The sequence below is a fragment of the Mesorhizobium atlanticum genome (assembly GCF_003289965.1).
In the GTDB taxonomy this organism is placed as follows: domain Bacteria; phylum Pseudomonadota; class Alphaproteobacteria; order Rhizobiales; family Rhizobiaceae; genus Mesorhizobium; species Mesorhizobium atlanticum.
Genome location: NZ_QMBQ01000002.1, coordinates 508,007 through 565,677, shown reverse-complemented (window position 1 = coordinate 565,677; position 57,671 = coordinate 508,007). Strand labels below are relative to the sequence as shown.

At 60.0% G+C, this 57,671-nt stretch carries 50 protein-coding genes and 2 pseudogenes (1 of these 52 cut by a window edge); 18 read left to right on the top strand and 34 right to left on the bottom strand.

Annotated elements, in window-relative coordinates:
• From DPM35_RS07680 to DPM35_RS07660, 6 genes are all read left to right on the top strand, one after another.
• Positions 1-63 carry the 3' portion of a response regulator gene (locus tag DPM35_RS07680; protein WP_112126686.1) on the top strand. It extends 420 nt beyond the left edge of the window, so the window shows 63 of its 483 coding nt (coding positions 421-483); its start codon lies beyond the left edge, outside the window; the stop codon is at positions 61-63.
• A 521-nt stretch (positions 64-584) separates the two neighbouring features.
• Positions 585-1,712, top strand: a complete 1,128-nt coding sequence (locus DPM35_RS07675; RefSeq protein WP_146767926.1) for a hypothetical protein — start codon at positions 585-587, stop codon at positions 1,710-1,712.
• Positions 1,713-2,143: 431 nt separating this feature from the next.
• Positions 2,144-2,875 carry a class I SAM-dependent methyltransferase gene (locus DPM35_RS07670; protein ID WP_112126684.1) on the top strand — a complete coding sequence of 244 codons (732 nt, stop codon included), beginning with the start codon at positions 2,144-2,146 and terminating at the stop codon, positions 2,873-2,875.
• Positions 2,876-2,985: 110 nt separating this feature from the next.
• Positions 2,986-3,141, top strand: coding sequence for a hypothetical protein (locus tag DPM35_RS32365; protein ID WP_181591958.1), 156 nt, complete (start codon positions 2,986-2,988; stop codon positions 3,139-3,141).
• A 147-nt stretch (positions 3,142-3,288) separates the two neighbouring features.
• Positions 3,289-3,783, top strand: coding sequence for a GNAT family N-acetyltransferase (locus DPM35_RS07665; RefSeq protein ID WP_181591957.1), 495 nt, complete (start codon positions 3,289-3,291; stop codon positions 3,781-3,783).
• Positions 3,784-4,614: 831 nt separating this feature from the next.
• The gene (locus tag DPM35_RS07660) at positions 4,615-6,162 is read left to right on the top strand and encodes a winged helix-turn-helix domain-containing tetratricopeptide repeat protein (RefSeq protein WP_112126683.1); all 1,548 of its coding nucleotides are present in this window, start codon (positions 4,615-4,617) and stop codon (positions 6,160-6,162) included.
• A 229-nt stretch (positions 6,163-6,391) separates the two neighbouring features.
• On the opposite strand, the gene DPM35_RS07655 is transcribed toward DPM35_RS07660, so the two are convergent.
• Entirely contained in the window at positions 6,392-6,874 is a 483-nt protein-coding gene (locus DPM35_RS07655; RefSeq protein ID WP_112126682.1) for a RidA family protein, read from the bottom strand.
• A 19-nt stretch (positions 6,875-6,893) separates the two neighbouring features.
• Positions 6,894-7,328: a cupin domain-containing protein gene (locus DPM35_RS07650; RefSeq protein ID WP_112127096.1), complete on the bottom strand. Its 435-nt coding sequence runs from the start codon at positions 7,326-7,328 to the stop codon at positions 6,894-6,896.
• Positions 7,329-7,446: 118 nt separating this feature from the next.
• Here DPM35_RS07650 and DPM35_RS07645 point away from each other — a divergent pair, with 118 nt between their 5' ends.
• On the top strand, positions 7,447-8,991 hold the full coding sequence (locus DPM35_RS07645; protein WP_112126681.1) for a winged helix-turn-helix domain-containing tetratricopeptide repeat protein: 1,545 nt from the start codon (positions 7,447-7,449) through the stop codon (positions 8,989-8,991).
• Between the two features lie 524 nt (positions 8,992-9,515).
• Complete coding sequence (locus DPM35_RS07640) at positions 9,516-9,722, top strand: hypothetical protein (protein WP_112126680.1); 207 nt, start codon at positions 9,516-9,518, stop codon at positions 9,720-9,722.
• A gap of 122 nt (positions 9,723-9,844) precedes the next feature.
• Here the strand turns inward: DPM35_RS07640 and DPM35_RS07635 are convergent, their stop codons facing one another.
• The 8 genes from DPM35_RS07635 to DPM35_RS07605 form a co-directional block, all read right to left on the bottom strand.
• Positions 9,845-10,225 (bottom strand): thermonuclease family protein, encoded by a 381-nt coding sequence (locus DPM35_RS07635; protein ID WP_181591956.1) that lies wholly within the window; start codon positions 10,223-10,225, stop codon positions 9,845-9,847.
• Between the two features lie 67 nt (positions 10,226-10,292).
• Positions 10,293-10,433, bottom strand: a complete 141-nt coding sequence (locus DPM35_RS32790) for a c-type cytochrome (RefSeq protein ID WP_245431468.1) — start codon at positions 10,431-10,433, stop codon at positions 10,293-10,295.
• Complete coding sequence (locus DPM35_RS07630) at positions 10,430-11,239, bottom strand: ankyrin repeat domain-containing protein (RefSeq protein ID WP_245431467.1); 810 nt, start codon at positions 11,237-11,239, stop codon at positions 10,430-10,432. Before DPM35_RS07630 ends, DPM35_RS32790 begins: the two co-directional genes overlap by 4 nt.
• A 1,033-nt stretch (positions 11,240-12,272) precedes the next feature.
• Positions 12,273-13,370, bottom strand: a complete 1,098-nt coding sequence (locus tag DPM35_RS07620) for an alpha/beta hydrolase family protein (RefSeq protein ID WP_112126677.1) — start codon at positions 13,368-13,370, stop codon at positions 12,273-12,275.
• A 470-nt stretch (positions 13,371-13,840) separates the two neighbouring features.
• On the bottom strand, positions 13,841-13,969 hold the full coding sequence (locus tag DPM35_RS33090) for a hypothetical protein (RefSeq protein WP_281004583.1): 129 nt from the start codon (positions 13,967-13,969) through the stop codon (positions 13,841-13,843).
• Between the two features lie 33 nt (positions 13,970-14,002).
• Entirely contained in the window at positions 14,003-15,523 is a 1,521-nt protein-coding gene (locus tag DPM35_RS07615) for a hypothetical protein (RefSeq protein WP_112126676.1), read from the bottom strand.
• A 37-nt stretch (positions 15,524-15,560) separates the two neighbouring features.
• Positions 15,561-15,890, bottom strand: coding sequence for a nuclear transport factor 2 family protein (locus tag DPM35_RS33270; RefSeq protein WP_425373348.1), 330 nt, complete (start codon positions 15,888-15,890; stop codon positions 15,561-15,563).
• Positions 15,891-16,049: 159 nt separating this feature from the next.
• The gene (locus DPM35_RS07605; protein ID WP_112127095.1) at positions 16,050-16,520 is read right to left on the bottom strand and encodes a nucleoside deaminase; all 471 of its coding nucleotides are present in this window, start codon (positions 16,518-16,520) and stop codon (positions 16,050-16,052) included.
• 256 nt (positions 16,521-16,776) lie between these two features.
• Between DPM35_RS07605 and DPM35_RS07600 the strand changes: the two genes are divergently transcribed.
• Genes DPM35_RS07600 through DPM35_RS32780 form a run of 3 tightly spaced genes read left to right on the top strand, consistent with a single transcriptional unit; the run spans position 16,777 to position 18,135 of the window.
• Entirely contained in the window at positions 16,777-17,592 is an 816-nt protein-coding gene (locus DPM35_RS07600) for a GNAT family N-acetyltransferase (RefSeq protein ID WP_146767925.1), read from the top strand.
• A 38-nt stretch (positions 17,593-17,630) separates the two neighbouring features.
• Positions 17,631-17,846, top strand: coding sequence for a hypothetical protein (locus DPM35_RS32785; protein WP_245431492.1), 216 nt, complete (start codon positions 17,631-17,633; stop codon positions 17,844-17,846).
• Positions 17,818-18,135 carry a GNAT family N-acetyltransferase gene (locus DPM35_RS32780; protein WP_245431466.1) on the top strand — a complete coding sequence of 106 codons (318 nt, stop codon included), beginning with the start codon at positions 17,818-17,820 and terminating at the stop codon, positions 18,133-18,135. Before DPM35_RS32785 ends, DPM35_RS32780 begins: the two co-directional genes overlap by 29 nt.
• 773 nt (positions 18,136-18,908) lie before the next feature.
• On the opposite strand, the gene DPM35_RS07590 is transcribed toward DPM35_RS32780, so the two are convergent.
• A complete protein-coding gene (locus DPM35_RS07590; RefSeq protein WP_112126673.1) occupies positions 18,909-19,100 on the bottom strand; it encodes a hypothetical protein in 192 nt (63 codons plus the stop codon).
• Between the two features lie 1,039 nt (positions 19,101-20,139).
• Here DPM35_RS07590 and DPM35_RS07580 point away from each other — a divergent pair.
• Positions 20,140-20,382, top strand: a complete 243-nt coding sequence (locus DPM35_RS07580) for a hypothetical protein (protein ID WP_112126672.1) — start codon at positions 20,140-20,142, stop codon at positions 20,380-20,382.
• A 21-nt stretch (positions 20,383-20,403) separates the two neighbouring features.
• Positions 20,404-20,844: a hypothetical protein gene (locus DPM35_RS32155; protein WP_146767924.1), complete on the top strand. Its 441-nt coding sequence runs from the start codon at positions 20,404-20,406 to the stop codon at positions 20,842-20,844.
• 506 nt (positions 20,845-21,350) lie between these two features.
• Here DPM35_RS32155 and DPM35_RS32150 read toward each other — a convergent pair.
• Positions 21,351-21,626, bottom strand: a complete 276-nt coding sequence (locus tag DPM35_RS32150) for a hypothetical protein (protein WP_146767923.1) — start codon at positions 21,624-21,626, stop codon at positions 21,351-21,353.
• Between the two features lie 153 nt (positions 21,627-21,779).
• On the opposite strand from DPM35_RS32150, the gene DPM35_RS07570 reads away from it, so the two are divergent.
• A complete protein-coding gene (locus tag DPM35_RS07570; RefSeq protein WP_112126670.1) occupies positions 21,780-22,487 on the top strand; it encodes a winged helix-turn-helix transcriptional regulator in 708 nt (235 codons plus the stop codon).
• Between the two features lie 664 nt (positions 22,488-23,151).
• Entirely contained in the window at positions 23,152-24,228 is a 1,077-nt protein-coding gene (locus tag DPM35_RS07565) for a medium chain dehydrogenase/reductase family protein (RefSeq protein ID WP_112126669.1), read from the top strand.
• Between the two features lie 193 nt (positions 24,229-24,421).
• Here the strand turns inward: DPM35_RS07565 and DPM35_RS07560 are convergent, their stop codons facing one another.
• Complete coding sequence (locus DPM35_RS07560; protein WP_181591955.1) at positions 24,422-25,252, bottom strand: DUF1194 domain-containing protein; 831 nt, start codon at positions 25,250-25,252, stop codon at positions 24,422-24,424.
• 212 nt (positions 25,253-25,464) lie between these two features.
• On the opposite strand from DPM35_RS07560, the gene DPM35_RS07555 reads away from it, so the two are divergent.
• On the top strand, positions 25,465-30,267 hold the full coding sequence (locus DPM35_RS07555) for an nSTAND1 domain-containing NTPase (protein ID WP_181591954.1): 4,803 nt from the start codon (positions 25,465-25,467) through the stop codon (positions 30,265-30,267).
• 1,839 nt (positions 30,268-32,106) lie between these two features.
• Here DPM35_RS07555 and DPM35_RS07545 read toward each other — a convergent pair.
• The 4 genes and pseudogenes from DPM35_RS07545 to DPM35_RS07530 form a co-directional block, all read right to left on the bottom strand.
• Positions 32,107-33,113, bottom strand: a pseudogene (locus DPM35_RS07545) (IS110 family RNA-guided transposase).
• A 187-nt stretch (positions 33,114-33,300) separates the two neighbouring features.
• Positions 33,301-33,590, bottom strand: a pseudogene (locus tag DPM35_RS07540) (IS110 family transposase); the annotation flags it as partial.
• A gap of 377 nt (positions 33,591-33,967) precedes the next feature.
• Positions 33,968-34,909, bottom strand: a complete 942-nt coding sequence (locus DPM35_RS07535; RefSeq protein ID WP_112126666.1) for a dihydrodipicolinate synthase family protein — start codon at positions 34,907-34,909, stop codon at positions 33,968-33,970.
• A 5-nt stretch (positions 34,910-34,914) separates the two neighbouring features.
• The gene (locus DPM35_RS07530; RefSeq protein ID WP_245431465.1) at positions 34,915-35,673 is read right to left on the bottom strand and encodes a fumarylacetoacetate hydrolase family protein; all 759 of its coding nucleotides are present in this window, start codon (positions 35,671-35,673) and stop codon (positions 34,915-34,917) included.
• A 138-nt stretch (positions 35,674-35,811) separates the two neighbouring features.
• On the opposite strand from DPM35_RS07530, the gene DPM35_RS32360 reads away from it, so the two are divergent.
• The gene (locus tag DPM35_RS32360) at positions 35,812-35,973 is read left to right on the top strand and encodes a hypothetical protein (RefSeq protein WP_181591953.1); all 162 of its coding nucleotides are present in this window, start codon (positions 35,812-35,814) and stop codon (positions 35,971-35,973) included.
• A 125-nt stretch (positions 35,974-36,098) separates the two neighbouring features.
• Here DPM35_RS32360 and DPM35_RS07525 read toward each other — a convergent pair whose 3' ends face one another.
• From DPM35_RS07525 to DPM35_RS07505, 5 genes are all read right to left on the bottom strand, one after another.
• Positions 36,099-37,760 carry a thiamine pyrophosphate-binding protein gene (locus DPM35_RS07525; protein WP_112126665.1) on the bottom strand — a complete coding sequence of 554 codons (1,662 nt, stop codon included), beginning with the start codon at positions 37,758-37,760 and terminating at the stop codon, positions 36,099-36,101.
• A complete protein-coding gene (locus DPM35_RS07520) occupies positions 37,753-39,222 on the bottom strand; it encodes an NAD-dependent succinate-semialdehyde dehydrogenase (protein ID WP_181591952.1) in 1,470 nt (489 codons plus the stop codon). The genes DPM35_RS07525 and DPM35_RS07520 overlap by 8 nt, the downstream gene beginning before the upstream one ends.
• 293 nt (positions 39,223-39,515) lie before the next feature.
• Positions 39,516-40,193 carry an RraA family protein gene (locus DPM35_RS07515; RefSeq protein ID WP_112126664.1) on the bottom strand — a complete coding sequence of 226 codons (678 nt, stop codon included), beginning with the start codon at positions 40,191-40,193 and terminating at the stop codon, positions 39,516-39,518.
• Between the two features lie 20 nt (positions 40,194-40,213).
• Entirely contained in the window at positions 40,214-40,978 is a 765-nt protein-coding gene (locus DPM35_RS07510; protein WP_112126663.1) for an SDR family oxidoreductase, read from the bottom strand.
• Positions 40,979-40,989: 11 nt separating this feature from the next.
• Positions 40,990-41,874 carry a polysaccharide deacetylase family protein gene (locus tag DPM35_RS07505; RefSeq protein ID WP_112126662.1) on the bottom strand — a complete coding sequence of 295 codons (885 nt, stop codon included), beginning with the start codon at positions 41,872-41,874 and terminating at the stop codon, positions 40,990-40,992.
• Positions 41,875-42,013: 139 nt separating this feature from the next.
• Here DPM35_RS07505 and gcvA point away from each other — a divergent pair, with 139 nt between their 5' ends.
• Entirely contained in the window at positions 42,014-42,985 is a 972-nt protein-coding gene (gene gcvA / locus DPM35_RS07500; protein WP_181591951.1) for a transcriptional regulator GcvA, read from the top strand.
• 49 nt (positions 42,986-43,034) lie between these two features.
• Here the strand turns inward: gcvA and DPM35_RS07495 are convergent, their stop codons facing one another.
• The 12 genes from DPM35_RS07495 to DPM35_RS07440 form a co-directional block, all read right to left on the bottom strand.
• On the bottom strand, positions 43,035-43,859 hold the full coding sequence (locus tag DPM35_RS07495) for an aspartate dehydrogenase (RefSeq protein WP_112126660.1): 825 nt from the start codon (positions 43,857-43,859) through the stop codon (positions 43,035-43,037).
• Positions 43,860-43,954: 95 nt separating this feature from the next.
• Positions 43,955-45,424, bottom strand: a complete 1,470-nt coding sequence (locus DPM35_RS07490) for an amidase (protein ID WP_112126659.1) — start codon at positions 45,422-45,424, stop codon at positions 43,955-43,957.
• A 10-nt stretch (positions 45,425-45,434) separates the two neighbouring features.
• Entirely contained in the window at positions 45,435-46,388 is a 954-nt protein-coding gene (locus tag DPM35_RS07485; RefSeq protein WP_112126658.1) for a sugar ABC transporter substrate-binding protein, read from the bottom strand.
• Complete coding sequence (locus DPM35_RS07480) at positions 46,385-46,864, bottom strand: Rid family hydrolase (RefSeq protein WP_146767922.1); 480 nt, start codon at positions 46,862-46,864, stop codon at positions 46,385-46,387. The genes DPM35_RS07485 and DPM35_RS07480 overlap by 4 nt, the downstream gene beginning before the upstream one ends.
• An 11-nt stretch (positions 46,865-46,875) precedes the next feature.
• Positions 46,876-47,850: a sugar ABC transporter substrate-binding protein gene (locus DPM35_RS07475; RefSeq protein WP_112126656.1), complete on the bottom strand. Its 975-nt coding sequence runs from the start codon at positions 47,848-47,850 to the stop codon at positions 46,876-46,878.
• A 22-nt stretch (positions 47,851-47,872) separates the two neighbouring features.
• A complete protein-coding gene (locus DPM35_RS07470; protein ID WP_181591950.1) occupies positions 47,873-48,856 on the bottom strand; it encodes an ABC transporter permease in 984 nt (327 codons plus the stop codon).
• Positions 48,857-48,876: 20 nt separating this feature from the next.
• Positions 48,877-50,433, bottom strand: a complete 1,557-nt coding sequence (locus DPM35_RS07465; protein ID WP_112126654.1) for a sugar ABC transporter ATP-binding protein — start codon at positions 50,431-50,433, stop codon at positions 48,877-48,879.
• Positions 50,434-50,897: 464 nt separating this feature from the next.
• Complete coding sequence (locus tag DPM35_RS07460) at positions 50,898-52,259, bottom strand: heterodisulfide reductase-related iron-sulfur binding cluster (RefSeq protein ID WP_112126653.1); 1,362 nt, start codon at positions 52,257-52,259, stop codon at positions 50,898-50,900.
• 150 nt (positions 52,260-52,409) lie between these two features.
• On the bottom strand, positions 52,410-52,625 hold the full coding sequence (locus DPM35_RS07455; protein WP_181591949.1) for a hypothetical protein: 216 nt from the start codon (positions 52,623-52,625) through the stop codon (positions 52,410-52,412).
• 634 nt (positions 52,626-53,259) lie between these two features.
• Positions 53,260-54,240, bottom strand: coding sequence for a GlxA family transcriptional regulator (locus DPM35_RS07450; protein WP_112126652.1), 981 nt, complete (start codon positions 54,238-54,240; stop codon positions 53,260-53,262).
• 254 nt (positions 54,241-54,494) lie between these two features.
• The gene (locus tag DPM35_RS07445; protein ID WP_112127092.1) at positions 54,495-55,799 is read right to left on the bottom strand and encodes an MFS transporter; all 1,305 of its coding nucleotides are present in this window, start codon (positions 55,797-55,799) and stop codon (positions 54,495-54,497) included.
• Positions 55,800-55,867: 68 nt separating this feature from the next.
• Positions 55,868-57,670: a hydantoinase B/oxoprolinase family protein gene (locus DPM35_RS07440; RefSeq protein ID WP_181591948.1), complete on the bottom strand. Its 1,803-nt coding sequence runs from the start codon at positions 57,668-57,670 to the stop codon at positions 55,868-55,870.
• Position 57,671: the final 1 nt, after the last annotated feature.

The window sequence follows — 57,671 nt, the reverse complement described above, 5'->3', positions numbered from 1 at the left end:
ATCACGGCGATATCGACGCTGCTCAACGGGCAGTCGACCTTAGACGCTGGCAACCGACCTTAGTGGCGGAATTCCAACGGGTCTCTAAAATATACAACCGCCTTTTTAGCAAACCAAACCATGGCACTTGGCGGCCAAGCGGGGTTTAGCCTTTAGACCCAGACTGTCGCGGGCACTCAGTCTAATTGAGCGATTGCTAATACGCGTCAAGATTGTCGGCGCGGAAGGAAACGATTGCCACGTCAAAACCCCGCATTGGCCGGTGCTGACTCCCCAAAACCCCTAACACCCCGGGCGGCACCGGCCAGCCGGCGGGCTTGAAACCCTCGTGCGTTCCACAAACGCCCGCTGGCGCACAAAAGGGCCATTGGCGATCCAAAGGACCTTGAGGACGTCAAGCTCCTTGAACAACCGGCCGCCAACTAGTCTGACCGCCAACAAACCAGGCATTGCTGTGCAACGCATGCTTTGATTGGGCTGTGCTACATGGATCGGATGAGTTGGTGGGTGGACAGTCGCCACTTGGCTGGTACGACAAGAGGGGTCATCCCTGCTATTCTTGCTCCATCTGCTGGAGCATGCCGATGATTGACTGGATACCGATGGTGGTGTTGCCGAACGCGGTTCTGCGTGAAGCAATCGACATGGCGGATTTCGCAATGGTCCCGCCATCGGATGCCCGAGTCAAAGCCGCGTGCCGGCGTCAGCCGCGCCTTCGTAAATTCCTGCACCGTTTCACCGACGCCTTTGGCCAGAAGATTGAGCCTGCCGTCCTGATGATCCGAGAAGACGCCCCCATGCGCTATAGGGGAACCGCGCCGGTGGCTGGCTTTCGGGATGCCGTCGCCATCTCCACGCTGACTGGTGGCCGAGCGACAATGATCTCGCATAACGCCGGTATGCGCCGGCCGATATGGGCCGAGAGCTTTGCGATTTACCCCTGGATGCTCGACAGGCTCGGAGAGGACCTGATCGCCAACACACCGTCGATGATGGGGGTCCACACCGTTGACCTCTTCCATGGCCAGTCCTTTGCCGGCTTCAGCCCCGCTGAAGTCGGTGCATCGGAGATCGATCGCCCGTTATTTGAGGCACTTTCGCGGTGCTGGGTACAGCGCTTCGCGAGCGAAGATGTCGAGTGGGAGGACCGGGCGATCTTCAGGTCTCTCAACATGGCGTACCAGGCGTGCATGATGCCAGGAGGTCAGGAGGCAACGTTCTACGACATCGGCCGGCTCATCACGCTATGGGTTAGTGCCTTCGAGATCCTTCTCCATACCGGACCGAATGGGGGATCAGGCAAGATCCAAGTGATGGACATGCTTGACGGTGCAGATTGGTGCGACAAACGGCTGTCCGAGTTGGCTCATCCTGTGAGAGCCAACAAGGCGAGCACCAAGAATAGGACGCTAGCGTCCTCAATCTACTACCGCATCGACGGGCTGCGTAGCGACTTCGTGCATGGCAATGACGTGACGCAAGACCTGCTGGTCACTGACAACGGCACCAATCTCCTACATGTCGCAGCCTGTCTATATCGGGTGGTCCTGACTACGAAGCTGGGCATACGCCGGCCAATTTTCGCAGACGACGACGAGGAGGAGCGCAAATTCCTGCCCCACTTCAGCGAATACGTGGACTGGAAGGATCCACAGGACCGGCACGAACGGGCCATCCTGAAAGCCGCAGCTCTGCCAGAGGCAGACCCCTAGGTCATTTCGCCTGGTGGAGTCACCGCGTTGATGGTGTGGCTAGTTAAACGGCGAGCTATGATCGAAGCCAAAAAGGACAGATAGCTGGCCGAATGGTCATCTGCGGCCGTTTCGAATGGCAGGAATGCGGCCGCAAGCGGACTAGCAGGTTTGGGGCTGCGGATGTTCAAAGCAGACGTTCACGGGACATAGTCGTGGCGTGACCGAAAGTAGCCGGCCGGGCTTGCTGCTGGACTGGCGGACGCCGCGACAGCGCCGCTGGGATTGGGGCGTAGCCGTTGCAACCCTCAGGGCTTCGGGGGCAAACGCCACTCCTGCCGCACGCTAGCGTTGAAACGCTCAGCCGAAAAGTACGCGACGAAGGCGGCGTGATAATTCGCCCACTTTCGCGTACGATCAACGGTGTAGGTCCTTGTACGGCGGAAAGTCAAATGAGCATGAAAACTCACGACTATGAAAAGCAAGCCGGCGCATATGCCGAGCTTGAGATGCAGGGTACACAATACCTTGCATTTCGCGACATACCCATGCTGATCCGGGAGCATGCGGGAACCATTGCATCCGTACTCGACTATGGCTGCGGCGCTGGGCGCTCAACACGATTTCTAAGTCGCCTTGGCTTCAATGCAGTTGGCGTAGACGTGAGCCAGGACATGCTCGATCAAGCTCGATCCAAAGATGGATCGGGCGAGTATCAACACATTCTCAGCGGGCTCCTGCCTTTTGAGGATTTTACGTTCGATCTGATTTTTTCGAGCTTTGTGTTTCTGGAAGTGTCGCGGATCGAGGAGATCGAACGAATTCTCAAGGAAATGAAGCGGGTGCTCCGGAAAGATGGAACCATCATTTTCGTGACCTCCTCGACAGAAGCGACAGAAGGAAACTGGGTGTCATTGTCATACTCGTTTCAAGAAAACGACAAGCCGCTCCAGAGCGGCGACACGGTGAAACTCTTGATCCAGGGCGTTGACGTTGTCCTTCATGACTATTTCTGGACGGAGGAAGATTACAGCGGAGCCGCTGAACGCGCGGGCCTAAATGTTGCCAAGCTTCACAAGCCGCTCGGTTCTCGAGATGATGCGATAGAGTGGCGCGATGAAACGAAGATGTCACCCATAGCAATATACGTGCTCAGGAATTCATTTCCGGCGTCGCAACCTTGAGAGAAGGGTGACGCTAAGGGACGCGCCGCCGTTCGTCGTCGCTCTAGAGGTCCGACCCGCCGTGGATGGGCTTCGTTTTCGCTAGCAGAACCCGATAACTGTGACAGAGAGTGCGTAACCTGTCGTTAGAAGCTCGCCCCGATGATGTCGCCGCCAAGAGCGTAGCGGCCACCGATCACAAACTGCTCGGCACTCACGGCGATGTGCTGGCAGCCGCGCGAACGGTCGTGATTGCAGCGATCTTCGTGATGGAAATTCGTCGTTAATCACCCGGGCGCCCGTTTCAGGGCCGACCATCGGAGGTGTATATTAGATAAGCAAATTATAGTGATCGTGTATGAAGCATCGAACGAACCGCCAACCTCTAACTGAACGCTTGCGACTCGACAACGTCGGGCGGAAGTGCTGACCGGGTGATCGGCGATTGCGAGATAGGCGTTGCGTCGCAGGTGGATGTCGATGGCATCCTCCGACTGCAAGAGAGCAATCTGCCGTATAACGGGGGTACGCTTTCCGTCCGATTTGCACGAGGTTGGTTTGAAGCCACCATCCAGGCGATGCCGATAATAGTCGCACGCAGGGCTGGTTTGATCGGATACCTAGTTTCATCATCGATCGAGGCGCATGCAGAAGTGCCAATTGTGCGAGCTATGCTGGAGGCTCATCCCGGGGGTGCTGGCGCTTACGTCTATGGGCCAATTTGCGTCGCTGCATCGGCTCGGCGGCAAGGGATTGCCGGATTGATGTTCAAAGCGCTTCGCGAGCAGTTGCCCGGCCAGGAAGGCATTCTATTCATCCGGCGCGACAATGAGCCTTCACTTAGGGCTCACAAAAGGATGGGGATCAACGAAGTCGCGGAATTTGAATTCAACGGCACCACATATGCGGTCCTGTCCTACGTGGGATAGCTGAGTAGGATGGCGAGCGTCAAAACCGTCAAGCGGTTGCTGTTTGACATTAGATAGAGCTAGTTGGGTCAGTGCCAGAAAAAGTAGACCGCGCGCCGTCAAAGCGGCACTTGCCGATCGCCAGAGACAGCTCCGAAACTGCATGCGACATCGACGGCTGCCCTCAGCGGCCTCAACCAGATGCTATCCTCTCGGGTAGAGCTCAAGAGGGGCTCACAAGGGAGCATGTTCGCTGCCTTGCTGAGGCTTCAAGAGCGATCCCAACCATTTCCAAATAAAGCTGCCCAGCATCGGCGCATAGGCCGGATCACCCATTCTACTTGGCATAACCTTGAGCAACTCATGCCTCGCCAGAACCGAATCCTGTCTCACCGCGCATTGTCTACTCCATCAAACCGATCAGCCGATCATGCGCAGCGCTACCCGGCGCATCCCGTTTTCTGACATTTCGTTGAGAGCTGGGCGTGCGGAAGGAGAATGGTCAATTGCGCAGCCTCCGAGCAACCAGCGCGGCCTTGCAAATGCCAGCATGATCGAGTTTGTCAGACCGCTCGACGGACTGTGTGGCGGCCTGTGTATGGTCTCTTGTTGTTTGGCGTAGAAGGCCATGTAGCGATCGAGCGCGGCACGGAACTCCTCCTCACGTCCGGGAGGGCTTTGAGCCGGCCGTACAGTTGGGGCTTCAGTTGCTAGTGTCGGGTAGTAACGGCTCCCACGCATTGCACGCTCTCCTGTGGCTTATCTGGAGCCAGGATGTCGGGCCTCCTACAAAACGTATCGAAGCGCGGCCGAACAGTTCCGAAAACCCCCGAAAACACATAATGTCTCCTAATGCCGGAGCAGCGGCTCGCATTTGGCCCTTTTGTGCTCAACCCCGAGGCGGGAACGCTTCTGAGGCAGGGCCTGCCTGTCGCGATCAGCTACCGGGGGCTGCTGCTCCTGTCGGCGATGGCAAGGAACGCCGGTGAGGTCTTGACCAAGTCCGAACTGCTGAACGCCGCCTGGCCTGGGACCGCAGTCGAGGAAAGCAATCTCTCGGTCCAGGTCGCGTCCCTGCGGCGCCTTCTCGGCTCCATGGCAGACGGAACAGAATGGATCGCAACCGTTCCGCGGGTTGGTTACCGTTTCACCGGCGCGATCGAGAAGCTCGACGAGGCAGCAGCCGCGCGAAATTCTGCGGAGCCAGAGCCTTCGATTGCCGTACTCCCTTTCGTCAACCTGAGCGACGATGCCGAGCAGCAATATTTTGCCGAGGGTCTCGCTGAAGATATCATCATGCGGCTGGCGCGGCTGCGGTGGCTTTTCGTCTGCGCCCGCAACTCGTCCTTCAGCTACAGCTACAGGGACAAAGCCATCGACGTGAAACAGGTCGGGCGTGAACTCGGAGTCCGCTACGTGCTGGGCGGCAGTGTCCGCCGCTCGGGTCAGCGGCTCAGGATCAGCGCCGAGGCGAGTGACACCTCCACTGGGCGCCAATTATGGACAGAGCGGTACGACGTCCAGCTGGCTGATTTCTTCACGCTACAGGATCAGATCGCCGACAGCGTCATCGGTGCCGTCGAACCTAAACTCTATGCTGCAGAGCATCAGCGTTACACCAGCCGGCCTCCCACTAGCCTGGACGCCTGGGGCTTCGTAATGAAGGCGATGCCTCATATCTGGAGCTGGAGCTCGGAAAGCGAGCTCGCGGTCGCCGAACAACTGCTACGCAGGGCCATAGACGCCGACCCTGACTACCCGCGTGCCAATAGCCTGTTCGCCTGGACGATGGCTTCCCGGGCGCTGCTCGGATTGGCGGAGCCGGCCGAGGTTCTTCCAAAGGCGAATGAGATGGCTCAGCGAGCCATTGCGCATGATGCCGACGATCCTTGGACGCATTTCGCTGCCGGGTACGTGCACGTGATGGCACGCCGATCGGAGAAGGCCGTCGCCGCACTAACCAATGCGATCACGCTCAATCCAAACCTGGCCATCGCACATGTCATTCTGGGCGCAGCATACGGCTTTGGTGGAATGCCGGAGGACGGCCTGCACCATCTCGCGATGGCCGAGCGACTTAGCCCTCGCGATTCCGCGCAGCAGCCGGGCATCTTGACCGTGGCGGGCCTATGTCACTTCGTTGCCCAGCGATTCCTCGACGCGGCGAGTTTCGAGCATCGAGCTGTGCAGCTTCGGCCACATTTTGGCGCTGCCTGGCGTACGCTGGCCGCTGCGGCAGGAATGGCAGGGAATCTCGATGAGGCGACACATGCCCTTTCAGAAGCGAAACGACTCCATCCAACGTTGTCGGTCCAATGGGTGGAGAAATATTACCCGATGGTTCGGGAACAGGATCGTGCCGCCTATATCGACGGGCTGCGGACCGCCGGTCTCGAATGACGTACGCGCAAGAGCCTGGCCTCGCGAAGGCGATCGCAGTCTTGCCGACCATGGCTCGTCCATCACCGCTCTTCGACAATGGCGGTGAGGGCTGCTGCAAAGGCCCGCCAGCGAAAAGTCGCAGATGGGTGGAGGCCTCACATTGCTGCCGTTCGATTGGAACCGGTAGAAAGCGCCAGTTCCTGATCTTCGCTTGGGCAAGCCGAACGTCGCGGTCCGACCCAGGCGGTCACCCATCAATTTCAACTTCCGCTTCGCAGTTTATGGGCGCATTCAAAGGGATGGCCATACCGATGGACGAGCGGGCGTGCGCGCCAGCGTCCGGCCCGTAAAGATCCAGAATCAGATCGGAATAACCGTTTGTGACCAGCGGCGTCTCATTGAAATCCGGAGCAACATTCACCATGGCGAAGACACGCAGCCAAGCCGTAACCCGATCGAGGTTTCCGACAGCCCGCTTGAGGCTCGCGAGATGAGCTAGGGCAACGAGCCGCGCTGACGCGTAACCCTGCTCTGGCGAAACCTCGGTTCCCACCTTACCGAGGGGTTTTGCCAATGTCCCATCCCGGTTGCACGCGACGTGGCCCGAAATGTAGGCGCGGGTGCCGCGCACCCGGACCCAGGCGAAAGGCATACGCAGCCCCTCGCGAACTTTCAGGGGCTCGGGCAGTTCCAGACCCATAGCGGCCAGACGTTGTTCGATGATGGCCATACCGCACCTCCCGGCTTGATTAGGGTACAATGTTGTCGAGCTCTGGCATCAACACGACGCTCTCGTTCGCTGCGGGGTCGTTGCGGGCGCCGAGGAACTCGGCGTTTTCCGTGCTTCGATTGACGGCCACGTGCGGAACGCCGGCCGGAATAAACAGGTAGTCGCCGGGGAGGACTTTTTCGCACCGTTCGAGCTCGGCCCCCGACCAAATCTCGATTTCTGCGCCCGCGGTCATAAGTAGGGCCGTCTCGTGCCCCCGATGGCGATGGGCGCGGGTTCGTTTCCCTGCAGGTAGCGAAATCATCCCGAGCCACAGCATGCTGGATCCAACGCTCTCTGCCGAAACTCCCGAGCGATAGACAGATCCCTGCTCGGCCACATAGCTGTCACTCACGCGTACGACTTTCGCGGTTAATGCATCAGCATTTTTCGGTTGCATCGCTTCGTTCTTCATCGCTCCCACCACCTCAACTGCTGGACGGAGCAGAATCTGCGCGCGAAGCCGGCGCAAGTCCTGAAACGAGGGCCGAAAAATTCCAAAAACTGCGAAATCGGGCGTATCATTCCCAACCATGAAGACACCGCACACCGCATTCGGTCGCTTCGAGTTCAACACCGAGAAGGGATGCCTTCTCCGTGATAATCGGCCTTTCGCCGTCGGCGCACGCGGCGCGTCGCTCCTTGCCGTCTTGCTCGCGGCAGAGGGGCGGGTCGTCACCAAGTCGGCGCTTATGGACGCCGCGTGGCCGGGCCTCGCGGTCGAGGAAAGCAATCTTTCCGTTCAGATTGCCGCCCTTCGCAAGTTGCTCGGCCCAGCATCGGACGGCGGCGAGTGGATCGTCACGGTCCCACGGGTCGGATACAGATTTTCCGGTCCGGCGGAGAGCCGGACCGATGGACTCGATAGCGGAGGGCAAGCGCAGGCGGGATGCAGCCCTGCCATTGCAGTGCTGCCTTTCGAGAATCTCGACGGCGATGTCGAGAGACAGTATCTGGCCGACGGTATCGCCGACGACCTGATCATGGCGCTCGCCCGATTCCGATGGTTCCGCGTCGCGTCGCGTGGGGCGAGTTTCTCAAGGAGGAACGGCCCGCGGGATCCAAAATCGATCGCGCATGAACTCGGCGTCGATTTTCTGGTGGACGGAGCTATCCGGCGAGCCGGGGATCGGATGCGGATATCTGTGCACCTCGCTGATGCGCTGAAGGGCGCCACAATCTGGTCCGAACATTACGATCTCCAGGTAGCCGAGCTATTTGCGGTGCAGGATGCTATCGCCGAGCGGATTGCCGCGGCGGTCGAGCCTGAGCTGCTGTTGCGCCATGGACTTCAGGTTGCGCCGCACACCGGCAACGTGAACGCCTGGGACCTTGTTCGGCAAGGCACATTCAATTTTCACAAGGTAACGCGGCCAACCCACCTTCTCGCGCGGCAATTCTTCCGAGAGGCCGCGGAGATTGATCCCATGCTTCCCGAGGCGCAGATCTGGCGAGCGCGAGTCAACGCAGGACTCATCGCTTATGGCTGGACGGAAAATCCCCTCGCGGACGGGAAGGAAGGACTCGATGCGGCCCTGCGGGCGATATATCTCGACGCCCGCAATCCGTATGCGCACTATGCGCTGGCGATCGTGTCGGCCTACACTGGCAGGGCCGATCAGGCGATCCTTGCAGCGGAGCGGTCTATCGAACTAGGTCCAAGCTTCGCCCTAGGGTATCTCGTCCTCGGCATGGCCCGTCTTTTCGTGGGCGATGCGGCCGGCGCGCGAAAGCCGCTGGCTCGCGGCCTCGAACTCAACCCTCATGATCCGCAGAATGCGGTCTGGTTCAGTCTCTTGATGCTTGCGCTGTTCTTTTCGAACGACGTTGAGGGTGCGCTCGACACGGGGCGCGCGGCGCTAAAGGCACGGCCTGACTGGCCGGCGTTGCTTCGCATACAGGCGTGCTGCCACATGGCCGTGGGACATAATCAGGAGGCTCGCCGCTTCGCCGCCGCTGCCAGCGATCTCCCGGAGCCTGCCGGGGATGCGCTTGGTCCGTTGAGAGATGGCGACAAGGAATGGGCGACCCGCCTCGAGGACCTGCTACGAGATGCGGAACACGGGTCCGGCCCATAAGCTGAGCAAAAGACTCGGATGACGGGGCTTGGATCGGCAAACGCTATCTCCGGCTAGGTTTGCCGCGTTGTCCGCTTTTAGACGAAGGCAAAATTTGCCTCTACGGCTGCGATTGAGGCGCAAAGCTGCCGTTCGCAGCACACGATCAGACTAGTCTGAAACGGGGCCGGTAGTGGTCAGACCGGTTCTGGCAAAGATGCTTTCGAATACAGACATTCAATCCGGTGGATCCGAAGTCTCGAACTGACCCTAAGCGGCAGCTCGCTCGCGCTCGCCCAAATTCACGCTAATGACCCAACCCCGACACTCTTGCTTTCCGGGAGCCGCTTGACACTTTGTTCTCATTCCGTTCACTGATACTCATGAGCGCCGAAATACGACGGCCCAAGCCTGAAATGTGGCACTCGCCGGTTGCCCAGCAGGTCTCTTTTGGTCCCGCTCCGTCCACCTTTGCGGAGGTCTCTCTAGATGTATATTAGTGATTCGTCATATAAGTCGTATAAGACTTAGGGCTGGAGGATTGGTTGGAAGTGCATGTCGTGGCCGTCGAACTGATAGCAAAGCTCCGCGACGCAATTGATGCCATCGACGATCACCTTTCAGAGATGGATTGCGTCACTCTCCAAGCGCTCGAAACGAGGCTACCCAAGAATGCCGCGCCAGGCAGCGCAGAGATGGTAATGCTTCTGCTCATCTACCGCGAGATGAAGAACAGGAAGGGTTGCGCTTGACCTGTCGAAGCTGATCGACACGCCGCGCGTGGTCCGGGTGACATGCCGCTATTGCAAGCGCCAGCATAATTATCAGCCGCAACCAGAGAAATTTGGATCGGGGGTGGGTGCCCCCGTTGCTGCTATCGCCGCTTGATAACGCTCCATGACCACAAGTTGCGTTTGGCAAAGCGGGCTTCTTGCTCCTCGGCGAGGTATCGAGTGTCGGCCATCGCCAATCCGTGTTTCACCAGGTCCCGTCCGAGGTCGATGCCTCCCACGAAGCAGACGCCGACGTCGTCGTTGTAACCGTCCTTGCCTTCGATGATGCAGGATACATCGCCTGAGGCGATAAGATGTTGGACGTGGTCACGCGCATACTTGCCGCAGGGCCAGATCTTGTCAGCGGCATCAAAACACGCCTGCGAAAGTTCGGGGGCATCAAAACCGAGCAATTGAATTCGTTTTTTGTCGTGCCACAGCGTGTCGCCGTCCTCAGCAGACCAGTGCTCTGCTGCGGACACAGGGCCACAGGTGAGCACGAGGCAACGGTGAGGATCAACCTACACATGGCCGTGCTAAACGCACCCCCTACGGCAGGGGCACCGGTGTGTCGGCGAGTGTTCTAAGATAGGCGATCACGTTCAGCCGGTCGGCCTCATCAGGCACGCCGCGAATATCCATGTTGACGCCGGGCGTCGTCAGCGTGGGACCGGCCAGGAAGATGTTCAAGTCCTCGTAGGTCCAGTTTCCCTCCCAGCCCAGCAGGGTCTTGGAGTAACGCTCGAACTTCGTCGATGCCTTATCCCGCCCGACGACGTTCCATAGGTCGGCCCGATGGTAGGAAGTTCCTTTGGCCGTACGACATGGCAGGGTGCGCAGGTGCTTTCAAAAAAGGCCCCGCCTTTGATGGGATCGCCTTTCGCAAGCCGGGCGGAAATCGGCTCCGGCTTCAGGATGACGACGCCATGCTCCAAAAGGTAGGCGGCGATGTCCTCATGATCGTCGTGCTTTGCCAGATGGTAGGCCGTGACGATGCTCGGCCGTTGATTGGGATCGCCCTGGACCCATATGGCGTTGACGTCGGCGCCGGCCTCGACCAGCACCTTAACGCAGTCGAGGCAGCCACTCGCGACCGCGAGGATCAGCATTGGCTCACCCCGCGTCTTGTCATTGGCGTCGGCACCATGCGCCAGCAGCAGCCGGATCATGTCGGCGGCGTTTTTCAGCACGGCCACGGTCGTCGTGAGGTCGAGCTTCGCCTCCTTGTTGACATCGGCACCGCGTTTGATCAGCAGCGCCGCTGCATCGACGTGGCCGCCGCGCACCGCCAGGAACAGCGGTGTTGCCCCCTTATCCTGCTCCTCGATGTCAGCGCCCGCATCGAGCGCCATCGTAATTGCGTTGAGGTCTCCGCTCTTGGCCGCGTCGTGGAGCGCACCGCCATGCGCTGTTGTGACGGCACATAGCAAGAGTAGGAAGCTTGCGAACAAACCCCGCATTTCGGCATCCCTCCGCCGACAAGGAGGAAGATACACCCGACAGCGGCTCGCTTCCAGAATATATTAGCGACGACTAATGGTGTATAATGGCCTTGACGAGATCAGATGCCGTTGAGGGCGGCCACGTCGATGCATGCGGTTGGCGGAAGACAGGTGACCTGCTTCGCAGGCGTGATCGCCATGGCTGCGGCAGTTTAGGGAAGTGCGGCGTTGGCCAACGGCCCGGATCGGAATTGGGGCTATCCACCAGCTTGCTGCCACGGCGACCCGCTCACTGGCGACTGCGGGAGAATTCCCAGTTCAACTGTGACGCCCCGGCCAGACGGCTACGTGGTTATCCTACGACCGGGCGACCATCGAAAAGTCACTCATCAGGACCGCTACCTCGTGCCGTACGATGTCGTCATCCCCTCGGGGGATGGCAACTTCCACATCTGCTTACATCCCACGGAAGAAGACGAAAACTGCTTCTTCGCACCGCCCGATGCGATGTGAATGTACCTCTATCTTCGCGCGATCGAGCCTGTGCCCCGCGGGGCGAAAAAGCACGTCCACCTAAACCTGTGATAGGTCTCGAAACTCATGTGCGGCGCCGGCGACCGATAGAACGTCATCAGGCGCTCGCAAATGTGATATTGATCATCTGGCGAGGTCTGGACGCGCGTTCTCGGGATGAACCACTGTGGCTCGTTCAGATAGAATGGACGTGGCGGCCGGACGAAATAGCCGTCCTTTGACATCCTGACATAGTCTGGATCGATAGGATGGCAGTCTTTGCCTCCACAGCAGTTGTAGTGGAGAACGGGGTCTGTCTTACCCGTATACCATTCGTGGGCCTCGGCATTGCCGAGCAGTGCAAGCGACGCCAATGCGAAATACCGCTTTGACTGCGCCATCGAAATTCCCTCTCATCCTGAATACCACATTAGACATTGCTAATCTTCAGGCTGGGAGGTCGTACCGGCCGCCGCACAGGTCGGGCGATCGCATTCCCTAGTCTGTTTCCCAAAAATCCTTCAGCGAGGCATGGCGAAGCTTTCTTCCCCTTCAGCAGGGCATACCCACCAGCCTAGTGTAACGTCGACCTATAGCTTAGGCCCTGCAACGAAGCTGCATCATGCATGGCGGCCGCCCTGTCAGCGGGCTTACCTTTGAGGATGGCTAGAAAGAAGGTGGTGGCCAGTGCTGTCGCCTCATGGAAGTTGGGCTTCAACGAATTCATGAACAACGTGTGCCCACCATGATCAAAAATGGCCAACGCCTTATCTGGACTACCGATGCTGTCATACGCCCACAAAGCGTTGAGTTTAGGTGAGACAACAGTGTCGTCTGAAGCGAACATGATCAGAGTCGGCTGCTTGACCGCCGCAATGCCTTTGTCGCCAAACACGTGCAGTTCGCCGCCCGGAGCTGCGGCGACGACAGCCGCTACGCGCTTGTCCCAAATGGGCGGCATCGGCGCCGCAAAGGGATCAGCAACGCCATAGTGCGCTGCGATGTCTTGCTCGTGGCCGACGAACTGGCACGTTTCAGCAGCTTCGGTATCCCCTTTGTTTGCTGCGCACCAGGTATCCAGCGCCCTGAAGTCGATTTGTGCGCCCGCCGCCTGGAACGCGGTGGTCCCACCGGTCGACAATCCCCAGACGCCGATGCGAGAGGTATCGATGACGCCGGCGAGCTTTCCACCTGGGGCGCTCAACATATCGACATAGGCAATCACCCGCACCACATTGGAGGGGCGATTGTAGAGCAGCCAGACCAGCTCTCGATCTGCCCGTAAACCTCCATCGTCATCGAAAGGTCCGGTATCGTAGTCGGCAGCCGCGACGACGAAGCCATGGGATGCGAGGTGACGACCTACCGAACCGAACATCATGCCGACGCCTGAAAGCCCGTGGATAACAACCACGAGGGGATAGGGGCCAGTTGTCGCCGCTGGCGCGTCATTCAAATCCATGGGGGTCGCGGTGGGGGCTGGTGCGGGACCGGCGGCAGGATACCAGACCATGGCTGCCATGGAATGTTTGCCGGACGTATCAGAAAATGTGAACTTCTGGAGCCCAACCGGAAACGGGCCGGGCTTGGTATAGTCTTCAGCATTTATAGGCGTAACAAACGCCGCGAACCACAATACAAACCCAGTCAGAAGAAGAGTGAAACGCCCCATAATTTCACCTCACAGCTCGACGGTGACAGCCAGCACACTTGACCTGCAACGATCACGGGCAGACGACGTCCACGCGGTCGGAGGCTCACGCAGGATCACTCCACGAAACTCCCCTCTTACTCGATATTGTACAGCTGTAAGCGTTCCATTAGCTAGTGCTAAAGCGTCCAGATGGGACCATTTCGTTTACCGGTGCGACCGCTGTCCTCAGATTAGCTATCGCTAATATGATGGGTAGAATCATAGTTTGATGGGGCTCAAATCTATGAGGCGGCGGCGATTGCCGCGAGGCACCAGTTCAATCCATCGGGATCCAACCGGCCAACGAAAGCCGTGCATCCGGGCGGGCGTCTTACCGGTCCCACAAAGGAAGATAGATGGGTGGAGTGAAGTGTTGTCAGGGTCGTAATTGTCGATCGAAGGCGTACGAACCCACCGAAGAGAGGCGCAAAAGCTGCCCTTCACTCCGTCTATGACGTAAGACCGTGTCCAAGGTCATCGACGGCGATCAGCCCGATCGAATCTTCGTTCGACCCAGCCAGCCGGCTGTATCCGACGACGTCGGCCAGGTTCGCCGCGAGGTTGCGGGTCTCACTCACGTTGCCCCTCCTTTCGCGTTGGGCTCGCTTCGCTCAGCACAACCCGCTTTGCCGCGCCAGATCGCGGAATAGCTTCTCATCATCGGGCCGCATTCTGCTCGTCCGGATGAATAGTTCGTTTCCATTCTCCGGGCTTTCGCCGTTCACCACCTGTGCCAGACGCATCGCCTCGTCAATCCGACCGGCCGCAGTCAACGACAAGACCGCAATACGCCTTATATGGGCGTGAGCGTTGCGATGGAGCGTAGCGCGCACAGCCCACGCAGCAGCCTCTTCGGCTCTTCCGAGCCGCAGCAGGGAAATTGCCCGCACCGCTTGATTGGGACCTAGGAAAGGGTCAAACGGTGACAGTTCTCTGGCATGGTCGGCTGCTTGAATGGCAACCTTTGCATCCCCTGACCAGCCGTCGGTAAAGGCCCGGGCGTAATGCCCAAAGGCATAGGAAGGGCTGAGGACCGTTGCCCGCTCCAGCGCGTCAGTGGCTTCTTCAAGCGCGCCCATGATCCACAAGGCGCGCCCGAGGGCGCAATGCGCCGCGGGGTCATAGGGGTCAACTGCCACCGCGCGGGCAGCAAGATCGTGAGCGAGTTGCCCTTCCACTGAGAGATGTGACGGATCAAACAGGAATGCCTTCAAGAGGTGTGTGAAGGACAGGCTCGCATAGGGACTGGCAAAGCGCGGATCAAGGTCGATTGCAGCCTTGAACAAATCCTCGGCGACCGTATTGTCCTGGCCGGTGAACATGTGCATGTGGCCGAGGCCACGGTGATAGACTTGCCATGCATCCAGTTCGTGAAGAGCCCGCCGAGTCGCGATGTTGCGCTCCGCGAGATTGACTTCGTCTGCAATCAGCGTCGCAATCTCGTCGGCCAAGGCCTGCCCGAACTGCGAGATCGATGCGAGGGGCTTCGAGAATCTTTCGGAAGAGAGCGCGCGGCCATCAGCCACCGCGACTAACTCGACATCGACCCGCAGCGTCGGTCCGTGCAGCGTGATGTTGCCGGCGCATACATAATCGCAGCGAAGCAGCCGGGCGGCCTCTAGGCTGTTCAATCCGAGGGATGACAAAGCCTGTAGCGAGTTCGCTGCGATGACGAAGACGGTTCGCAGTCGGGCAAGGTCGCGGATAATGTCCCTCAGCAACCCATCCCTCAAGACCTGGAGGCGCCGGGAAGCTATATCCTCGAGCGCGAACGGCAGCACCGCGATCGCGGGCCTGTCTCGCCCGGAGACGCGAGCAGACTGTGCTTCAGCCGATCGCACCGCCCCCACAAGAGGCATTGTCGACCGGCTTTCATCAGCCAACAACTCGAATGCACGCCGCAAGGAGGGGTCGCCTGGAAAATTCGTTGCGTCGGGCGTCGTTTCGAGCTCTTCCGACGAGGGGTAGGAGTGCCGAACGTTCGATGGTGCGTCCGTGATGGCTGGATCATCGCCTCGACCGTTTGCGTCCTCCTCGAGCGTGAGCATGTAGCCGCGCTTTGCGACCGTCTTGATCAGGGCTGCCCCCTCCTCCCCGAGGGCGCCCCGAAGATCGCGGATCGTCTGTGTCAATGCGTCGTCAGTGACGCAGCCAAACTTAAATCACTGGTCAAAGACAAGTCGGTCCCCACCGGCATAGAGATAGATGAGGGATCGCCTTCCGCTGGATGGTAAAGTCGCTATGATCAGAAGCGCTAAGGGCACCTGACCCCTCAATGTCGTTAATACCTGTGACAATTGCGACATCCCCCACGAGGCGTCTACGAAGGCTACGAAACCCTATGCGGGTCGTGCGGCCAGTTCGTCGCTGCGCGTACTCCAGCCAACTCGACCGGTCGTGAAATTCCCCGAACGCGTCGGTGTGCGTGTAGCTTGGCGATAGAACTGCCTCTAACACGGCGATGTCGCCGCCCGCCCATGCTTCGGCAAAACGACGCATCGCGGCGTCCAAGTCGGCCAACCGATCAGCTCTGTCAGCCACTTCGTGTTCCTCTCCTCAATCGGACTATATCGCCGCAGGCGCCCTTACACACAGGCGTCAGGTAAGGTGAGATCGCCGTGTTCGAAATTGTCGCGCGGTCCACGTTTTCTCGCCAGGCTACCGGCGCCAGAAATCTCGATGGGCAGCGAGAACCTCATCCTCAATTTCAGGGAACGGGCCGTGCACCTCGATACTCTTCTGACCAGAGCCGAGCACGACACGCGCCGACAGGCTCATCGTTGGGTTTTCCGGGTGGTCGCCAGTCAGAGCCAGAAGCTGGCTCTCCTCGAAGCCGTAGACCAGCCGGCCGATATTTGCCCAGTAGAGCGTCCCGGTGCACATCGCGCAGGGCTCGCCGGTTGACACCAGCGTGCAGCTCCATAGAAACTCCGGCGAATAGGCATCCGCCGCGCGCCTGGCAAGTTCAGTCTCGGCGTGGCGCACAGTGTTGATGTTGCCCTGGCGCATGAGGATCGCATCGTCGGGGCCGACCAGCACCGCCCCGAATGGATGATGCCCATGTGTGACAACATCTCGCGCAACTGCATCCGCCGCGCGAATGAGAGCAATCATCCGGTCGCGTGTCATCCCATACTCCTCTTGCCGCATGGAGAGCCTATTGCATTAGCTGCGGAAGTGCTCGCGGAGAACGCTTTCGCGGAGTGCATCCTGCTCACCCTCAACAGCAGCTCAGCGGTCGTCGTTGATGGTCGATGAGTCGTCCAAGGGACTATATTAGCATTTGCTAATGGTGTATACTTAGAACTTCATCGACGGGTTTGAGGGCCGTCGGGTGCATCAGGGAGCAACCTACCGTAAGCCTTGTCTGGCAGGAGTGGTCATCATGGTCACTGCGTTCGAGCTGGTTCAACGAAGCTCGGAGCTAAGCGGTATTCTTGGCGGACAGGTCGGGGGGAACATGTTTGGGAACGCAAACGAAGTGGAAGCCGCAGCAACCCCGACAGACGCCGCATCGGTTCCGGTCGCCGTCATGGTCCAAGGACGCTTTGGGCGCCTGCGCCCGCTCGATGCGGGACGCGATGCAGCGACGCTCTTTCGCCTGTCGCATGACGAGAACACCCAAGCCACCTGGGTCGACATGAAGGTGGGACCGTTCACAAACGAACAGGCCTTCGCCGAACATGTTGCGGCACTGGTCGCCGATCCCAAGCGCGCATTCTTCGCCGTTGACGGCCCAAATGAGACCCCGGTCGGCTGGCTCTGCCTGATGGAGGCGAGGCCGGCGCACCACGTCGTCGAACTTGGTTATGTGCTCTACACGCCGCGGCTGCAACGCACCGGACTTGGCACCGAGGCGCTCTACCTCATTTTGCGCCATGTCTTCGAGGATCTCGGCTACCGCCGCCTCGAATGGACCTGCACCGTGAGCAACACACGCTCGCGCAGCGCCGCCGACCGCCTTGGCTTCGTCTTCGAAGGCATCCTGCGCCAAGGCCTATTCCTGAAGGGCAAGCCTTGCGACATTTGCATGTATTCGATGCTGTCGCGAGAATGGCCGGCGCGACGCGCTGCCATCGAGGCCTGGCTCTCACCCGACAATTTCCGGGATGGTCGGCAGGTTCGGTCGTTGTCCGAATTAGCAACCGCTCTGCCCGAGATCCACGCGATCTCATGCATTTCCCCTCACCAGAGAAAGTAGCAGTTATGGGAGAGGTGTCTATTGTGCGGGCCAGACCGTTGGATGCGCAAGCCCTATTCGTCTTTGCAGGGAGATTATTCTGCGAGACATATAGTGCCGATCTGCGGGCCTCGGACCTTGAGGAATATGTTTCGAAGAACTTTGGCGTCAACCAACAGCTGGCCGAAATTGTAGATCTAGCAGGTGCAGTGTTTATCGCCGTTGGTGACGACGGCATTGCCGGCTATGCGCACCTCGCTGGCGACAAATGTTAGTACCGATCAGAACTTGTTACTGAAGAGGCTATACGTAGACGCAATTTGGCGGGGTCTTGGGCTCGCGGGCCGCCTACTCGAAGAAGTATTGGAGGAGTGCCGCAAGCGTGAGGTGAGTCGCCTGCGACTGACTGTGTATGAGAAGAATGAGCGCGCGATTGCATTTTACAAGCGATCTGGGTTCAATGTTTCAGGGGCGGCAACCTTCAACGTGGGCAACGAAGTCCAGCAAGACCTCGAATTAACGATGTCGGTGCCTTTGACTCGAGGGGCAAGCCGGCCCCAGTAGGAACTTCCATTTAGTACCCGCGGCCGATGCGCTGTTGGCGACGCTCAGGTCCGGCGACCCAAGACCACTTAACCGGGAGTGTGGGGTGCGGTTCAGTTGTCGTTACTGCTGCGGTTGCTCCTCTGGACGCCCGCCGCATCCTCGGCATAAGCTTCGCATTGCGGTTGCCAAACGCGGACCACAATGGCCGCAGTTGAAAACAGATTCCGCCCGACAATGTCTCGACATCGGCAATTTGCCACCCCACAGACCTTTCGAGGACGGGGCAACCTGGCAGATTGGCCGGAGAAGGTTGGTTTTGGGTTCGGGTCCCTCTACCACTCTTCCAAACAATTCTCCGGTCCCTCATGGCTTCCCGCAAGCCCAGGGTTTGCGGGATGTGCGGCCGAACGCTGGGGAAGCGGAAACAACCTTCTCCCTCAAACTGCTCTCCGAATGTCGATTGTTCTCCGAAGCTGGGGAGTAGCTGTAAAAATCCCCAGGTTTTGACCACAGCAATATCAATGCCTTGGCGCCGGCCTTGCTGCGGGCGAATTTGCGGTTCGCTCGCCTTTCAAAAAGGACCACAACTATGCCATGGCTCGCTAGGTCCGTCTTGCGTCACTACGGACATCGCCAAGCCCACTCGGACGTCGCGCTTGGGCCCGGGAGCGATCAGTCAGCTATTTGCTGACAGGCCAGCACTCGGAACATGAGGGGAAAACTGGGGGATGGCCCCGCAACTTGGCGATTGCGGATAGTTGCAAGAATCGGAACAAACAGAGACCGACGCGCTACCTGGCGTCCCCATTTCGCTTTTTCAGCAGACGCGCCTCGCGGAGCAGCGAGGCCACGTCATATCCGATCATGCCGATAAGCTCACGCGCTTGGGCTTCCGTAATGCCGGTTTCCTTTGCCAGAAACCGCACTCGAAACGCCTTTTCCGCCGACTCATGATCTTCAGGATTTTGGTTGTCTTCGGCCATTGGGCTGGTCCCCTAACGGCCTGTAATTCCAAAGGGTCGAGAAAGTTCCTGCCACGGCGAGACCAGGTATTGTTCCAGGAAAAAGCCCCAGCGAAGAGGGGGATCGGCGCTGGGGCTTTTAGGCATGACGCGATACAAGCATGACCTCACGTTAGGCTGCGCTAATATCGTGAATGAATGGTGAATCGGCTGGCTTGTTGCAGCCTCCGCTTGCACGGCTTGGGCTGGTAACGTCCACACGGTCACAGGTTCGCCGGGCCAGCCAAACCAAACGATCGGCAGTGATCAGACAGGAAGCGCTACGCCCCCAGGGTCGGCCTTCAACCCGGATGGAGTTGCTGACTGAAAATACGCAAGCACCCAGCCGCAGAATTCGAACAATCAACATTGCGTATCTCAATACGACGTTCCCTGGTTCCAGCAGTCGCACAACCATTAACGTGCTCCGGCCCACCACCGCGTTCGCGTTAAGTGCATAATGATGCTGCCCGCTGGCCAATAGAAAAGGCCCGGAAGCCTAGGCCGCCGGGCCGAATTTGGGATGTCTCTCAATGATGACGGCTTTAGCTTACCATGCGCTTGGCAATGCCGCTACGACAACGAGTCGGTGCCCGTCTGACATGGAAAGGCCCGCCGGCGGCGGAAGATTTCTCCCGTGATAACGTTAAGCCCCGATTGGGGAATCCTGATGAACAAGCAACCGTCGAAGACTTCGGTTGAGATCGACCAGCTTGGGGTGAAAGGTCCTTTACCTTGCCCAAGGCCACGGCTTGATCCGGTTCTAGTCATGAATTGCAGGTCCATTCCCGGCTAGGCTGGGTGGTAAGCTTGCTTCATCTGAAAAGATCGAGCCCGCAGTTCTCAAGTTGGGGGCTTTTCGTAGCCTCGCCAGCGCGCGTTTCCTGTCGCCGCTGTCCCACACCGCCGAAGCGTCCCGCTCGCTCATGCGCTTCCCGGTGCGCTCCATAAGGACCAATACGCGCCGCTCGGGGAACCGACGTTCTATCCGGCCGTTCTGCTAGCGGTCTGGAGGGCGCGAATGTTTAATCCCTGGTTCGATCTATGTGTCTCGGCGTTCGAAGCGCAGCAGGTGATCTGGCTTCGCACATTGCGGATCGCCGGCGGAGGAAGGTTGGCGGAAACGGAAGCCAATCGGATGATCACTGAGAAAGTCGAGGCGGCCGCGATCGCGGGCACGCTCGTCGCTACCGGTTCCGCGGACAAAGTCGCAGGCATGTATCAAAGGAAAATCAGGGCCAACAAAAAGCGGCTTGCTACGTAACGGCCCGTTGGCGTCGGCACCGTGCGCCAGCAGCAGCCTAACCATGTCGGCGGCGTTCTTCAGCACGGCAACGGTCATCGGCAGGCCGAGCACCGCTTCCTTGTTCACATCGGCACCACGCTTGATCAGCAGTTCGGCCGCCTCGACATTGGCCGCTGCGCACCGCCAAGAAGAGCGGTGTTGCTCGCTTCTCCTGCTCCTCGATGTCAGCGCTTGCATCGAGGCGGCGGCAATTGCCTTGAGGTCTCCATTCTTGGCCGCGTCGTGGAGCGCACCGCCATGCGCTGTTGTGACGACGTGGTTATTCTACGACCGGGCGACCATCAAAAAGTCACTCATCAGAACCGCTACTTCGTGCGGTATGATGTCGCCCTTCCATCCGGCGATGATAATTCCCACATCTGCCTGCATCCGACCGAAGAGGAAGAAGACTGCTTCTTTGCCCCGGCAGATGCTATGTGAGCGGTTTCTCTTATTTTCGTGCGATCGAGCTTGTGCCGGGTGGCGCGAAAAAGCACGTCCATCTAAATCTCTGATAGGCTTGGTACTGCATGCGGGGAGTGATCGATCTGTAGAACGTCATCAGACGCTCACAAATGTGATAGCGATCATCTGGTGAGGTCTGGACACGCTCTCTGGGTATAAACCACTCCGGCTCCTGTGGCTCGTTTAAGTAGAAGGGGCGCGGCGGCCGCACGAAATAGCCATCTTTTGTCATCCTGACTTCGCTCGGATCAATCGGGTGACAGTCCTTGCCTCCACAGCAGTCATACTGGAGAACTGGGTCTGTCTTACCAGTATACCAATCATGGGCCTCGGCTTTGCCGAGCAGCGCAAGCCACGTCACTGCGAGATACCACTTTGACTGGGCCATGGAAAATCCCCTCGCAGTCTGCATATCACATTAGAGATTCCTAATCTTCAGGCTCAAGGTCGCATCAGTCGCCGCAGAGGTCCGGCGGCGCCTTTTACCAATTGCCTGATCGCTTCTGCGCTACGCTCATGAGCGCGCGAGAGGCGGATCGATCGAAGCTGTCGGCGCAGGCCGCTTCGACGTCAAATTCTATCAGGCCAACGTCGCGTAAGTGGAAATTGGACAGCCGGCCAACCGAGCGTTCTATCTCGCGCCGAGTCCGCCACTCATGGACAAGGGCGAGCAGGCGTTCGAACGGATGAAGAAAAGTCCCCGGCGCGCGCCGTGCGGTCTGGGCTAGTGTCGCTTGTGCCGCGTTATGCCTGATCATGGTATCCTCCGTTGGTCGAGGTTGCGCGAAAGAAGATCACCATGACGGCAGAAGAGGGTAAGTCGCCAGCGCAGCTTCGGAAGCGTTCCGCTTCAGATTGTGAACTGGCCTTAACCCTTCTGGAGGCCTAACTTGCGGCAGAGGAGCGTTCAGATGACGCGACGGCCTTACGGATTGCTCTGCCCGATCTCGCGCGCCTGCGAGTTCCTGGAGCCGCGCTGGACGATCCAAATCCTGACAGAGCTTTGGAACGGCTCGACCCGCTTCAACGACATTCGCAAGGGCGTGGGCAACATCTCGTCCGCCCTCTTGTCTAGGCGGCTCAAGGAGATGGAAGCGTTAGGCCTAGTCGAGCGCATCGAGGACGAGGCGTCGGGCACCATCACCTATTTCCGCACCGAAAAGTCGATCAAGCTCGAGCCCGCGATGAACGCGCTGGCGGAATGGGCGCAATGCAACATCGAGGCGGAGGTCGCGCTCGCCGACGTGGATGTTTCCACCCTGATGTGGTTGGTGCGGCGAAAGATAAACCTCGCTGAACTGCCGCGGCGACGTGCCGTCATCCGCTTCCATTTCCGCGACGATCCGCCGCCGAAGTACCCTCATTACTGGCTTGTGGTCGAGCCGGGTGCGAATGTGCCCGAGCTGTGCTCGGCCGACCCGCGTCGGGACGTCGACCTATACGTCGAAACAGGCGTAGTTTCGCTGGGCGCCATCCTGGAGGGCCGCTCAAGCATCGAGCGCGAGAAAGAAAGGGGCGGCCTTTTCCTGAGCGGCGACCCCGGCCTTGCCCGCAGCATGGACCGTTGGCTGCGACCCTCGGTCTATGCGGCACTCGAAGGGATCGTTCCGCTTTCTTGAACCATTCTGAGGTTGCGGCCTGACGGGTGGATGCTCGCTCGTTACCGTGCAACGCCTGCTATAGTGACTGGCGTATAAGCGCGCCGGCGAACGTCAGCAGACGTTCCGTTTCACAGACCCGATGATGCAGCCATACGTGATTTGCCGGGCTGCCATAGAGGTAATAGTCCGAGTGGTGCAACGGAACCCGCCGAGCCTCATTAGTAGGCCATCCAGTGACTAAGTCCCTTCTCGTTGGGTGTCTCAAAACCAACAGGATGCCCAATGAAAAGCACGGCGCTACGGGCAGGCAACGACGGGGCGGCAAGTGGGCTGCCCCTGAACCACGCGCGTAATATTCCAGTTGCTTAAGGAGACCTCGGCGGTCAAGCGAATAGCGAACTCGCCCGATTCCAGGTCGGGCGGGTTGTCAGGTCATCCCCAACGGCGGAACGCCAAGAGCGGTCCCAACGGGTCAGAAGCGGAGTGACGGCTTTCCGGCTCCACGGCGAGGTTATCAGACGAACTGCTCCGGGTCGTGAGCACACATTTGATTCCTCCTACGCCCGATGGCAGGCTGATTTCTGGAGGGTTTGATCTGGAGCAAGTCGCTTCACACACGCGCGCGCTATCCTTTCGCCTGAGTTTGCCTCAGTGGAGGAGTCCAATCCGGACCGAGCTTGCCATGAAGTCTCTGCGCGTCGTTGTTCGCCACCATGGCGGACCTGAAGTTCTGGAGCTCGTGGAGGAAGACGCGCCCCATCCGGCATCGGGTGAGTTGCGGGTACAAATAATCGCCGCCGGCGTCTCCTTCGCAGAGCTATTGATGCGGGAGGGCATCCATCCAGAAAAAACGACCCTGCCATTCACGCCAGGATGGGACATCGTGGGCATCGTAGACGAAGCCGGAGAGGGTGCGTCCCATGCAATGCTCGGTAAACTGGTTGCGGCACTGCCCATTCATGGTGGCTACGCGCAGTTCATCTGCCTCCCTCAAGATGAGCTCACTTCGGTTCCGACTGGCGTTGATCCAGTCGAGGCAGTTAGCCTCGTGCTGAACTACGTCACGGCCTATCAGATGATGCATCGCCTTGGGCATCCGTCACCGGGTCAACGGGTTCTCATCCATGGCGCGGCCGGCGGAGTGGGCACGGCTCTGCTGCAACTCGGCGGGCTGGCAGGTTTAGAGATGTATGGGACTGCCTCTCTGTCAGATCATCAGATCGTGTCTGATCTCGGGGCCAGGCCGATCGACTACGAACGGGCCGACTTCGTCAAAGAGGTCCATCGCCTGACAAACGGTGGCGTGGATGTCGTCTTCGATGGGGTCGGCGAAGCCAATGTCTGGCGGTCGTTTCGGGCTCTGAGGCCCGGTGGCCGCGTCATAGCCTACGGCTTCACTTCATTTCTGCAGAAGGGCCGATTGGCAGGAGGCTTACGCTATCGCCTACGCGGGATATTGCGACCTCTGTGGTACGCGGTCTGCGCTTTCGTCTCACCAGGCCGACGACGCATACTCCCCTACAGCATACAATATTTGAAACGGTGGAGGCCCGCCTGGTTCCGCGAAGATCTCAGCGCCCTGCTCAAGCTGCTTCGCGACGGCAAAATAAAGCCGATGGTGGCCATGCGGATGCCATTGACCGAGGCTCGTCGCGCCCAGGAACTGCTCGGTCAGGGAGGCGTCAAGGGCAAGCTCGTGCTGATCTGCAATTCGCTGGCATCCCGACAAGGTATTGCTGAGCAAGAGCAGAGCCTTTGAACCATGAAGAGCCGCCGCCAGCGTCGGCCTTGGCCGTTTGACGACCGCTTCAAGGCGCAGAGCTGCCATGTCATCTTCGGGGCCAAAACTTGCCTTTTCGGTTCGGAACGAAGTTATCGACGAGCAGCCCTTCAGTTCCTTTGACGGCGTTAATCGCCGTTTTTGCTACCTGCCCTGTTTGACTGCGGGCAGCCTATCGGCCTGGCAACTGACCGGTCATGTTGCAATCGACCGTGCGGTCGGAACGCCCGGTGTACGCGGCGTAGATCACCTGATCCATGTTTATGGAGATTTCACGAACCAGCTTTCGACGGACCGCGGTGGCGAACATCGCGGCGTCGGTGACGCCGATTGCAAATGCGTCCGGTCCGCCGATGACGCAGCGCTCGAAATAGGATTGCAGGCTGGAATGGTCGTACCGTGCAAACCCGTCGGCCTCGCCATTGCGGGGTAGTGCGATAGGCAGCCCGTTGATCGTCACACCTTCCGCGAGAAGAAACTGCCGGATGGGGTCAACGGGTGCCCCGGCATTGTTGGGTCCGTCGCCGGATACGTCAATAACACGGCGCGGGCTGCGCAAGCCGCTCTTCGCAAACAGTCCATTCGCGGCCTGCAACGCGCCGGAAATCGACGTTCCGCGGCCTTCAGTCAACGACAGAGCCGCAAGCCTGTCCGCCAAAGTCAGAGCGTCCTCGCGGCTTTCAACAATTGTCCACGGCACTATGACGGTTTGCTGATTTGGCCCCGCCCACTCCAGATAGAGGACTGCGATTCTTCCCAGTTCTCCGGCCGTGATTGCCATGGCGATGTCCGCGTGGCGGAATGCATCAACATAGCCGTCGCGCTGCACTTTTTGCTCAATTCTGCTCATCGACGGCGAGACGTCCACGGCAAGGATCAATTGCAAATCGACTTCGGCCAAGCCGCCAGCGGGACGGTCCGTCGAGTGAGCTTGTGGCGCTGTCGCGAAGAAGAGGGCGAGCAGGAAGGCGCCCGTAGGCCGCAGCACTGTTCTTGCACCCATGCTTCCAGCAATCCGTACTAAGCAGTCCATAGCGAACCCCTCTCACCGACAATGGAATTGTGGAATTGTCGGTCCGGGGCATTTGCCAAGTCACGAACGGCTTACGATCATTCGCCGAAATCCGCGCTCCCAGGGCCTGGATGATGATCAGTCTTCGAAATACGAAACCGTGCTAGTATGGGGCTGCGGCTTCGTGCTTGAGGGGAACCGGCTTGAATAGCTCGCCGCCCACGACGTTCGTGCTCAACGGCGTGACCGCCGACGTGAGCAGGGAGACCTTGCGCGACCAGTTCAACAGGACAATCGCAGTTCGCCACCAGACCTTCGCGGTCCTTCGCCACCTTCTGGAGAACGCCGATCGCGTCGTCACCAAGGACGAGCTGATGAAGGCGGTCTGGAATGGGCTAGCCGTCACCGATGACAGCCTGGTCCAATGCATTCACGAGATCCGTGCGGCGCTTAACGACAGTCGCCAGGCCGTCGTGCAGACAGTGCCGAGGCGCGGTTACAGGTTGGTCTTTCCCTCAAATGCCGGACCGAGAATGATTACAATTCTGGCGGCAGAATTGGCCGCCAATATCCGGCCGGCAGGAAAGGATGAGCGGAGCATTGCTGCACCTACCCTGGCGTACAGGGAGGTCCTCGATCGGCTGCTGATACAACATGCGGGTCGTGTGTTCGCGAGCGTCGACGAGACAGTCGTCGCCGAGTTTGCTGGCCCTGTCGAGGCGTTACGGTGTGCGAACGAGATCCAGCATGAGGTCGATAGACGGAACCGCGAGGTTCCCGAGACAAAGCGGCTGCGCTTCCGCATCGGCGTTGACCTTGGTTACGTCGTCGCCGAGGGCGACCACCTCAAGGGCGAGGCCGTCGAGGTCGCAGTTCATCTTCAAACCTTGTCACGCCCGGGCGGGATTTGCATCACGGAAGCGGTCCGCGCCCAGGCTCAGGACCACCTCTCGCTGGAATTCATTGATCTCGGCGAGCACAAGCTGAAGGATGTCGCCCGTTCCTTGCGCATCTACCGCGTAGGGCTTGCGTCCGAGGAGCCGGTCAGGTCGCCATTTCGCGGTCTAGATGCCTTCGAATTCGAAGATGCAGATCTATTCTTCGGGCGAGCGCGGGCGATTGCCGCCTGCACTGCCAGATTGGAGCAGCAGGCAGCAAGCGGCACGGCATTCCTGCTCATCTACGGAATGAGCGGTTGTGGCAAGTCTTCCCTCCTGCGAGCTGGCCTGCTGCCGTCATTGACGCGACCTGGAGCCGTGGCAGGCATATCCTTGTGGCGCCGCTGCCTGATCCGTCTCTCCGAAGGACCGGATGCATTCGCTGTGTTGGCTGCGGCGCTGTTTCACGACGCTGCTGTGCCGGAGCTGTCCTCGGAAGTAACAACCGCGGAGTTTGCTCGACTCTGCAGAAGCACGCCGGATCGAGCCCTGCCATTGGTCCGACAGGCACTTCGCAAGGCCGCCGAGCCGGGCCGCTCGCAGGTCAGACTGCTTGTGGTCATCGATCAGCTGGAGGAGCTGTTCACGACGGAGAGGCAGCCGGCGACGCGCGAGGCCCTTGTGCGGGCCCTGGCGGTGCTGGCTGCGAGCGGACTGGTCTGGGTGATAGCGGCGATCCGTTCGGATTTCTTTCACCGCTGCGGTGAGGTCCAAGGTTTCTCGGCGCTCAAGGACGGCCTCGCCAGCTACGAACTTCTGCCACCAACCGGCCCGGAGATCGCGCAGATGATCCGCGAACCTGCGGTCGTGGCTGGGCTCCGCTTCGAGGAGAGTGCTGAGTTGGGGCGGCTCGATGACGTGCTGCAGGCGGCCGCAACTGCCGATCCCGGATCATTGCCGCTTCTCGAGTTTGTCCTCGACGCGTTGTACCAAGCCAGCGGCGAACGACGCGTTCTCACCTTTGCGCACTATCGTGCGCTTGGCGGGCTCGAAGGCGCAATCGCGCGCCGCGCCGACGAAGTCCTGGACTTGCTGGCGCCCGGGATCCAGGAGGCCCTGCCCGCAGTGCTGCGCGCCCTCACCACGGCGAACCTGGGCGATGAAACGGTCACGGCACGTGCCGCCCTGTATACCGAAGTCGCGGGCACTCCCGCGCGATCGGCCCTCGTCACGGCATTAATTGACGCCCGGCTCCTCGTCTGCGACGAGGACGCCGCCGGGCATGTCTTCGTTCGTCTTGCACATGAGGCTCTGTTGAGCCGTTGGCCGCGCGCCGCTGACATTGTGAATGCAAACCGCAACTTCCTCGCGACGCGCGAACGCCTGAGGGCTGACGCCCACCGATGGCACCTGGAAAGCAGGAATCGAGAGCTTCTCCTTCCGTCCGGCAAACGTCTGGCGGAGGGCGAAGAGTTGATGCTGTCAAGGCGGGAGGAGGTCGACGATGCCGTCCTTGAATACATCGAAGAGTCCTTGCGTGCCCATCGGCAGAGGGAGGAGAAGGACCGTCACGCAGAGCTAGCATTGGTCGCGGCTGCCGAAGAGGCAAAACGCGAGCGCCTGGAGCGCGAAGCCGAGCGCCGGAGCCTCGCGGCTGCCGCAGCAAACCGGCTTGCCCGACGGACACGGAACGCCGCTATCGTGGCAATAATGCTCGCTCTTATGGCGGGTGCAGGCGCACTGGTCGCCTTCAAAGCGCGGGAGGAAGCAAGAGGCCAACGCGATCAGGCGCTGCGCAATCAGTTCCTTTCGCTCTCGTTCCTCTCGGAGCGGTCCGCCGCGGCAGGCAACACCGAGGCTGCGATCCGGTTGGCGCTTGAGGCGCTACCCTCGAAAGAGCAACCCGAGCGGCCATATCTCTTTGAGGCGGAGGCAGCTCTCTACAAGGCTCTGCTGGCGCACCGGCAGATCAAAATCCTCCGCCCTGGCGCCGGTGTGGCGCATGCGGCATTCAGTCCTACAGGTGATCGCATCGTCACCGCGTCCTATGACAAAACTGCTGCAGTCTGGGACATCTCCAGCGGTGCCGAAACTGCAATTCTAAAAGGTCATGATGGGGCCGTGGAGAGGGCCGAATTCAGCCCCGACGGGAGTCGTATCCTGACGGCCGCGAGGGACGGCACTGCACGTCTCTGGGACGCCGTCTCGGGAGAGCAGCTCTGCATCCTGCGGCCAGTAGGCAATTACCCGACGGCAATCTTCAGCCCGGATGGCACCCGGGTGCTGACGGCGGGAGAGAACAGCGATGCAACGCTCTGGGATGTTCGGACCGGAAAGAAAGTCCTAGGTGTAAGCAGCGACGCATATACGCGTGCTGCTTTCAGTTCAGACGGCCGCAGATTCGCGACGGCGGGCAAACATTCTATTTCGATCTGGAATGCCGCAGACGGCGCGCTGACGCAGTCGATCCGAGTGACCTCTTGGCCCTACACCCTGGCGTTCAGCCCGAACGGAAGCCGGATGGTGGCCGGCCCGTGGGGTTGGCATTCACACCGCGACACTTCCAGCCTTTTCGATTTGTCGAAAGGAATGGAGATCGCAAAGTTGGCCGGCAGCAAGAGCGACACGCAATTGAACGGCGTGCTTTTCAGCCACGGGGGTCAACGGATCGCCACGGTATCCCTCGATGGCACTGCCCGGATTTGGGATGGAACGTTGGGAACGCTGGATGTGGTGCTCGGCCAAGAGGTCTCGGGGTTGAAGCCTGACATCGATACAGATGAACGCGATGTGGAGATGAACGGTGCTTTCACCCAGGATGACCGCTTCCTTGCGACGACCTCGATCAATGGCCAGATCCGCATCTGGGACGCTGAACGCGCCTCGTTGGTGACGACGATCGCCGGTCATGAATCCCTGGTCGAGCATTTGGAATTCAGCCCGGTCGACAGCAACATTCTACTCACTGCCTCACACGATGGCACCGCTCGGCTTTGGGATATCGACGGCGCCCTGACGACATCGCTCTCACATGAATATCGGCCGACTTTCGCGGTCTTCAGTCCCGACAGCGTCCACCTGCTTACCGGCGGCGGCGACAGCGCGGCGCACCTGTGGGATGTAGTGAGCGGGCGCGAGATAATCCGCCTCGACACGCATGAGATCATTCAAAGCGCCTCGTTCAGCCCAGATGGAAGGCGCGTCGCCACGGCATCTCTTGAAGGCGTGGTCCGAATTTTTGACGTGGCTACCGGACACGAGACCGCCCAGTTCCAGTCAGATGCCGGACTGATCAAGATCCAGTTTGGTCGCGATGGCAAATCGCTTGTTTGCTCATGGATCAACGGCACCGCCCAACTGTGGAACGCGACGACCGGCGCCGAACTGGCTGTCATCCCTACAAGCAGCAATCTGCCGCAAGCCATTCTTAGCCCTGACGGGCGTCTGATCTTCTCGGCCAGGGAAGACAATGTGGGACACCTCCTGACGACGAGCGGAGTCGAACTACGTGCTCTTGTCGGGCATCAGGATCGCATCACGGCAGGAGCCTTCAACCCTGACGGTCAACTCGTCGCCACGGGCTCACTCGACCACACGGCCCGAATTTGGTCGACCACCGAGGGGACGAGCGCCAGAATGGAGGGACATACCGGCGCGGTGACGGCGGTCACCTTCAGTCCGGATGGCCAGTCGTTGCTAACCGCTTCGCGTGATGGGACCGCCCGGATCTGGAGCGTCTCAGGCGGTCTGGAAAAGGTTCTCAGGGGCCACAGCGGCGCGCTGGACAGCGCCGAGTTCAGCCCCAATGGCTTGTATGTCGTGACCGCGTCGACCGAAGATCGAACGGTGCGGTTATGGGCGGCGCAATCGGGGCGCCAGATTGCCGTCCTTGGCAGCCAGGACGATGCAACCGTTCGACGGGGCTTTACACGCGCGGCTTTCAGCGCCGACGGTACCCATGTCGCAATTGTTTCCGGCGAAAGGAGAGTCAGCATCGTTCGCCTCTTCCAGACATCCAACGAGCTTGTTGAATTCGCCCGGCGTACCGTGCCTCGGGAACTCACCCCTTGCGAGCGGCGAAGCTTCTTCCTTCCTGAAGATCCCGCACACGGCACTTGTCCAGACTAAGGCCGACAACGGTCAGACTAGGCCCGATGGGCCGGATATTCGATCCCCCAACGTCTGCCCCAAAGTGATGATTGGCCTGAATTCCGACGGCGTGGCGGGTTTTGCTCGCCCGACCGGTTGACGCTCGGGTCCCACCACGATCACCAGCGTGTTTACCTTTCATGTCTGCTTTTGGAAAGCGGCGGAGGCGATCTTGATGGCTCCAATGAGGCGCATACCAGACATTCAGTGGCTGACCCACCGCGCCTCGGTCGCCTAATCTCCTTCACATCGTAGAGAGGAGAACGGCCTGGATATGCGCCGACAGGTCGAGCTCACCGCGCGCCTCGATCTCTAAGAGATACCGAGCCTTGGCCAGGCGATCCGCTTCCCCCACCGCAGGGTAGCTGCAAATGGCGAGCAGCGCCCTCTCCTCCTCCCCGGCTGGCTCTGTCGGACTCGCTGCTGCCACCACCCATGTCATGCAGCGCTTTACCGAACGCGGCATAAGCTATCTTGTGTGCCTCAATCAGCGCTCGCAGACTATCGGACGGTCCTCGGTCTGGACCCTAGCGGCTCAGTTCCGAGCGCCGTTGCTGCAACTGTCGAGGCGACGACTGCATTGCCAGAGTGGAGGAGCAAGGCGCGGCGGTTAATCCTAGACGTGGCGAACTCTCCCAGTTGCTTTGATGGCGACCAAGCCAGCGACGTGAATCCATCAGACTGTAACACGACGGTTTGCTCACTGGTGTCAGGATGGAGCGACCCCCGGCAACGGCGGCCAGCGCGGCTGGGCTGTGCGCAGCGCTGGCGGATGCTGGGCCCGACGAACCCTCCGGTGGACGCCTGGATTTGACCGCGGACGCGTCGCTACCGGCGCGCTTTCCATCGGGACCGTGAATGCATCCGCAGCTCGGAGGATGGCGCCACAGCCGACAAGCCTGCGCTCGGCCGCCATCCTATGGCCGACGCACTCGGGAGACAGCGGCGCAAGATCGATGCGGCAGCCATGCCGACCGCCCATCGCGAGTCACGGCAAGGCAGGTCGACGAGGTGCTGACGTCGCCTAACCGCCAGTTCGTTATCTGCCAACGAGAGGCTATCTCAGCGATTCGTCTCGACCACGCCTCCCTTCCTGGCCCCTCCATCCTCAAGCGCTGACAGAGCCCCTCGCACATTGCACAAGCCCGAGGAATCAGCCGACAATCCGCAATTCTGGCAATGTGCAGTAAACATCCAGACCTTGCGAAACCACTATCTAACCCGCTGAAAAACAACGGCCCAACCGAAGCGCAATGTGCGCTCTTTTATCCTGCCGTCTTAATCGGTTGTGCTTTTCGAGACTTGTTTGTGATCGTCCTTCCTCTCCAAATTTGCGATAATACACCATTCTATGCTCTACACAACAATTCCGTACTGTCGCGTTGAGTTCCAATGCGCCGTGCAGTCTTCCGCGCTCTGCGACGGCGTAGCAGCGCCGCTTATTTGCAGCATGGGAACCGTCGTGGCGCACTTTTCCATCCGGCTGACGGAGCATCGTCACAGGCAATCTGGCGCGGTCCGGCCGTCTCGCGATCGGCGCGGCCGCAAGCAATGTATGGCCCGCCCCGTCTGCAAGCGGAATGTTTTGAGAGGCACGCCCGGTCTGCACCAATGTATCCGGCCTCGGCGTCTGGACGCCCTGCCAAGATGGAGATTCGCGCGTCCGGCTCCTAACAAGATACTCGGCCTCGAAAGGGCCGCTGCCTGCTGCCAGGTTTGCCGAACGCCGATCAACCGTTGGGCCATCTCTGTGTACATCCTACCGCAGACTTCATGCAGCCAAGCAGTAGTCGGGACGCTCCCGCTCGGGCAAACTTGTTATCCCTCGGAGACCCTGACGGCTTCGTATGGGCGCTGTTTCGACATCACGGCCCAGGCGATCCGGGCGAGCTTTGTTGCCGAGCGCAACGACCACCACGTTACGCTTGGCGCGCTGCAGCAGCGCTTGCAGCCAGGCGCCGAGCTGGGTGTCCATTCGCGCCAGATAAGTGCTGCTCGCGCGCCATGGATCAACAGAACGCGCATGTAGGTGCTCCCGCGCTTGCTTATTCCCGTCAGGCGTGGCTTGCCGCCGGTCGTGATCTGACGCGGAACAAGTCTCACCCAGGCAGCGAAGTCGCGCCCCTTCGCGAACGCCGACACGTCGCCGACTGTTGCGTTGAGAGCACGATGCCTGGCACGCTACGCAATAGACGAGCCCGTTGATCGCTCTTCGTGAGCGCTTCGAACTCCTGGTCGAGTTGCTTTATCCGATGATCGAGCGAGCGCAGTTCGTCGACCATGTCATCAACCAGTTGCCGCATCCTGGCGGTTAGGAGCGTGTTGTCCGCGAGGTTCTCGCGCAGCCACAGGTTCAGCTTTGGGCGCCCCTTGGCGATGACGATGCCGCGGTCGAACAGCAGACCCCGCAGCTGATTGATCAGCGCAGTCCGAGTGCCGACCTGCCGCTCGCGCGCACGGTGCAGAGTCTGAACGTCGAGTTGCTCTTTCGACTTGATCGGCACGAAGCGCATTGTCGGCCGTGTCGCCGCTTCGGCGATTGCCTCCGCATCGCGATCATCGTTCTTGTGCGATTTCACGTACGGCTTCACATACTCGGGCGGCATCAGCCGAACCTCGTGTCCGCCCATGACGAACTGACGCGCGAGGTGATCAGCACCGTAGCACACCTCCATATCGACGATGCAGCGCTGCTGCTTTTCGACGAATGCAGCAAGGGACGCACGGCGCTTCCGACGACGCAGCACAGCCGCCCCTTCGCGGTCGAGGCCAACCAGACTGCACAGCGTCTTTCCAAGATCGATTCCGAGTACGGCGATGTTCATTTCCCTTCCTCCTTCTGAGAGGGACTAGCAGTTTGTCCGCAACGGGAGGGGCGGGCATCCCTTAAGATAACGTGCATTCCGTCGTTCCTGGTCTGCATCAGTCCTCATCCGCCGGAGCGGATCCCTTGTGTTCGGAAGGCGCCGGTCAGTCTGCCGACGCGATGCGTTTCAACTTCCGTCGCACCGTTCATCGATGCGCTCCCAGCAGCCTGCGATCCTTGCGATAAGCGCGCCGGGCAGCATCGCTTCGGCGCCGCGGAATCGCCGAGATAGAACGTTCCGTCGGTCCAGATCGCGTGCATGATCACCGCCAGCTTGCGCGCCACGGCGACACAGGCCTTGCGGTGGCAGGAGCGTTTGGCGATCGCCTGGCTCCAGCTCTTGACCTTGTCGGAGCCCTTGAAGCGCGTCATCAGCCCCGACGCCCGCCTCGTAAAGCGAGCGCCGCAAATCCGCGTCGCCGGCTCCTATCACTCGCTCAAAGTAGTAACTATGCGATACTACTTTTTCGATTAAATCCTATTCAACTTTACAACGTTAAATTCGAAATATATATATTACTTTCGTCAACACATTTTCTGTTCAGTTAATGCATCGTTCAGTTAATGCATCGTTCTCGCGTTGTGGCTGTTGCCGCACTGCAGTGGCCAACATTCTGGTGGCGTAAAGAGAGCGCACGAATGAAACGGCGACAGGCTGACGCGCCACGCTCTGGAGCATCCGAGGATGCGGCGTTGTTTATCTAGGACTTGCGTGTCTACGAGCATCGGCCGTGATTGCGGCAACCTTGCTAGGCCGAGTTCGGTGTTGAACAGACCGGCCGCGCGGGTCGCGCCGCCGGTCTAACTGGACGTTCATCGAGCGGCTGCGCCAATCGCGCAGTAGTGCCTGTAGAGTTCGTCTGCGTCGCTCGGCGCGCAACTAACAAGCGGTGGCACAACACGCGCTAGTTCGTCGTCGCCGCGATCGCGCGCCAGCACAGCCTTGACACAAGGTACTAGGGGCTTGCCGTCGAAAAGCTGTCTGACTGCCATGGCCTTCTGCAGTGCTTCCGCGTCCCCTTTGTGAAAGGCACTCGCGCAAAATTCCGCGCTCAGACTCGCGGTAGCGGAGATGCAGCCGGCAAACACGCCCGACCTGGCCTCCAGTAGCGTCGCCTCATTTGACGGAAATACGCTCAAATCCGCCGACATGCTTGCGACCTCGCGGGCATAAGCGATGTTGCCTGAAGAATCCTTCAAGCCCGCAATACGGTTTCCAAACTCATTCCGCAGCCGCGCGATCAGTTCTACTCCGAATGGAACACCCGACAGTGCCGGGAAATTATAGAGATAGAGCGGGATGTTACTGCTGGTCGTGTTGACCAGCGCATCGAAGTAGGCAACTATTCCATAGTCAGTTATACCTTTGTAGTAGAAGGGCGGGAGCACGAGCGCCGCCGCAAATTCCAGTTCGTCAGCTGCTTGCGCCAATTGCCTCGCGTCAGCCAAGGCAGCTGCTCCAGTTCCAACCATAAGCCGATCGCGCGGCAACGCTTTGGCGGCAGCCTCCATAAACCCGACCCGTTGCTTGAGTGAGAACGAGGTAGCCTCCCCAGTGGTGCCGAGCATATTGAGCGCGTCGCATCCAGCGTCTAGGAGATCGCGAGCGAGTTGTAGAAAGCGGGCATGGTCGGGGCTTCCAGAGGCGTCGATCGGGGTAGGAACTGCGGCAATCACCCCGAGAAGCCGATTCTCAGGCGTGCGAAATGTCCGTGGACGCGCAGCGAGTCTAGATCGGTTGGCAGCAGTTTCCATCGTGATCAGCGCCCCGACGCGCGTGCGACCACATCTAATGTCAGCGGTTCCAGGCCGTCGATTTTGGCCACTATCCTGTCGGAGATCCTGACGGGGCCGACACCGGCCGGCGTTCCCGTGAATATCAGGTCCCCTGGCCGAACTTCGAAGTAAAGCGAAACATGTGCGATAATCTCGTAGGCGCTCCAGATCATGTCCTCCAGATCGCCCGCTTGGCGTCGGTGGCCGTTGATGTCGAGGGTGATCGCCCCGCTATCAACAGTGGTGGCGACATCCTCAATCCGGGTCAATGGTCCGACGGGCGCGGAACCTTCGAACGATTTGCCGATTTCCCATGGGCGTTGGAGGCGTTTGGCCTCCGCTTGCAGGTCGCGACGTGTCATGTCGAGGCCCACGGCATAGCCAAACACATGTTGCCGCGCTGTGTCGATGGGGAGGTTCGCGCCGCCTGATTTCATCGCCACGACAAGTTCCACCTCGTGGTGCACGTCTTTCGACATTTCGGGATAGGAAAACGATTCACCTGGCGCGAGCACCGCGTCCGCCGTTTTCATGAAGAAAAATGGCGGCTCCCGCACAGGGTCGTGCCCCATCTCGCGGGCGTGTTCTGCGTAGTTCCTGCCGACGCAAAACAGACGCCGTACCGGGAAGAGACGCGACGTTCCCGTTACAGGCAGCACCACTGTGCTTGCGGGCGGGAAAACGAATAGGTCTTCGACGGATGCTTCCTTGTTCTTGGTGGGGCTTTCGATCGTCATATCCATGATCCCTCGAACAGTGGGCGGTTTGAGTGACTGCTCTGATTCGAGGGCGACTGTGACGTAATCATCGGCGAACCAGGCCAGTCAGAATGACAACGGCGACCGCACATGACGGCAGCGCGCAGCGTCTCGTAGAAATCCTTGCGGCCGAGTGGCGGCATCAGGGTACGCGCATGGGGCTCAGCCAGGCTGCGCTTTCCCGAAGCCTGCATCAAGGACATCGACTCTACCGTGCCACGCCGGCTCGACCGCCACAGCACCATGGGGCTGGCCCAGGGCGAATGGCTGAAGGCTGCCAAGTGACAGCGCTGAAGAGAAGCCTCGTCCAATCGTGGCGAGGCCAGGGGTTGTTCCTACTGCCCTGTTGGCGCGATCGAAGGCAGCGTGCCAGTCATGTTGTCTGAGGAGGGAAGCGGAACCATGCATTCTCAGTTTGGCTTATCCTTCTTCAGAACCAGTTCGTCGTATTCGCGACTGGAGACCAGCGCCTCGACGATCATCGGACCGCTGGTTGCAAAGGCTTTCTTTAGAGCGTTTCTGAACCCATCCCTCTCACTCGCGGTCAGGACCGGCACACCGAAAATATTGTCACCGCCGATCGTGCCTGCGGCGCGAATTGGCGTCCCATAAATCGGGTTCTGCTTCTTCTGCTGCTTGATGCGGATCAGCGCCAGGTCGTTGTCGGTGATGACTATGGTGACAATGGGAAGGCCGAGCCGCACAGCGGTGGCCAGTTCTCCGGCAGACATCAGGAAACCGCCATCGCCGACCACGGTGCACACATCGACATTCGGCCGGCACAGCTTGGCAGCGATGGCTGCCGGAATGCCAAAGCCCATAGTCGACCAACCATTGGTCATGATTTGCCGGCCGGGAGCCGGCGTGGGCCACTTCTGGCCGATCAGATGGGTGTGGGCGCCCACATCACAGGTCATGATTCCGTCTTCGGGCAGGACTTCGCGCAAAACGTCGAGCACGGCACAGGGACCGAATTCATCTGCGCCCTTGAGGCGCTCGAACATGGCTTGGCGCCGCGCTTTTAGTGCCTCCACGTCCCAGTCTTTTGTCGCCATTTCCGTGGCGCACAAGGCGGCAACGCCGGAGGTGATGGTGCCGGTGACCTCGATCACATCGGGGTACGCGGTCCGGTCGAGGTCGAGCGGTTGATCGTCGACATTGACGACCTTTACGTTCGGCGCCCAGGATTCGACATTGAACTCGACGGGATCATAGCCAATCAGGACGACCAGGTCGCTCTGCTGGTGGGTTTTCCCAACTTCGTCGGAAAGCGCATGGAAGAGCACGCCGGCATAGCAGGGATGATCCTCCGCGATCATGCCTTTGGCCATGGGCGTAACTACCACCGGTATATGGTGTTCTTCCGCAAACCGGCTGATCTCATCACCGACACCCGCCCGGACGGCCCCTAGGCCCAGCGCGAGCACCGGTTTGCGCGCAGCCTGCAGAGCGGCCTGCATCTGTTTGGCAACAGCGACCGGCGCGTTGCCGACGACGCCGGCTTGCGGCAGTGGAAGATCGGTGCGCGGCGAACTGTATTCGGCGCTCATGCCAACCGGCAGACCGACGTGAACCGACCCTGGACGCCCGCCGAGCGCTATCGTTGCCGCGTCGAAAAGAATCTCGCGAACCTTGTCTGATTCGAGACGAGTGGTTTTCTTGGTTATCGGCGCGAACAGCGCCTGATGGTCTATGCCCATCTGCGTAACGCGACCGCGCATGGCTGCCTGCATTTCATCAGTGAGTGCAATCAAGGGAGAGCGATCGAGAAGCGCCCCGCCAACACCAGTGGACAGGTTCGTCGCACCTGGTCCGAAAGTTCCGAAACATACCCCCGGCGCGCCGTTCAGCCGGCCACACACGTCGGCCATGATGGCGGCGGTCCCTTCATGCGTCGTCAGCACGAAGTCGATCCCCTCGGTGACGCGCATTGCCTCCATGTAGTCGACCCAGCCGCCACTCGGCACACCGAAGACATAACGCACGCCCATGTCGCGCAGCGCCTCCACGACTTGCCTCGCGACCTTAATCTTCTCGGGCGCGGATCCAGAGCCCGTTCTCGTTTCACTCATAGGCTGCGCAGACATACTTCAACTCCATAAAGTCATGCATTCCATAGGGACCGCCTTCGCGCCCGAGGCCCGACTGCTTGACGCCGCCGAAGGGTATGGGAGCGCCGGTCATTTTTGATGTGTTTATTCCAATCATCCCATATTCAAGTCGGCGCGACATGCGCTCAGACCGGCCTAGATCGCGCGTATGGACATAGGCCGCCAGGCCGTATTCGGTGGCGTTGGCCCGGCGGATTGCCTCGTCTTCCTCACAGAAGCGCCCGATGCCGGCCACGGGGCCGAACGTCTCCTCATGCATGATCAGCATGTCGTCGGTGACGTCGGAAAGCACGGTCGGCTCGTAGAAATTGGGACCGGCATTGTGTACGCCGCCGCCCAGATGCAGGCATGCACCGTGTTGCTTGGCATCGAAAACTTGCTCTTCGACTTTCTGCAGCGCCTTGTCGTCGATCATCGGCCCGATGGTCACACCGGGATCGAAGCCATTGCCCACCTTCAGCATCGCGGCGCGCGAGGTGAACCCCTCGACAAAACGGTCGTAAAGATCGTCGTGTACAAGTATTCGGTTGGCGGCAAGGCAATCCTGACCCGTCGTTTGGAATTTGGCGTTCATGGCATCCTCGATCGCAAGATCGAGATTCGCGTCCTCGAATACCAAGAAAGGCGCATGGCCTCCGAGCTCAAGACTCACATGCTTGATCGTCTGTGCGCACAGACCTGCGATGAGCCTGCCGACTTCAGTCGATCCGGTGAATGACACGGCGCGAATGCGCGTGTCTCCGCACAGCAAGGGCACGATCCGACGGGTGCTGCCCGTAATGACGGAAAAGACACCCGGGGGACAACCTGCCTCCTCGGCCAACCGTGCAAGCGCAAGGGCAGAGAAGGGTGTTTTCGAGGACGGCAGGCCGATAACGGAGCAGCCAGCCGCAAGCGCCGCGGCCGCTTTGCGCGCCAGCATTGCGGAAGGAAAATTCCATGGTGTGATGGCCGCCACGATGCCGATCGGCGCACGATTGACGTGCAGCCTCTTGCCTGGAAGGTGACTGCGCAGGATCTCGCCGCCGTCGCGCTTGGTCTCTTCCGCATACCATCGAATGAAACTCGCAGCGTAGTCGACCTCTCCGAGGGATTCAGCCAAAGGCTTGCCCTGCTCCAGCGTAATCAGGGCAGCAAGCCCATCGCGGCGGGCCAGCACCAGATCGTACCAGGCATCGAGGACGCGGCTGCGTTCCAAAGGCAACATGCCCGCCCAGAGCCGCAATCCGGTCTCGGCAGCGTTGATCGCCACATCTACCTGGCGATCGGACAGGTTGGGCGCCTTGCCGATTTCCAAGCCGGTTGCAGGGTCGAACACTGCATAGGCCTCGCCGGTCTCGGAAGCCTGCCAGCGACCGCCGAAGTAGGCATCTTTCTCCACTAGTGCTTTTGCCCGTGCTTCTGCACGTTCGAAACTGCCCACCGCCTGCTCCTTTGACTCTAGGCTTGCCGCTCGCGTCAGCGCGACATTGTTCCGTTTGCCCCTGCCAAACAAACGAGTAACGCGGCGCTTATGGATGAGAAATTCTGATCTGTAGAATGTGCCGGCGGAAGCGCATGGCCTGGGCCGGACGGCTTGATCCCGCAGGGCAAAGCATCCGCCGTCGCCGGATCACCGGGATCGTTCTTGAGGCCGTAAGCCCGAAAGCTCGGCGCGGGCTTGGGAGGCCTACCGCGACACAAGCGGCGAGGCGGATGCGGAACGATTTGTGTCGGTCAGACGTGCCCGTATCGGTCAAGGGCCTCGGCGAGACTCAAGCCCCTCTTCAGTTCATCGCGAATGGCAACTTCCTTCGCCGTGAGCTTCTCAGCCGCAATCAGAACCTCAATCACCTTGGCGGCCGGAATTGCGATCGCGCCGTCTTCATCAGCGAGAATGAAATCGCCAGGCTCCACCTTAACTCGCTCGATTGTTGCACCACGCAGGAACACCGGGACACGCCAGGCATTGACCTTCCAGCGCATGATCGACTGGACCGGAGCGCGATACCTGGCAAAGACCGGAAACCCTAACTCGCCGATCCACTTCAGGTCACGCACCCCTCCGTCGACCAACGCCCCTGCCGCGCCGCGCTCCTTCATGCCGATCGCGATGAGTTCGCCGAAGTAGCAAACACCCTGGCCGTCTCCACTCCAAACAGCGATGTCGCTAGTCGAAAGCTCGGCGCAAGCCTTCATCTTTTCAGCATCTCCGCCCGGAGCAAACGGTGTCATTTGCCCTCGGATCGTGAAGGCATAGCCCGCGAGCTTGCCTGCTCCGACCGGCATCGGCACGAAATCGGGTGAAAGGCCTTGATCCGGCAGACCGAGATCATCAAGCACATCGGCCACATTGGAGGTATCGACCTTGAGGTAGCGTTCGCGAATTTCACCGCGGCTTGGGTTTGCGGGCATGAGTTTTCTCTCCTGATTAGTCAGATGCTTTGAATGAGCCCGCCATCCACGCGGATGACCGATCCCGTGATGTAGGAGGCTCGGGTGCTTGCAAGGAATGCAACCGCGTCGGCATATTCCTGAGGTTCGCCATAGCGACACATCGGAATTGAGCCTGTGCTTTCGGCGCGCACGTCTTCCAGAGACCGGTTTTCGCGCTTCGCCTTGGCCTCGTCGAGCGCTCGGATTCGGCTTGTCGCAATGCGACCAGGAAGGATGATATTGGCGGTGACGCCGTCAGGAGCCACCTCCTGGGCGAGCGTTTTGGACCAGCCAACGAGCGACAAGCGCAAGGCGTTTGAGATACCGAGATTGGCGATTGGCGCCACTACACCGGACGAAGTGCTGGTGATTATGCGTCCCCAGCCGCGGGCGCGCATGCCAGGCAGGACACGATCCGTCAGCGAGATCAGCGACAAAACCATCGTAGAAAAGTATTTTTCCCATTCCGACCGTGCCACGCCATGGGCCGTGGTCGGCGGCGGACCGCCCGAGTTATTGACGAGAATGTCGATCTCACCGGTTTGATCGAGCAAGGCCTCAACAGCAGGTCCATCGGCGATGTCGCAGACGAACGGGCGCACCGCCATGCCAGAGTTTCGCGCAACTGCTTCCACCGCGTCCTTGGCGATGTCGACCGCCACCACCCGAGCCCCCTCGCGTGCTAGCGTTTCGGCGATTGCACTGCCGAGCCCCCCGCCCGCGCCCAGCACAAGCGCATTCTTTCCCTCAAGTCCGAGATCCATGAAAATTACCTTCAGTGCTCTGGCGCTGGAAACAGGCCAGCATAGTGGTCGGCAATCGCGCCAGTGGTTGTGAGCCAAATATCTTTCCGGTGCGCCGTGATGTGACTAATTGCTTGTCGGAAAGCTCGAAGCCGAAACGGCTGTCCGATGAGAAATGTGTGGATCGAAATGCCGAATACGAGCGATTGCTTTCGGCTCTGCTCAAGCATTTCGTCGAAGTTGTCGACGATGGCCCGAGCGAACGCGTCCGGCTGACCATGATGCAACGCGACGAATGGGATGTCGTTGATCTCGTGCGGATAAGGCACACTCAAGAGATGTCCGGCACGCGTTTTCATCCACACTGGCTGGTCATCGACCGGCCAGTCGAGAATGTAACTGTAACCGGCTTCCTGTAGCAGATCCGGCGTCACGTCACTTGGGTTGACGCCGGGGCTGAGCCAGCCTTTGGGAGCCCTGCCCTCATGTCGGGTCATCAGCTCAGTCGCTTCGGCAATGAGGCGACGCTCTTCCTCCTCGGAAAAATCGTTCTGGTGTTCCGAGTTCGATCGCCCGTGGCCGACTATCTCGTATCCGCGATTGTGGAATGCGTCCGTCACCTGCGGGCAGTGCTCGTAGACCGCTGAGTTTAACAGCACCGACACCGGAAGTTCGAAATCATCGAACAGTTCGATGAGCCGCCAGACGCCGACCCGGTTTCCATACTCGCGCCAACCCCAATTGTAGCTGTTTGGGTGGGGGATGCCCGGCGAATACGAAATCCCAAGCCCCTCATTGTAAGCAAAATGCTCCATGTTGAGACATAGATGCACTGCAAGTCGCTTCCCGTCGGGCCAGGTGAAGTCGGGACGCTGGGTGATCGGCGAATAAACGAATCGATCATTTCTTCGCAGCATCTCGACTCCCTCTCAGCGCGCCGGTCTGGCGTTCACGTTTGGAGATTACGCCGCCAACTCGGCTGGCTACAACTGATGTTTACAAATCACATGAATGAGGTAGGCTCATTCATCGCCATCAACTTTTATCGAGAGATCCTTGGCCAGACGGCTGCCATCCTTATATGCGTTGCGTGCCTTCGAGGCTGCGGCGCGGCATCTCAGCTTCACTATAGCGGCGGAAGAGCTATGCGTTACCCAAGGCGCGATCTCGCGTCAGATCAAGCTCCTCGAAGACACGATGGGCCTGCCGCTGTTCAAACGGCTCACGCGTAAGCTGGAGCTCACCGAATCTGGCCAAATTCTCTTCCCAACTGTGCGACACGCACTGGATGACATGGAGCGGGCCGTCCTGCGCGTTGGAAGTCGCGGCGCCTCCGGCATCCTCACCGTTAGCGCCCTTCCGACGTTTGCGATGAATTGGCTGATGCCCCGACTGCCAGATTTTTCGGAGAAGCATCCCTCGATCGAAGTGCAGCTCATCACGACAATCCGGGCGGTCGATTTCGTTCGTGACAACATCGATGTCGCAATCCGGGTCGGACGTCCTCGGGGCAAGGACACTCTGCAAAGCGCACCGCGGATCGACCTCATGATGGCCGACGACTGGGCGGGCATCCGATCGGATCGGCTTTTGCCAGATCAGATGGTGCCTGTTGCCGCTCCAGAGTTTGTCACTAGACACGGGCTCAGCACTATCAGCCTGGTATCAAAGGTGCCGCTCATCCATGTCGGAACGCGCGCCAACGCCTGGCCCGACTGGTTCAAGAATGCCGACTTGACGGTGCCCGACCAGCCTGGGCTCGTCTTCGGCCACTTTTTCCAGGCCCTGACAGCCGCGCGGGCAGGCCAGGGCGTGGCGCTTATCCCAAAAGTGCTGGTCGACAACGATCTGGAGGCAGGATTGTTGGTGATACCGTTCGAGCCCCCGATCGCGACCTCGGGCTACTATTACTTGCTATACCGAGCGCACCACTGGAATCTGCCCAAGGTGAAGGCCTTCCGGGATTGGCTGTCTTCCACCTGCGGCCTGGCCGAGGCTGAGGACGAACTCCAGGACGGGGACCAATAAACCTGGCGCTATTGGCCGTGGCTGTTCATCGATTCCTGAGCGCCGAATATCAGGCCCCGATCACCAATGGAGCAGTCAGTCGCTTCAACGTCGCGATAATCGACAGCGGGGTGATCTTGCCGGTCTTCGGGTTGTCCTCACTCGGAATGTTCTCAATCGTCATCGTCAGATCGGCGCTGTCGGATTTGACTCGGATCGTATGCGTATTGCGGACGACCCCTGGATCCGCCCAGATTTCCAGATGTGTCCGGTCCGGTCCGATCCCGGCAAGACCGAGCGCAACCGCAACATTGAGGTTGGCAGGAAAGCCAGTAATGGCCTCGCTCGCCGAGCCGTCGAAAAGCTTGACCGGTTCGCTGATGCCGGCCACATCGATGCCTCGGCCAGCAAGATAGGGTGCCCCGTTGAGCCCATGCGGCGGCTTGCGGGTCACCATGTCCACGCTGTGGATCGCCCCGACAGCAGCTGATTGGACGGCATCAAGCCCCAGAAGCGCCCCGGATGGCACAAGTATACGGCCGCCGTGTTGCTCAGCCAGCGACGTCAGCTGAGGATTGGCAAGCAATGCCCCAACACTAATCACTATCATCGTCTTGCCGTGGGCCAGGACGGGCGCCGCAACCTCTGCGAGGTAGTCCGCAGGGCAGCACTCGACCACCACATCGGCGACCTCGGCAAGTTCACCCAGCGGCAGAATGGGATAGGTCCGGGCGAAGTTTGCTGCCATGTAGGCCTCTGCCTTTACACGGTCCTGCGCGGAAACCGCCGTCAGCTCGAGGTTGGCTAGCCCATCGTCCAGAGCCTTGGCGACGCGTTTCCCAATCGCGCCGAACCCACCGATCGCAACCTTAATATTGCTTTCAGAGCACTTCATTTCCACACCTTGTTTCTCATGTCTTGTTGATCAAAGATGAGCGAGGCGAGTGAGGCTCAGAGCCGAGGTCGCGACGCAGAATACATTTCTATTTCTCACCCGTCCGAGAGATCGGGTGGTTCGAATGCCCTAGTCTTCTCTTCAATCAACCGCGCTATCCTGGCGATCGACCGATCCGAATACAGCGGACCGATTACCTGTACTCCGACCGGCAGCCCCCCTTCGTCGCGGCCGATCGGGATGACCGCTGACGGCAAACCAGGAACGCTAGCCAAGCCAGCCCAGAAGAGCTGATCGTTGTAGTCCTGCAGGGTACCGTTGACGTCAATCAGCCGCTCCTCGCGCGGCCGCTCGAGGTCATGCGGGAAGGCCGGCGTGGCTGCGACCGGACATAACAGGCAATCGAAGTCTTCGAAGAAACGTGCCCATGCTGCAGCCACAGCGTGACGCGAAGAGCCAAGTTTCAGCCAGTCGCGATGGCTGCGGGCGATACCTCGGTCGCTGTGCGCCCTGTAACCTGCGTCATCCGCCGGGTAGCCGCTTGCACGGATCACAGCTGCCTCGAACGCCTGATCCGAGAGCCCGACGCTGGTCGCGCCGCGCAAGAGAGCCAGATACAGCGCGCGCGCTTCATTGAAGTCGATTGCCGGAGCTGCACCGGTCGCCACGAAGGCGCCATAACGCTGCAACGTGCCGCCGAGACGGGCAATCGCTGCGTCGATCGCCTCGTCGACCAGAGGCCCGACATGGCGTGGCAGAATGGCAGCCCGCATGCCGTCGAGTGATGGCAGCCGCGGCGACGGCAGACCGAGCTGCCAAGCCATCCGCTCGCCTGCGGCCGGCCCAGCGATAATGCCCAACAGCAATTCCAAATCTTCGGCGTGCCGGGAAAGCGGGCCTAGCACGTTCAAATCCTGTGGCGGATGCGTGGGGACAGTGCCGTGCCCGTCCTGCGACACGATTCCATAGCTCGGCTTCAAGCCGCAAACGCCACAATAGTGGGCAGGGTTGCGGATCGAGCCGCCAATGTCCGATCCGATCTCGAAGGCCGTGAAGCCCGCTGCGACTGCCGCAGCCGCCCCGCCTGAGGAGCCGCCGGGGGAACGGTCTAGTGCATACGGGTTGTTGCAGCGTCCGAAAATCGGATTGTCCGTTTGCCAGTCGGCAAGTCCGGTCGGCACATTGGTCTTGCCAAAAACGATTGCACCTGCCGCACGAAGACGCCGCACGACTTCGGAGTCTTGCCTGGCAGCGGTCCCGGCGCGGTCAGGCAGCCCCCAGGTGGAGGGCATGCCGGCAACGTCGATGGCGTCCTTGACGGTGACGGGCAAGCCGTGCAGCAGGCCCCGGTATCTGCCTTCGCGGGCTTCCTGATCGACACGGTCGGCCGCAAGTCTGGCCCGACCAGCGTCTATGTGGATTATCGCATTTACCGCCGGATTCCATCGCTCGATTCTCTCCAGATAGAGTTCGAGAAGATCCCGGCTTCCAAGCTTCCCTTGCCTGATCCTGCGAGCAAGCCGGCGTGCGGAAGCAAAAGCGATAGTGTCGGTGATCGTGGGCATGACGAGCCGGTCAAGGCCGCCAGCCAGCGGGCTGGCGAATTTCGGACAGATCGAGGGTTGCCAACGTTGAACGTTGTACAGGAACCGGATCTATCACCCGCACTTCGCCATTCGGGGCCGTTCCTTTGACAAGCCTGTCAGCGAGCTCTACGGCCTGACCGCCAATCGCCACCGGCTTTTGTGCCACGACATAGTCAACGCAGCCGTCCTGCATCAGGTTTTGTGCCTCTTCGCCGAGGACGGCGAACAGCACCTTGGTCTTGCCGCAACGGCCTGCCTGCTGGACCGCTCGCGCCGCCCCTACGCCGTACGTGTCGTCGGCGCCGTAGAGCAGATCAACATCGGGAAAGCGCTGAAGGATGTCTTCAGCCGTGGTGAGCGCTGTGGCGACATCCTGCTCGGTTGCCTGGTTCGCCACGATTTTCAAATCCGTTCCGGCAATAGCCTCCTTGAAGCATCGCAACCGTTCCTCCGCCCAGAATGCACCGCCGGGGCCGGCCAGTATACCGATGCTGCCGCCATGGGGCAGCAGCGCTTTCGCACCCGTAGCCATCATCTTTCCGAGGCCGCAATGGCTTGACGATACTGCACCGTCCGGTGGCACGTCGCTTGCAACAATCGGGCTCGACACGCCGATCAACGGTACGCCGGCCGCCTTAGCTTCGCGAGCGACACCATTGAAGGCAGACGGGTTGGAGGGATCGATCAGGACCGCATTTACATGCTGGGTGATAAGGGTCGAGACTTGACTGATCTGCCGGTCGACGTTGGCATAACCGCCGGCATCGAGGACCACCAGTTCGTAGCCAAGTTCCTTCGCCTTCGTCTCGATGCCATAGAGAACGGCCGTGTACCAGGGACCAGAAAGAACTGGCATCGAAACGCCCAGTTTGCCAGCCGCCTGGCTTGACCCGGAAATGAGGGTGAGCGCTACCGCGGCGCAAAGCATCGCTTTGAACTTCATTCTTCGTCTCCCATTTCATTTTGTTGAACTTTGGCCGCTATCACTTCGATTTCGACCAGCCATGCAGCACTCATCAGCTGGCGGACCTCGACACGCGTCCGCGCGGGCAGCGGTCCGGTTGCGCTGAAGAATTTCCGATAGGCAGCCCCAAAACCATCGAGATCCAGACCCCCCCCCTTTGCGGGATCGGCGCAGAGGTAGGCCGTCATCTTCACGATGTCGCCCAACGCGTAGCCCTTGTCGGCGAGAAGCCGTCTGATCAGTGCCAGAGCCCCGCGAGTCTGATCTTCGGTGGAGCCATACGAAGCCGGATCGTCGGGGTCCGCCTCCTCATGCAAAGGCGGTGGAACCTGACCGCTCAAGAAGAGGAAGGTGGCGCCTGGCGGGACCTCGACAGCCTCTGCCCACGGCGCGTGCGCCTGGAACGTCTTTAGAGATGGGTCGCCGTTGACGAAGCGTTTGATCACTCCAGGCATTTTTGTATCCTTCAAGGTTTCCAATCGGCGGGCTGACGGATGTCTGCCAGCGGAACCTCACCGACATGGTCGGGAGTAATCGACAGGAAAGGTACTTCGACCAACCGACTGGCAGGTGTTTCGCCTCGCGCGAGCTTATCGGCGAGGTCACTTGCCGTACGGCCGATCAGAACCGTGCGTTGTGCCACCACAAACTGAGCGCAGCCACCACGCATTGTGTCCTCCGCAGCTTTGCCAAATCCGGCCATGAGGACCTGAACAGCGCCGCACCTGCCTGCCTGTTGGATCGCGCGGCCGGCGCCCACGCCATAGGTGTCGTCCGCTGCATAGAAGAGCGAAACCTTCGGGAAGCGCTGGAGCAAATCGTTGGCAATCGACAGCGCGGTTGCGGGGTCTTCTTCGCTGTTTCGCTCTGCTACAATGTCGATCTTCGCGCCTGCGATGCTCTTGACGAAGCATGCATATCGTTCTGTTGCCCAATATGCTCCTGGAGGACCCGCAAGCGCGGCGATCGTGCCTCCGTTAGGAAGAAGACGCTTCGCGCCGTCGGCCATCAGTTCGCCAAGCTGGCACTGACTTGATGTTGCCGCTGCATCAGGCTCGATGTTGGCCGAAATCACCGGTGTGCCAAGCCCGATCACGGGAATGCCGGTCTGGTGAGCTGTCCGAACAGCCCCGTCAAGTGTCGCAGGATCGATTGGATCGGTGAGAATCGCCTTGACTTGCTGGACGATCAAATTGGAGATTTGATCAACCTGTTTTTCGGGGTGACCGAAACCGCCGGCGTCGAGCACCACGACCTCATAGCCGAGCTTTTCAGCTTCGGTTTCCGCGCCGTACAGGACAGCCGAATACCAGTCACCTTCAACAGTTGGCATTGCGATGCCGATCTTTGGCTTTCCGGCGGCATTTGCAGTCGAGCCGGCTACAAAAAGCCCAAGAGCACAAGCGATCAGTGTACGATGTATCAGTGATTTCGTGGTCATGTCGTTCTCCTCCCTTTGATTGCTATTTTTTATGAGTTAGCGCCTGATCGGCGGCGACGGCGGCGATAAGTGCTGCCCCGACAATCATCATCTGCGTGTAAGAGGACACATTCAGAAGGTTGAGGCCGTTGGATAGAATGCTGACGAAACCGACGCCGATCGCGACGCCAGCGATCGATCCCCGCCCGCCGAATAGCGAGACACCTCCGAGCACGACTGCGGCTACGGATTCGAGCGACATCGAGGCGCCAAGCGTTGGCTGACCAGTCCCGACCCGCGCAGTAAGGATCAGCGAGGCGATTGCCGCGCAAAGCCCCGAGACCACATAGGCAGCGATTTTGGTTTTCGATACTGAAATACCCGACAGGCGTGCAGCCTCGGTATTTCCTCCTACCGCGTAGATGTTGCGGCCCAGGCGGGTGAAGTGGAGGGTCAAGAAACCGAGAACAACGAGCGCTGCAGCGATCAAGAATGGCAGAGGTACACCCAACACGTTGGCGAAGGCCAGGTCAGCGAACGAACCTGGAATCCCCGTTATAGGCACACCCTTTGAGATTCTGAGTGCAAGCCCTTGTGCGATCGACAACATCGCCAGCGTGGCAATGAACGCCATAACCCGCAATCGAGTGACGACCAGACCGTTTACCAGACCAATGGCCGCTCCGGTTAGCAGACCTGCCGCAATACCGACCGGCGCACCAGCCGCCGCCATCGCCATGGCTGAGATGACGCTGATGAGCGCCACAGCCGAACCGACGGAAAGATCCAGATCGGCGTTGAGGATGACGAAGCACTGACCAACGGCAACCGCCGACAACGCCGCCGCCTGCAGCGCCACATTTCGAAAATTCTGCCCGGTGAGAAACACGTCAGAGGCGAGCGAGAAGTAGATGACTATTACTATCAGCGCGATCGGCATACCGAACTGCCGCAGTCGATTAAGTGACACTTCTGCGGGAAAGCCCTTTGTCTTAGGGTGCGCGACAGATTGCGTGTCCACGGACATCTTATGGTTCTCCATCTTTTTCAGGCAGCCAGGCTTTCAGGAGCCTTGTCATTTGCGCCGGCGTGGCCGGCGAAGGCTGCGGCGAGCAGTGTCTTCTCGTCGAATTCCGATCTCGCGAACGAACCGGTGATGCGCCCTGCCGACATCACTAGGATCCGGTGGGCGATATTCATTAGTTCCGGGAGTTCCGAGGAGACCACGACGACCGCCGCTCCCGCTTCCGCCGCTTCGTGAAGGAGCTGATAGATCTCGGCTTTGGCGCCGATATCCACGCCACGCGTCGGTTCGTCGAAGATGAGCAGATCAGCACCGGAGAGGATGCATTTGCCGATAGCGATCTTCTGTTGATTGCCGCCAGAATAGGTTGATGTCATTGATCCGAGTTGGCCGCGGAATCGCATGCGTTGGGCGATTTCCGAGGCGACTGCGCGGACTCGCGTCCAGTTGACGTAGCCTGAGCGAAACATCCGCGGCATGGCCGACAGCACGATGTTTTCGTAGCCTGATAGGGAAAGGACGAGGCCGGCTCCTTTGCGATCCTCCGAAAGGTAGGCAATCCCGGTCTCTATCGCATGGCGGGGGTCGCGAACTCGGAAGTGCACACCGTGTTTGACGATGCGGCCGGCGTCGAGCGGATCTGCACCAATGATGGATCGCATAACCTCGGTCCGGCCCGCGCCGACTAGGCCGCTGAAACCAAGGATTTCGCCGGAGCGTATCGCAAAGCTGATGTCTTCAAATTTGCCACGACGGGTTAGTCCCTCGGCCGAAAACAATACACCGCCTATATTGGTGTTAGGCGTGGGGAAAAGTCGCTCCAGCCGCCCCCCGACCATCATTTGAATGAGTTCGCTCGTGTCGGCTACTTGGTGCCGCTCGCGCGTCTCGACCCGCTCGCCATTCCGCAACACGGTGATGCGGTCCGCGACCTTGAGAGCCTCGCCGAGCCGATGAGACACGAAGATGAGGCTTTTTCCAGCATTCCGAAGCCTGACCATGATATCGAGTAGCCTTGCCGCTTCCGAATCCGACAGTGAAGCCGTCGGCTCATCGAGAATGAGCACCGGCGCATCGAGGAGCAGAGCGCGGGCGATCTCGACCAGTTGCATCTCGCCGGTGGACAGCGTTTCAGCACGGCAGTCGGGATCGATCGATACACCCAGTGTTTGGAAAACGGACCGGGTCCGCTCACGAGCCAAACGACGGGAGTAGATTCTACCCAAAAGGTCAGTTGCGGGCTGATTGCCGAGGACGACGTTCTCTGCGACGGTCAACGCAGGGACAATCGACAGCTCCTGGAAGACCGTCACGATCCCCGCCCGGCGTGCATCCTGCGGAGAACTGAAATGCTCAAGCTTTCCGTTGACGCGCAAGACGCCGGCGCTAGGACGACTGTCGCCAGACAATATGCGTATTAGAGACGATTTGCCGGCTCCATTTTCACCGATCAACGCGTGAATTTCACCACGTCGGAGGTCGAACTCCACGTTCGATAAAGCCGTGACGCCTGGGTAAACCTTCGACAGTTCCCGCACCTGGACAACGACATCGTCCGGTGATGCCGGCTCATCGGTCATAGCGATGGTCCCCAATTTGTTGTTGGGGGATTGTGAACAGGCGAGGCGCCTGCCCACAACGCAGATTTGTTGGTCCTATGGATGAGCGGGAGTCATGTGTGCGGGTGAAGCGCCTTTTGCACGGGACAGGCGTCACGTAGTTGACCAGGCGTTGCGATGCGTCTCCCCTGCCCGATCATCCGCCGCTTGAGAATGTACGGCTCGAATCAGCAACAGGTGAGAGGCGAAATCGTCCAGTGAGGAGCATGTCAGCAAGCTTATGGACACAAGATAGCCCCTGACGCGCTCAACCACATCCCTTTGGGTGCGTATTTCGCTTTCCAGGGCTTCAGCATCTGTCGACCAGAATGCAAACCAACGCGGCGGGCCTAGGCAAAGACGAGGCGATTCCTCGTTTCCGCGAGCGAGCACGTAACAGGTCTCGCCGCCGACCCCGGCCGCCATAGCTAGAAGCGACCGAACTGCTACTCGGCCACGCCACTCGCGCCACGCTCGTGGCCACCCTTCAGGGGGAGCGGCTGGTCACCAAGCAGAACCCTGACCACAACGTCGCGGGCATCGCGGGCATCAAGGGAGTGCCGTGCAATCAAATCGCTACATTCGGTGACGATCTGATCGGCGTCTTGAATCACCTTGAGCTCCTTATAGCGATCATGCCGATGCAACCCCATGCTTTCACCAAGCACTTCAAGGATATTGATGATGCGGAACGTCCAATCGCGCTCGTGTGCACACAATTCGCGATGATCGGAATGATAAACCGCCACCAGCGCATCAACGCCCGCGTCACGCGCTGCTTCAAGTTCTCTCTGCTGCAACTCGCGCTTGAGCTTTGGCAGGACACCGACATGCACGCTCTGCAGACCCACCGCCGGCTGGTGCAGATCGATGAGCTCAATGCCGGGGACCATCTTCAGGATTTCGGTGGCGGCTTCCACGACGCCGGCTACGCCAGGATGCTTGTGCAGCGCGACGCGCATGTCGACCCTGTGCTGAAGGTGCGGCTTCAACTGCGCCAGCCGGTCGCCGAGGAATCGCATGAACGGGTTCATCTCGAATGGGCGGGAGCCGCGCTGTCGTTCCACCGTCGGCAGGATGGTTTCCGTGAACTGGACGTAGCAAGTCGGACACCAGGTGATCACCTGTCCCGACCTCGAGTGCGACAGCTTCTCCATGCTGTTCGATCCCAGCCGACCGGCCATCTCGGCGTCCCCGGACATGAGCTGCGAAATCCCGCAACAATGGCTGGGGCCGCCCATGACCTGATAACTGACGCCGAGCACATCCATGATATCGAGGGCAAGCAAGGCAATATGTGGCGTCTTGAGCACGTTGCAGCCGGTGTAGAACGCGAAATCCGCCGGCTCGGCGGGCGTGGATACCGACGCTGACTTTTGACCCAGCCGTTCCAGGACCTCCGCGTCGAGCTGCAGACGCGAAAGCATCGTCACACCGCGGCTGACCTGACGGTATCTCTCCACGCCTTGCCGCCGTCGTTCAGAAAGCTCTTTATCGGACTTCGCAACGCCGAGGCGTGCCATGGCAAGGAGAAAGCGTGGATTGACGCCGTAGTCGCACGCCTTGATACATTCCCCGCTGAGCATGCAGGAGGCTGCCCAGTTGCGGGACGTCTCCGGACCGTCACCGGTGCGGACAATATCGAGGATACCGCCGATGAGGTCTTCAGGCCGCGCATCCGAGATGCCGGCCGGCACTAGGCTCGGACAAACCTCAGCGCATTTGCCACATCGGGTGCAGGCCTCAACCATATCCTGGACGCGTTCGCCCAGAGCCGTCTCGAAGGATGTCTCGTCCACCGGGCGCATCGCGGGCTCCGACTCTGCAGACGAATGGGTCTTACGCGCGCATTGGCAACTCAGAACCTAACATAACTATCGGCAACATTGAAGGACGAGGCTTTCGTCCGTCGCCTTGAGCCAACTGCGCGAAGCGAGATCCGCAGCCGTGCAAAAATCTCAAAGTGCTTCCGGCAGCTCGTACGTGACAATGACGAGTTCCAGTAGGACGTTGGGGTCTTCTACATGGAAGCTTTCAGGGACGCCGAGGGCAGGAGATGTAGCGCAATAGGTGACCGCACGTTCGACGATGTTCCAGCGTCTGTCAAAATGAAGATCATAGCCGTCGAGGGCCGCCGCATACTGTTTGCCCGACAAACCCCAGAACAACATCAATCGGCGGCACGCCAAGCGATCTTGCCGATGGTCTCGATGACACGCGCGTTGGCTTCGGTTTGCGCCACCGTACGCGGCGTCTCGCAAACGCAAAGAACCGCCCCGATTGATCAGATTGGGGCGGTTATGGATTTATGAAGAAAGTGGTTGCGGGGACCGGCTTTGAAACTGCAAACCCTCGCAGAGTCTCTCAGACAACCCAGTGCGGCGCTGTATTGACGGTGTCGTCTCCGAACACCCAGCTACGGGCGAACGGGATGGCCCCTCTTTGGCTGTGGAAAGCTTCCGGTACCCCTAAGGAATGGCAATGCAAAGGACGGCCCGCCTGTCTTCGCCCTGATCCTTGAATGCAAGCGGCCGGCAGCGGCTTACAACAAAAACAAGCACTTACCTTTAAAGGCGCGCGTTAAGCCGCGCCTTTTAACACCGCGCACATCTTCAGGCCATCCAAAGTAACGGAGGGCATGGGGCCGCTGCCTTTTTGAGACTTAATGTCCTGAGCCGCAGGCAGACTGTCCGTTGTCGGCGGGACCGGTAGAAAGCGGACGGATGCATCCGGCACGGCGCCAACCGCATTGCGTCAGACGCAGCGATCTGAAGACTCGTCGCTCTCCAGCAGAGATGAACTTGAAAATTACGTGTCGAGAGGGCTGATGACGGATCGGCTCGGATGCCTGAGACGGGTCGGCGTGATGCCGGTATGCTGGCGGAACACCCGGCTGAAATGCCCGGCATTTTCGAAGCCGCATCTGTAGGCGATGTCTCCTATCTGCAGATCGCTGTCTTCTAGCAGCGACTTTGCGTAATGCACCCGCAGCGCCAGGTAGGCGGCCATTGGGCTGGTGCCCAGTTCGGTCGCGAAAAGACGCTCTAGCTGGCGCCGCGAGCAATTCAGGCGGCTGGCGATCTCGCTGACCGACACCTTCTCCTGGAGATTGCTTTCCATCAAGAGCAAGGCCCGCTTCACCGCGCGGCTCGCGGCTTCAGGAAACAGGTCGCCGACCGGCTGCACGTCCCTGATGTTGCGGATGCGATCCAGCACCAGGATCTTGGCGGCCTTTTCCGCCGCCTTCTGGCCGATGAATTGCGACACGAAATAGCCGGCGAGGTCGGCAGCACCCGTGCCGCCGGCGCATGTCGCGCGCCCGCGGTCGACGGAAAACAGACTGTCCGCATGCGCGTTCACGTCGGGGAACTCGGCCCGAAAGTCCTTGATGTGGAACCAACTGACGGCGGCGCTGTAGCCGTCCAGCAACCCGTAGCGCGCGAGCACGAAGCTTCCGGTGCAGAGCGCGGTTACGGGGACGCCCTTTTCGACGGCCCGCAGAAGGAAGGCCTCCTTTTCCGAACTCAAGCTGCGGTTGGTGTCGAGCAGGCCGCCGACCACGACGACGTTATCGAAATCCTCCGGATTGCCGATCGCCTTGGTCGGCAGCAATTCGACGCCACAGCTCGCCCGGATCGGCAGGCCGCGTTCGCCGACGATCTGCCAGTCGAATTCCACCCTGCGGCTGCGGTCGCCCTCATCGCCCGCCAGGCGCAGCGTGTCGATGAAGAGCGAAAGCGGCGACAGGGTGAAGTCGCGAACCAGCAGAAACGCAAACTTCTTGGCCATTCTTTTCTGAACTCTCAGCGGCGGCGATGCGCTGCATAAGGCGATTGGCGGGGTCGCTCATGCAATGCAGCTATCTCCACATATTCAATCGCTTCACAAGCCGGATCGTGGGGAGTGGCTTAACGCTGCCATGAGCTAACAATCAGCGAATGCCGGGATGGGTCGGCTTCCCCTCCCGGCATTTTCTTGCCCTTCGGCAGTAAGACAAGCAGGTCGACCCGACAGGCCGTCAGCCTGGCAGGATCATTGGCGCATCAAGCCAAGGTCCTTGTCGCGCCGCCAAGTTCGGCTTCTCGGACATCCTCTTCATTGACCGTCGGCGCACCGCAAATCAACAGTCCGGACACGAAGCAGGGCACGGCTCCGAAACAGAGCGCGGCAAGCTGCCACGTCGATCCGGCGTTCAGGAGATAAGTCGCACCCAGTCCTGCCAGAATGGCGCCGATCGGTCCCATCGCCGCAACGAGCGCTCCTCCGGTGGCCCTGATGGTCGTCGGGAAGCTCTCGCCGATGAAGAAAAGCAGCGCGGCGTAAGGACCGATTAGAAAGAACAGGCCAAGGCTGTACAGCACCATTACGGGACCGAGGCTATGAGGCGCATAGAGCATGCCAGTGAACAATAGGCCGGCGATAGTCCAACCCAATGCAATCGCATTGCGCCGGCCAATGCGGTCACCGAGGAAACCAAAGGCAAGATAGCCGATATAGCCGACAAGATTGGAAAGAATGAGAACAACCAGCGAGCTCTCGAACGAGACATGATGAACGTCGGTGATCACGGTTGTGCCCAGCACGCTGAACACCTGGATGGCAAACCAATTGAGCAGGAATGCCGCCCCAAGCACCAGAGTCGTCCGCCGCGTCGAGCCCTGCAGCGTCGCCCGCAGCCCGTGCTGATCCCGATCGTGAGCCGTGGCCCGGCCGCGCTTGAGCTGCTGCGCCAGGAACTGCGGGCTTTCCTTCAGTTTGCGCGCAAAGACAACGATGATCAACGAAGGTAGCGCAGCAAAGATGAAGCATCCCTGCCAGCCGATAAACGGCAGGAGAATTGCTGTTAATGCGGCGGCCAGAAGAGCGCCGATCGGCCAGCCCCCCTGCACGAGGCTATACAGGAAACCCCGGCGCCGCGCGACGCTGGGAGCCGCCGAAGCATAGAGTTCGCTTAGGTAGGTAGCGTTCACCGTCTGCTCGGCATAGCCAAAACCGCCGAGCGAGCGGATCAGCACCAGGACCAGGCTGCCGAAACCGCCGCCGATGGCCGTAAGAGCCGAGCAGATGGCGGCACCGGAGACGGTCAGGATTATTCCGTTTCGGCGACCCATACGGTCCACGGCGGGTCCAACCAGCAGTGCGATGACAGCGGTGCCGACGGCGATCCATGTCGCGAGCTCCGCCTGAAAGGCAGTGCTCCAGCCCTCGTGCCTGCCAATCTCCGGAAGCAACGTCCCGAACAAGATGAAGTCGTAGACCGCGAAGACCCACGCGAAAAGGGTCACCCAGGTCGCGTAACGTACGTCCCTCGCGCTCATGCCAGCGCTGTTTGCTGTAGTCTCGAACATGCTCTCCTCCCGTTGTTGTCGTGGATTACGGGCGTCTTCCAGAACGCCCAAGAGTCAATTCGCGAGTGTTATGAGACCTTTGCGAGCGCCGCTCGCGCCTTGGCAGTCGCCTCGACATCGAGCGTTTCCTGCTCGACATCGACTATGACGCCATAGACATCGCGCGCATGCTCCGCCGAATAGAAGCCGTCGAGCACGTCCTCGAGCACCTTCTGGGCAGGCCGCTTCAGCGGCGATCCGTAACCGCCGCCATTGGGGCTGTAGTAGGCCATGATGTCGTTGGCCTTGACGGCCAACCCGGAGAACTTTGAATGCATCTCGCGGGCGGCGCCCGGTGCCGAGGCGTTGTAGATCAGACACTTGCCGACCGCGCCGTCGGTGCCGCCAAAGATGCCCCAGGGCGCATCCTTGTGACGTTCCGATTCATGCGTGATGAAGCCGTCGGTCAGCACGCGCTGCGCCTTGACCACGCCGAGCCCTCCCCTGAACTCCCCGGCGCCGGGTGGCACGTCGTCGCGCAACTCGTAGCGATCGCAGATCATCGGGATATGCATCGCCAGGTCTTCGAGCGGATTGTTGCGCGTGTTGGCCATCAGGTTGTCGATGCTGTCGGGGCCATCCGAGCGCGGGCGACCGCCATAGGCTCCCTCGTTCACTTCGAGAAACACCCAGTAGTCGCCGCTCGGACGCACGCCCGAATAGGCGGCGAACGAGATCGACGCCGAGCTTCCGGCAATCACGGTATCCGGCATGACGGGCGCCAGCGAACGGATGATCAGGTCGATCATGCGATTGCACTGGGTGAAGCGTGCCTCCGCAGATGCCGGCGGCTTCGGGTTGAAGATGGAGCCCAGCGGCGCGATCACGTTGATCGGCCGGAATGAACCTTCGTTGGAGGGCACCCGCATGTCGGACGTGTAGGCGTCGAGCAGCAGCTTGCGGAACGCCGCGTAGGCGGCGACTTTGGTCGAGCCTTCGAACGGCACGTTGTAGGCCGTCGGCGTCTGGTCGGCTGAGCCAGTGAGATCCACGTCGAGTTCGTCGCCCCTGACCCGCACGGTGACCTTGACCTTCAAGCGCTGGTCGCGGTTGCGCCCGTCGTCGTCGAGCCAGCCCTCGGCCGTATATTCGCCGTCCGGAATGTCACGGATGCGCTGGCGCATCATGCGCTCGGCATAGTCCATCAGCTGGTTGGCCGCCTGGAAGACCGTCTCTTCGCCGAATTTCTCGATCAGCTCGACGAAGCGCTTCGCGCCAAGCCTGGCCGAAGCGACCTGGGCCTCAATGTCGCTCACCAGTTGCTGGGCCGCACGGCTGTTGTGGCGGATGAAGTTCCACATGGCATTGTTGGGCTGGCCCTTGCGATAAAGCTTGGTGCCGGCAAACAGCATGCCCTCGGCAAAGACGTCCGGCACATCGATGATGAGGCCGGGCGTCGCGGCCCCGATGTCGACATGGTGCGCAGTGTTGCCGGCAAAACCGACCAGCCGCCCATGCCAAAAGACAGGCACCACGATTGCGAGATCGGGGGTGTGGCTGGAGCCGTGATAGGGATGATTGTGGACGACTACGTCTCCTTCGTACCACTCGCCATCCTCTAGCGTTGCCTGGATACCGCGCAGGTAGCCTGGGATCGAGCCGATATGCATCGGTGTCGATTCCGACTCGCACAATGTGTTGAACTCGATGTCGAAGAGGCCGGCACCGAGATCCTCGGATTCGCGAATGATCGAGGAAAAGGACATGCGGTAGAGCACATGCGCCATCTCTTCGGCGATGGTCTCGAACGACCCGCGAATGACCTGCAGCGTGATGGGATCGATTTCGGCCGGCATGTCTTTGAGCGCCACGGCCTGAGCCATACTGATCATG

Excerpts from the sequence above, each read along its gene's own strand:
- DPM35_RS07675 (WP_146767926.1), top strand. The coding sequence starts at position 585 with ATGATTGACTGGATACCGATGGTGGTGTTGCCGAACGCGGTTCTGCGT.
- DPM35_RS07670 (WP_112126684.1), top strand. The coding sequence starts at position 2,144 with ATGAGCATGAAAACTCACGACTATGAAAAGCAAGCCGGCGCATATGCC.
- DPM35_RS07660 (WP_112126683.1), top strand. The coding sequence starts at position 4,615 with ATGCCGGAGCAGCGGCTCGCATTTGGCCCTTTTGTGCTCAACCCCGAG.
- DPM35_RS07655 (WP_112126682.1), bottom strand. The coding sequence starts at position 6,874 with ATGGCCATCATCGAACAACGTCTGGCCGCTATGGGTCTGGAACTGCCC.
- DPM35_RS07650 (WP_112127096.1), bottom strand. The coding sequence starts at position 7,328 with ATGAAGAACGAAGCGATGCAACCGAAAAATGCTGATGCATTAACCGCG.
- DPM35_RS07645 (WP_112126681.1), top strand. The coding sequence starts at position 7,447 with ATGAAGACACCGCACACCGCATTCGGTCGCTTCGAGTTCAACACCGAG.
- DPM35_RS07620 (WP_112126677.1), bottom strand. The coding sequence starts at position 13,370 with ATGGGGCGTTTCACTCTTCTTCTGACTGGGTTTGTATTGTGGTTCGCG.
- DPM35_RS33270 (WP_425373348.1), bottom strand. The coding sequence starts at position 15,890 with ATGCGTCGTTTTGCCGAAGCATGGGCGGGCGGCGACATCGCCGTGTTA.
- DPM35_RS07605 (WP_112127095.1), bottom strand. The coding sequence starts at position 16,520 with ATGACACGCGACCGGATGATTGCTCTCATTCGCGCGGCGGATGCAGTT.
- DPM35_RS07600 (WP_146767925.1), top strand. The coding sequence starts at position 16,777 with ATGGTCACTGCGTTCGAGCTGGTTCAACGAAGCTCGGAGCTAAGCGGT.
- DPM35_RS32780 (WP_245431466.1), top strand. The coding sequence starts at position 17,818 with ATGCGCACCTCGCTGGCGACAAATGTTAGTACCGATCAGAACTTGTTA.
- DPM35_RS07590 (WP_112126673.1), bottom strand. The coding sequence starts at position 19,100 with ATGGCCGAAGACAACCAAAATCCTGAAGATCATGAGTCGGCGGAAAAG.
- DPM35_RS07580 (WP_112126672.1), top strand. The coding sequence starts at position 20,140 with ATGTTTAATCCCTGGTTCGATCTATGTGTCTCGGCGTTCGAAGCGCAG.
- DPM35_RS32150 (WP_146767923.1), bottom strand. The coding sequence starts at position 21,626 with ATGATCAGGCATAACGCGGCACAAGCGACACTAGCCCAGACCGCACGG.
- DPM35_RS07570 (WP_112126670.1), top strand. The coding sequence starts at position 21,780 with ATGACGCGACGGCCTTACGGATTGCTCTGCCCGATCTCGCGCGCCTGC.
- DPM35_RS07565 (WP_112126669.1), top strand. The coding sequence starts at position 23,152 with ATGAAGTCTCTGCGCGTCGTTGTTCGCCACCATGGCGGACCTGAAGTT.
- DPM35_RS07560 (WP_181591955.1), bottom strand. The coding sequence starts at position 25,252 with ATGGGTGCAAGAACAGTGCTGCGGCCTACGGGCGCCTTCCTGCTCGCC.
- DPM35_RS07535 (WP_112126666.1), bottom strand. The coding sequence starts at position 34,909 with ATGGAAACTGCTGCCAACCGATCTAGACTCGCTGCGCGTCCACGGACA.
- DPM35_RS07530 (WP_245431465.1), bottom strand. The coding sequence starts at position 35,673 with ATGGATATGACGATCGAAAGCCCCACCAAGAACAAGGAAGCATCCGTC.
- DPM35_RS07525 (WP_112126665.1), bottom strand. The coding sequence starts at position 37,760 with ATGAGTGAAACGAGAACGGGCTCTGGATCCGCGCCCGAGAAGATTAAG.
- DPM35_RS07515 (WP_112126664.1), bottom strand. The coding sequence starts at position 40,193 with ATGCCCGCAAACCCAAGCCGCGGTGAAATTCGCGAACGCTACCTCAAG.
- DPM35_RS07510 (WP_112126663.1), bottom strand. The coding sequence starts at position 40,978 with ATGGATCTCGGACTTGAGGGAAAGAATGCGCTTGTGCTGGGCGCGGGC.
- DPM35_RS07505 (WP_112126662.1), bottom strand. The coding sequence starts at position 41,874 with ATGCTGCGAAGAAATGATCGATTCGTTTATTCGCCGATCACCCAGCGT.
- DPM35_RS07495 (WP_112126660.1), bottom strand. The coding sequence starts at position 43,859 with ATGAAGTGCTCTGAAAGCAATATTAAGGTTGCGATCGGTGGGTTCGGC.
- DPM35_RS07490 (WP_112126659.1), bottom strand. The coding sequence starts at position 45,424 with ATGCCCACGATCACCGACACTATCGCTTTTGCTTCCGCACGCCGGCTT.
- DPM35_RS07485 (WP_112126658.1), bottom strand. The coding sequence starts at position 46,388 with ATGAAGTTCAAAGCGATGCTTTGCGCCGCGGTAGCGCTCACCCTCATT.
- DPM35_RS07480 (WP_146767922.1), bottom strand. The coding sequence starts at position 46,864 with ATGCCTGGAGTGATCAAACGCTTCGTCAACGGCGACCCATCTCTAAAG.
- DPM35_RS07475 (WP_112126656.1), bottom strand. The coding sequence starts at position 47,850 with ATGACCACGAAATCACTGATACATCGTACACTGATCGCTTGTGCTCTT.
- DPM35_RS07470 (WP_181591950.1), bottom strand. The coding sequence starts at position 48,856 with ATGTCCGTGGACACGCAATCTGTCGCGCACCCTAAGACAAAGGGCTTT.
- DPM35_RS07465 (WP_112126654.1), bottom strand. The coding sequence starts at position 50,433 with ATGACCGATGAGCCGGCATCACCGGACGATGTCGTTGTCCAGGTGCGG.
- DPM35_RS07460 (WP_112126653.1), bottom strand. The coding sequence starts at position 52,259 with ATGCGCCCGGTGGACGAGACATCCTTCGAGACGGCTCTGGGCGAACGC.
- DPM35_RS07450 (WP_112126652.1), bottom strand. The coding sequence starts at position 54,240 with ATGGCCAAGAAGTTTGCGTTTCTGCTGGTTCGCGACTTCACCCTGTCG.
- DPM35_RS07445 (WP_112127092.1), bottom strand. The coding sequence starts at position 55,799 with ATGTTCGAGACTACAGCAAACAGCGCTGGCATGAGCGCGAGGGACGTA.
- DPM35_RS07440 (WP_181591948.1), bottom strand. The coding sequence starts at position 57,670 with ATGATCAGTATGGCTCAGGCCGTGGCGCTCAAAGACATGCCGGCCGAA.